A 42620-nucleotide genomic window follows, 5' to 3' on the forward strand; every position below is an offset into this window, starting at 1 on the left:
TTATTTAGAGAAATCAATTAAACAATTAATTTATGGTATTAATATTACTATTTATCAAACATTCTGTCAAGTTAAAATTTGGTCCAAACTTACTTATTGTGAATTTCAAGGAACAAGAACCTCATTTCCATTCAATCCTGGAACTGCGGATCCCTTTTAATTCAAAAAAATGGCGTGTTCCTATAGAAACACGCCCTATCGTATCATGAGAAAAATCTACATCGTGATTTACTTATATATAAACTATTCGATGGCTAACACCTTATTCAAGAATATGGCCCGTTTGTGGTTCAGGTGCAAAAACTTCAGGGCAATTGCAAGAAATCTCTAAATCTTGGACATACTAATACTATTACTCTAAAAAAGGTGTGTGATCGCTATGGAAAAGGAAATGTTGTTCAAATGGAAGCAATATCAGCCTGATATTATCTTATTAACGGTAAGATGGTACCTACGGTACAACCTAAGTTTTCGTGATTTGGTGGAAATGATGGAAGAACGAGGTTTGTCCATAGCTCACACCACCATTATGCGTTGGGTGCATCAATATGGACCTGAATTAGATGAAAGAGTACGACGTCATCTTAAAACAACAAATGATTCCTGGAGAGTCGATGAAACGTATGTGAAAGTAAAAGGTCAATGGATGTATTTATATCGCGCAGTCGATTCAGAGGGGAATACCATTGATTTTTATCTAAGTGAATCAAGAGATAAACAAGCAGTCAAGCGCTTTTTCAAGAAAGCCTTGGCTGCTTCTCATATTTGTAAACCTCGTGTTATAACAATAGATAAGAACCCAGCCTATCCCGTAGAGATTCAAGAGTTAAAAGAAGAGAAACGTATACCTGAAAGCATACAAATACGGCAAGTGAAATATCTCAATAATATAGTGGAACAGGATCACCGTTTCATTAAGAAACGTGTGCGTTCTATGTTAGGATTCAAGTCGTATGAAACAGCCACTTCTATATTGAGTGGCGTTGAAGCCATGCATATGATGAAAAAAAGACAACTTCACTCACAGGTGAAGTCTGTCCAAATTGAAGTTGGATTCATACATAATTTATTTGGAATTGTATCATAATCTATCTTTAAACAGTCAAATAGGTTCTATGTTTCTATCAAATGGTTTTTGCACCAGAACCTAAAAAAATCACCCATGTATATTTGCCACCATCATACCTTTTCCGGAATCGGGCGAATACCACATGCATCTTAGGACCATGGACTATAATAAGTAGAATACAGAAAGCCAGATCCTTTCATAAAATAATATAATATATAATATGTTTTATCATATATGTTTACATATTGTTTAATGTTATTTTTAACATATAATACTAATAGCAAATAAGGAAATATTATATTTCTAAGTAAGATCACCCTTTTCTACTTTTTCTAAAGTGCGTTTTTAGCAAGTTCAATCAGAGAAGGGTGCTGTAAATAAATTTTAAGTAACCTTTCGAAATACCAATTCAAAAATAAAAAAATGGCCTCGAATAATCCAAAGCCATTTCAATAATATCTTTTTATTTCTGTGTAAATCCTACGCATATTATTGTGGACAGATACTAGAATAGTAGTTTGTAACGGTGTAGGACGTGCTAAATTCCATTTTGAAATCTGCGTATGTAAGAACAATCGAAGAACAAAAAAAACGGTTTCCATATGCAAATGAGACCAGATTGGAATATTTTTCCAACAGGAGGAACGATTGATATCGTACAAAAATGGATCAATTTATGATATAAAAATTCCATCTGAAGAAGTTGTCCGCATTTTAGAAACTATGTATATGATCTAATCTCAAAAACATTATTTTTATTAAAGAATGATCATACACAATTTATTGAATCCCCCGGTATTATAAAAAATATTTTGAATTTTAGCCGTAAAAAGAAGATTTTATTGATTAGAATTTAACATTATTAAAATCTATAATTAGTTTAAATTATTGGTTAGTTGTAATTTTTATATAAAAATGAAAGCGCATTAATTCAGCCGCACGGAATGTTTTTATTGATATCATAATATAAAAGGAGCTCATTTTTTTAAATAAGGAAGTGATGTTATGGATGATGAACAACTTTTAACCTTTATTACTGTTTTTGAGTTAAATAATTATTCACGTACAGCAGAGCACTTGAATTTAACACAGCCCGCGGTAACGGCAAGAATTCAAAAATTAGAAAATGAACTTGACTGTAAATTATTTTACCGCGAGGGGAAAAAAATCCTATTGACTAAGGAAGGAACTGCCCTTCTTCCATATGCACGTAAAATATTAAACTATGTAAAAGAAACAAGACAGGTGATTGAAGGTATTAAAACTCCAACGATTACCATTGGATTATCACCTGCCATCTCTGTTTCGATTGTCTTAGAGGTTTTATCACTGCTGCGCAAAACAAGTGAGTTTTCGTTTGAACTAGTGGAAGCAGCGGACTCTGTAGAAGTTTCTAAAATGATTGAAGATGGGTCAATCGATATAGGGCTGGTAAGAGATGTAATCCCATTTACAAATCTGGAATCTGAATATATTTTTCATGAAAAGCTTGTTTTTATTGTTGGAAAAGACCATCCATTAGTTGGAAAAGCTGAAATTTTCAAAGACGATCTTATTGACCATACGATGATTTGCTATCGTAGGGAAACAGCCTTATGGCGAAAAATTGATGAAAGATTAATCGGAATAAGAAATCTAAAACGAATTGAAGTTGGCGGATTCGAAATGGTAATATCGATGATTAAAAATAACTGGGGTTTTAGTGTCGTACCAGAACTAATTCTAGCTAATCACACAAATACACACAATAAAGATTTATGTACCGTCCCTTTTGCTGAATTTAAAGATCTCACTTATAATATTGCTGGAATATATAAAAAGGATTCTCCAAAATTAGAAAGGCTTCTTCTGTTCCTTCATACTTTTGAAACTATTTTAAAAAATTTAAAATCTATTTAAATAGGTATAAGCTATGGATCAGCAATAACAAAGGACATTCCATTTAAACAGAAATGTCCTTTGTTATAAATCTATACCGTTTCTTTAATAACACTGTGGCTTTATTTAACCCCAGAAACTCGATAGCATTTTCTCCAAGCATTTTTTTCTTTTCCTCATCCAACACGTTTTCTAACATTTCGGCTACATTACCTGGTGGTGCTTCTCGCAGCAAAAATGGCTAGTCAGTACCCATGATGATGTGATCAGCCCCCTATTTTTCAATCATAAATTGAAGGTTGTGCTGGTCATAGACTAGTGTATCGTAATAAATTTTCTACGCATAATTGCTTGGCGGCTGGTCCGTTGTACGGATATGCGGCCATACTTCCTCAAGCTTGATCGATCCTTGGTAATAAATAGGGCAGGGTTCCTCCGCCATATGGCAAAACAGAATTATATATTTGGATACTTATCAAAAATGCCGCTGAAGATTAAACTTCCTACAGCAAGCGCTGTCTCGGAAGGCATCCTGATTGAATACATATTATATTCAGGCATTCTCTCTTCGCAAACTGTCGCCCAAGGATGGACTAAAATCGGAACATCCATTTTTGCCGATGCTTCAAAAATCTTTGGAATCTCCGGATCATCAAGATTTTTGCCGTTTGCATTGCTACTGATTTCAATACCAATCAGCCCAAGCTCTTTTATAACTCTTTCCATTTCTGTAATTGCCAAATCGGCATCCTGCTGTGGTACCGTTTCAGTGGATTTCTAATCGAAATAATCTTTGTTTTTGCGCCTTAATTCAAGATTTTAGTTATATTCATAAGGTTATTAAATGTTACACAAACTTATAAAAAATCAAAAAACCGTCAAGATATATCTCGACGGTTTTAACATTTTCATTATTTTTTTGAGTTAGTTCGTTTTCAATCTTCTTTGTTTTGCTTTTTCTATAATGACTTTGGACTCTGTACTTTGCTTTAAATTTTATTATTAATCGTTTTGTTCTCTCACTATAATATTATTCTCAATTATTAATGGTTTTTCTACAAAATTAATCTTTTTCATTATTTTTTGTATTACTTTCGGAAAAAAGTAAGCCCCAAAAAAAGCGCAAATAAAAGCCTGTGACCAAGTTTTTAACCATGCATGTAAAAATGTTCCATCATAACCCCTATTTATTAAGATTAATATTAATGAAATAAAAAAGGACATACTAAAAGCCATTAAAAATGCAAAAATGATATTTTTATATTTAATATTAATATTTATTATTACTCATCTCCTCATCATTTAATTAAACTACATTTTTATCTTACGAATACCTACATATCAAAGTTAGAAAAGCTTCTTCTATTTCTACAGTCGTTTAAAACCTCTTTAAAAAAATTAAAATTTTCCTGATCTATAGAACTATAGGTCAAGATAAAAGAACATTCCTATCAAAATGGAATGTTCTTTTATTTGGCCTATTCCGATTCTTTAATAAAACTCTCTTTATTTAATCCCAGAAACTTAATCGCATTTTCTCCAAGCATTTGTTTCTTTTCCACATCCGAAACATTTTCCAACATTTCAACTATTTTCCCCGGCGGTGCTTCCCGCAACATGAATGGATAATCTGTACCCATGATAATATGATCAGCACCAAATTTTCCAAGCATAAATTGGAGATTGCACGGATCGTAAACGAGCGTATCGTAATAGAGTTTCTTCGCATAATAGCTTGGCGGCTGTTCCGTTGTGCGGATATGCGGCCAAACTTCCCAGGCTTGGTCGATTCGCGGTAATAAATACGGCAAGGACCCTCCGCCATGGGCAAAGCAGATTTTTAATTTTGGAAATTTATCAAGAATACCGCTGAAGATTAGGCTTCCTGCCGCAAGAGCTGTTTCGGACGGCATTCCGATTGAATACATAAAGTTATGGTTTGGCATTCTCTCTACTCCGACCGTGGCCCATGGATGAACTAAAATGGGTACATCCATTTTTGCCGCTGCTTCCAGAAATCTTTGAATCTCTGGATCATCGAGGGTTTTTCCATTTGCGTTGCTGCCGATTTCAATCCCGATCAGGCCCAGCTCTTTAACTGCTCTTTCCATTTCTGCAATCGCCAAATCCGAATTCTGCAATGGTACCGTTCCAAGGCCGACAAAACGATCAGGATATTGGGCTACTACCGAAGCTATGAAATCATTTTGTGCTTTCGACAGCTCTAAACACTTTTCTACATCTGCCCAATATGTAAACGTAACCGGAATCGGAGATAAAACTTGGACATTGACACCTTCTGCATCCATTTCAGCGATGCGCTTTTCAGGATTCCAGGCATTCTCGTCGATTTTTCGGAATGACTTTCCATCCTTGTAAATTTCAGCTCCACAGCTGCACGTATGCTTTAAAATCGGAAAACGATCATCCGCATATTTTTCCGCAAAATCAGGAAAATTCTCAGGAATAATATGGGTGTGAAAGTCAACACGGAAATTCTCACCTTTTGACACGATGTTGCCTCCTTAAAGGATAATTGTTGATTGATTATTGATTAACTTTTTCCAGGTCTTCTTTTATCAATTTACCAACTTTCCCCCATCCTGGTTTAGGTCTTCCTCCCCATTCATCAAGGGTATGCATGGTTGGTTCTAGACGACGAGGCTCTCTTGGATTTTCTTCAGGAAATTCTTCCATTCCTTGACTATACTCAATTGTTAAGCCATCAGGATCCGCAAAATATAGGAAAATGCTGCCCGATGGGTGATGTTTTCCTGGCCCAAATAGAATCGGAACATTGTTATCCTTTAATCTATTAACTTGAATCCCCACATCATCTACACGTTGAGCTTGATAAGCAAGGTGATTCAATTTATTTTCTTTTCCTTTTGTCAGGGCAAAATTATGGTGAAATGGAGTTCCAGCTGCCCTTAACCAGGCCCACCCCGTTTCCCTTCCTTGGATATCTGAAATGTTGAAGTTCAAAACAGTCGTAAAGAAATCAAATAATTCGTCAAATTTATTAGTTTCATAAACGACATGAAGAAGTCTCGTAATTCTGGCCTTCTTAGGAACAAATGGTGTACCCATTTGCATAATTTGCACATAGAATTCATACGTTACCCCTAAATATGGATCTTTAAAACGCAATGTTCTACCTTGGGCCAAATTTTGGCACTCCTCTGCGCTTAATTCGACAGGATTTACACCTTGTTTCGTTAAATGGTCAAACACTGCTTGAAATTGATCTGCCTTTTCAAGCTCAAATGCTACTCTTTTTAACCCAGGTTCTTCTCCTTGTTCAAGGATTAAATTGTGATGGTCCCCGCTGCATCGAAGGTATGCCGCATCAAGAACCCGTTCAACAAATTCCATACCAACAATATTTTCATAAAAATCTACCGATTTATTAAGATCAGTCACGCTTAACACAACATATCCCAACTTTTTATAACGAATCATTCAAAAACCTCCTATATTATAGTAGAGTGTCTGACCCTCATAGCTTAACCGCGTTAATGTGTTAATTCGTATGAACCATAATCAAAATCTGACTTCATATTATAAAATGATACTTACTTTTCCGTGCGGGCGGAGACTGTCCAATTTGAGAATGACTTTCTTGGATTGAATCTTTAATTCTCCATTTTCTTTTACCAAGATGTATTCGTTGACCCCGACATAATTGTCCAGTACTTCACGTTTCGTACGGTAGGTAGAGAAATTGCATCTGACTTTTACGGCATCCTCTTCATTATTAACGATTCTTACATTCATCACATTGTGAAGAGTAGTGGAGTGCGGGTATTCTACATGGGCTTCTCTTTTCAGTAATCGTAACGCCCGCTGTTCTAAACGGGGACGATCATCATGAACAAAGAAAAGCGATTTTTTAAAATCCGCATCAGGATTTCCGATGGGCGGAATCACATACGTTCCATTGCTTGCGAATAATGCAGCCCACTCCTTTAACTTAAACTCATCAAGGAGCTCCGCCTCATTGAATAAAAAATCTTCAATTTCCTGACGTGTTATGTTCATACTTCCACCTTCCCATCTTCTTCTTTTTTGCTTTCCGCTGCTGTCATCCGTTTATCCCATTCACGCCAAAAGGCACGCATTTGTTCTTCATCCGTTGCCTGGGGAATTTCCCTGTTCATTCCTTTGGAAATATCATTCCAACCGACTTCTTTAGTATTTAAAAAGCCTTCCTGGCATAGTTCAAGTGCTTCATTATCATCCGGAGTCGCAAAACCGCCTGGCCCTAAAAACTCTAAGTAGCTGTCATTCCGGACCTCCCTGAAACCGTCTGTTTCATCTATAGGAGATAAAGCATAGGCGGATACTTGCATATAACCCGTTTCAATCGGATAAAAGGTTCTGATTGCAATCGCCATGATATCATTGATGACTAGGTTAGGGAAAATTAAAATATTACGGTTCTTTTTCGAAATGCGGTGGGCTCTTTCTTCGCCAAATTTTTCTACTAAGCGGGCATTGATTTTGTCGATAATTTCTTTCGCTTCTTCACCGTAGCCTTCAATCCATTTTCCGATTGGTCTTGGCCACGGGGCATAATATTCCATTACGGCATGTCCATTCCCCAGAGCGCGTGCTTCCCCTGCAAGACTGTCTTTTTCCATTATTCCGCCGCGGGTCGCAACAATATCAAAATAGGTTTTATGGGTTGGTACCCCGTGGTATAAATCAAAACTATTTTCACAAAGTAATTTCCAGTTCGCTCGTACGCTATATTCTTGGGGATCCTGCAAAACTTCCATTCCAACTTCTGTTTGATCTGCCACCAAGTCGAGATACTCTTTGGCCCCTGCCAGGTATTCCTCTAATGATATGGCGTTGTCATCAAAGTTAACGAATACGAAACCGCGGTAACTCTCAAGTCGTTTGACAGCCAGCATATTTTTGGAGCCATCGCAGTTATGGTCTTCCAAGAAACCAAATTTATCAGGTAATCCGACTAATTCCCCTTGCGTATTAAAGCTCCACGCATGATAGAAGCAGCGGAATACTTTTGAGTTTCCTTTTCCTTCACGGCATACGAGCGCACCCCGGTGTGGACAGGAGTTATATAATGCCCTTATCACCCCATCATTGCCGCGGGTAAATAAAAGGTTTCGTCCACCAACTTTTCTTCTATTAAAATCGCCTTTATTCGGTACTTCTGATTCATGCCCGATATATAACCAGCATTTATCAAAAATCTCATTGCGTTCGACTTCTAAAATTTCCGGATCAATAAAAACTTCACGATTTACTTTGAATAAACACTTCTGTTGATCTTCCTTAAGATAATTGCTCATTGGCTCTCCCCCAAAATAAGTTTTTTTAGTAAACCTCACGACTCCGCCGGCATTATTGACAAGAATGTCGATTTTGTCCCATTTATGTATGGCTTTTTCAACCATCTGGATAACGTTTTCATCTTTTGATAGATCACCAATAAAGTAGTCTGTTTCCCGCCCTGTTAATTGGGCCACTTCCTCGGCGACTTTCTTCGTACGTTCCGGATTGGTTCCTGTAACCAATACAGTCGCACCTGCTTGTGATAAACCAATTGCAACCGCTTTCGCAATTCGTTGTGAAGAACCTGTTACATTGCTATTCTCCCTTCCTAAAGATAGGCTTGTGATTGACTCGACGACTCGACATGCTAATATCACCTCTTCTCCTTATAATCTTTTTTTTGGTTTGTAAGAAAATGGTCTGTTTCCTTTTTGTCGTGACAATCAAATACACAAAAACTAACATCGATCCGGATACCTCAGCTAAATGTAATCGCATCCAAAACTTAACTCAGTGTGCTTAGGTAAACGGCGTTTAATGCATTTTTGTAGATAATATCTGAATATATTGGCTTTTAAAAATATCAGAATATTATCTTAATTAATTTAATTTTAAATCTTTTTTTTGTGAAAATCTAATCGAAATATTCTTACTTTTAGTGACTGAATTCAAGATTTTATTTATATATAAACATTATGAATACGCTGTTAATTCGCGTGCAAAGAGATGAAATAAGCGGAATAATTAATAGATTTCGTTTGTCCTAAGTACATTTTAAAGACATTTAAATAGGCATGACATAATAAAAAAAGGTAAGGGGAGCTCGAAATTATAAAAGGAATAAACTAAAAGAATCTTTATATTTGTTTTTGATAATCTAGATTTGAGGTACTTTTATACGATTTGATCACATAAAAAATGAGCCACATGATTTCCAATTCTATTAACCTTTCTTATGATAGGAAGTGACTATACTTTCTTCATATGAGAGGAAGAACAGGATGATCGAAATGACTCAATTTCATAAAATCAAAATTATTAAAAGAGGTTGAAGGTTTATTGCAAAGGCAAATTGCGCCAAAAATTTGGAATTTCACGTAACACTGTTAGCAAATATCTTAAAAATAATACGTAATGATAACTACGAATCTAGAATTTACGGAATGGGCGTCTATATTTGGAGATAAAAAAATGACCGCAGCCCTTCTAGATCGACTAACCAACTATGATACAATCTATTTTCTAAAATCACTTGAAAACTTTACCATATCCCCCCCCCCTTAAGTTGGATTATTAGTCCAACTTAAGGGGGTAACTTCATTAAGTTACCTTTTTCTAATGCTAAAATATTGTTTATTACAGTGTTATTTACTGCTAAAAAAGTTACCTTCCCTCCGAAAAGAGAACCCGTTACTTTTCCTCCTGGCTCCTATTCGTTGAAACTGGATGAATTACATAATAGAATCCTAAAATACTTTCAATTTCTCCTATGTCTAAATATTCATCTGATGAATCTTTAAGCACTATCTGTGCATCTTGAATATCTAATTTCTCTAGTTTTTCAATGAGTTCAGATACTGTCATTTTTTATTTTCCTCCATATTTATTTTATAAAATAAGAATTCCACAGACTCTATTTATCGTATAAATCACCTTTAGAAATCAAACAGGAGTCTGCACTTTTTTTATGTTTGGACAATTTATTGCAAAACAAGGTAATCAAGTTCATCGTCAATTTAGAAAAGCTACACATGCAAAACATATTTATCCAAATTATGATAGTTTAAGAAAAAATATCTTTCAAATTAGTATAAATATCCCCTACAGTCAATATGTTATTCCCTTTTAATTTTAGGAAATATATAATTTTAGACCTGATAAAATAGTCCATCGTAAATTATACGCAAATTTTACTCTTTTCTTCTATGAAATACTCCTAATTGGTATATTTGAATATCTTTCTAATCAACGCGAAGCACTCCAACTACGTCAACAAATGCCACTCGCTCGATTTCACCTGGTTTCACTTAATTGTGGAGCTGATGCGTAAGAGGATCCACGTATTGAACACGACCAGTTATATCCATAATAAAGCCTCAGTCCCTACGCTAATATTTATCTCAATATTAGATTCCATTGCGTAAGCTATGCGCAAATCAAACTCCTCCGCCTCATATTCGTGGATGATGAGGATGGGTTTAGCAATCCGTTCAGTACCCCGCCACAAATTGGCTGCGTCTTCATCAGTTCAGGCAATTGAAATGCGGGTTGCCATTTAGCCATACCGCGGTCATGTATCGCCATACAAATCTCCTCCTTTATTTCTATTACATACGAACAAACTTTCTAAATATAAAATAAAAATAAAATAACATTCACCGCTGTTTTACGCTCCTAAGAAAATTCTGCAAAAAAAACATCAAACGGAAAGACGAACATTCCAGCAAAATCAACAAAGAACGTTCGCCACACTTTTAATACTTATTAAAGTCACACTTATGGTGGTTCTAGTGCAAAAATAAAGTAAAAATGAAAGAAGCGTATTTATTCCTAAAGGAATCATGTGTTATGTTGCTAGCTCAAACAATTGATGAATGAATTCTTTCTGATTTTGAACAGACTGATCCCGTAGAGATCAATTTGTTCTTTTTTAATCATGTGCATAGCTTACACTCCTGATAGAATAGATGTAGCTGTTTCAATAGATTTGAAACCTAACATATAGCGAAATCGCTTATTAATGAACCGATGATCCTGTTCACGATGTTGTTTAGATATTTTATTTGCCTTATTTGGATGTCTTTCGGTACTTGTTTTTCTTCTATTAGCTCCTTAATGGCTGCTGGATAAGCTGGGTTCTTATCTACTGTAATGACACGTGGCCTGGAAACATGCGAGGCCCATATTGATGGACCCAACGCATTATCTTGGTGTGGGCAATATCCCACCCCGACAAGATAGGATTCATCGGCCTTATAACGGTGAAAAGAACTCGAGTCCTCTTTCGAGTAAATCGCTACTGTACGAATATTTAATTCAGTACATGCCCGAAAAACTCGAATCGCAATCTCCCCTCTATTGGCCACTAGCACCTTATTAATCTTAACTATCACCTTTAACACCCCAATCATATTTTAAAAAGCGCAAAAAAAAATTTTTCCTGTACAAGGAAAGAATATGATAAATATTGTTACCAGATCCTGTTTGTATTTCTTTCATAATTAACAAACATAGAAACGTTAACCAGTATACCTGTAACAATCGCTAATTGAATGAGGGATGAACAGCCGTAGCTGACAAATGGAAGCGGGATCCCCGCAAGCTGAATGAATCCGGAAATCCCGGCAGGGTTGATAATAACTTGAGTTCCAATCATGCTAGTAACCTCAATTGTCAGCAAATTTCCAAAGGAATCTTTTCATTTAAATGTAAATTTTCTCTTAGTGCGAAACCAATTAAGCAATTTACCCTTGGTTCATTTCATATTTGTAAAATCTTTTAAAGAAAACTTCACCGATGTCTGCAATGTTTTTATAATGAGTTTGCACCTGGAAGATAGACCTGAAAACAATGGATTATCATGATTAAAAAATTCGTTAATGAAATGATTAAATCAGACAGATATAAAAAATACCAATTCAACAAGATGAATGGGTATACCTTTAAATCTATTTCTACTATGGCTAACCATAACGATATGAGTGAAAAACAAGAAAAGGTGTAGCGAACCTCCCTTGAGGGGATGTCAGTACCTCAGATATATCGACAAACCCGAATATTTTCGAATTTGTCGACAGTCTGAACTCCCTTTCAAAAAATATTGGGAGTTTTAATTTTTTATTTCTAAGGTTGTGAAAAATTACCTTTATAAAAACAACTAATAGTTTGTCAATTTTCTAGAATACAGTTACTAGACTCATGCTTATTCGTTTATTTTCTTTCAGAAACCGGTACACCGGCAACTCCCCAATGAGTTTTTGGAATTTCATTTACCAATACTCGAACGCTAGTTTTTGGTGCAACTAATGTTTCAACAACAGTATCAGTAATATTTTCAATTAATGCTTTTATTTTTTCAGGTGGTCTGCCTTCCATAATATTTACTTGAATAAGTGGCATGATAATTCCCCTTTCATAAATTTTATTTTTCTATTGTAATATGTTTTAAAATTGCTCATTTATTCACCAACAGAGAAAGTTACTTCGCCCAGCCCATCAAATTTACCTGAAACAACGTCGCCAACTTTTAACAATATTGCACTTGTTAAGGCTCCCGATAAAATGATTTCGCCTTTTTTAATTTTATCTCCTTTTCTAGCGAGCATGTTTGCCAATACTGCAATGGCATTGGCAGGATGTCCTAAAACGGCAGCGCCAGCGCCCAATTCTTTAATTTGGCCATTAATCGATAAAGTTGCCCCTACTAATTCAAGTTCAAAGTCATTTGGTTTTCGAAGTGTATTACCGAATACGACCCTTGAAGTAGATGCATTATCAGCAATTACATCTGTGTGAGTAAAATTAAAATTTTCATAACGGCTGTCAATAATTTCAAGTGCAGGTAAAACATACTCTGTTTTAGCTAACACTTGTGAGCCGGTAATTCCAGGTCCTTCAATATCTTCGCCAATCAAAAACGCAATTTCTGCTTCCACTTTTGGATGGATCAGATCAGAAAATGGAAGAACACCACCGTTATCGATCAACATATAATCAAACACATATCCGTAAATTGGCTCAGTAACGCCCATTTGTTCCCACTTCGCCTTGCTTGTTAATCCCATCTTAGGGCCAATGATTCTTCGGCCCTCGTCTAATTTTTTTTGAACAAGCAGTTCCTGTGCCTGATAAGCTTCCTCAACTGTTAAATCAGGTTTAAACGTCTTAGTTACCTTTACAACTTCACGTTTTTCTACTTCCGCAGCAACTAAGTAATCAGCAATTTGTTTAATAATATCACTTGTCATTCCTTTTCCTCCTTTGATCCAGATTCAGTATCTATTTAAGCCAATTATTTAAAGTTAACGCTTACTTGCCCAAGATAAGCAAATCTTGCTGTAAAATTGTCGCCCGGATTAACGACAACCATGCCGGAAAGTGCACCCGAAAGGATTACTTCACCTGCTTTAAGAGTAATATCATAATCTGCTAAACGATTCGCCAACCATGCAACACAAGTTGCCGGATTTCCAAGTGCAGCGGCTCCAACACCTGTATTGGCAACTTCACCATTTTGCAAAAGTACCATGCCCATTAATTCTAGATTAATATCTTTAATTTTTGTAGGCTTGCCACCCAATACAAATAATCCAGATGAAGCATTATCAGCGACTGTGTCTGGTAGCTTAATTTTCCAATCTTGTATCCGACTATCAACAATTTCTAAAGCAGGAACAACATAATCTGTTGCTTGCAGCACATCAAGAACAGTCACATTCGGACCTTTTAAATCTTTCTTTAAAATAAATGCAATTTCACCTTCTACTTTCGGCTGAAGCATGGTCTCACAAAAAATAGTACCGCCATTTTCAACGACCATGCTGTCTAATAGATGTCCATAGTCAGGCTCATCAACACCCAACATTTTTTGTACAGCAACAGAGGTTAATCCAATTTTTTTGCCAACAATTTTCTGTCCTTCAGCTAGCTTCTTTTTAATATTTTCCAATTGAATATAATATGCCTCATCGACAGTAATTTCTGGATCTACCACAGTTAGCGGATTAATTCCAACGCGTTTTTTTTCAGCTTCTAATAATTTAGCAGCAAACTTTTCAATTTTACTAGTCAATTGATTATATCCTTTCTATTATAAATGTATTTTGACACTGTTTAGTAAAAGCTGAGAAACATTCAAAAAAGTTGCACGGTATATCTTATTTAAACCGTGCAAAATATCCATGTTAAAATCTAAAATTAAAGTTTAACACAAATATTAGTTATTTCAGTGTAGAATTCCCAACTGTGACTACCGCCAACACGACCTAGTCCACTGTCTTTCGTACCTCCGAATGGAGTTCTAAGATCACGTACAAACCAGCAGTTGATGTAAGATAAACCTGATACAATTTTTTGGGCTACACGGTGTGCACGACGGATATCGTTAGTCCAGATTGTGTTACTTAAGCCCATCCGAGTATCGTTTGCTGCCGCAATCACTTCTTCTTCTGTGTCAAATGGAATAACTGTAACAACCGGTCCAAAGATTTCTTCACGAACACAACGAGATCTGTCATCTAGACCAGTAATGATGGTTGGTTCTATGAAATATCCTTTATCCAAACCATCAGGGCGCTTACCGCCTGTAACGAAAGTACCGCCTTCTTCTTCAGCAATTTTCAGATAGCTCATTACTTTATCATAGTGTACTTTGGCGACTAATGCGCCTTGATCATTGCTCATATCAAATGGATCGCCAACTTTTAATTCTCTTGTTTTAGATGCAAATCTTTCTACGAATTCATCAAAAATTTGGCGTTCAACATAGATTCTTGAACCACAGACACAAACTTCACCTTGATTTGTAAAACTTGATCTAATGGTTGTTGCCACTACTTCATCAATATCCACATCTGCAAAGATAATGTTAGGGTTTTTACCGCCTAATTCGAAAGAAAGCTTTTTTAGTGTAGGCGCAGCTTCTGCCATGATTTTAGCACCTGTAGATACTTGCCCGATAAAACCGATACCTGAAATGTCAGGGTGTTTGTTGATTGCACTTCCAGCACCAGGTCCAAAACCGTGAACCAAGTTTACAACTCCATCCGGAACACCAGCTTCTTTAAGAATTTCCATTAATCTTGTTGCAGTCATTGGGGTTAATTCAGATGGCTTAATCACTACTGTACACCCTGCAGCCAAAGCTGGAGCTAATTTCCATGTTAATAAGAATAATGGAAGATTCCATGGCTGGATTAATCCAACTACTCCAATCGGGCGGCGATATCCGTAGTTAAGCGCATTGTGAGTTTCATCTTGGTATGCCTCTGTTCCTATAGAAATCATGTAATCAGCAAAAAAATGGAAGTTTGCTGCTGCACGAGGAGCATCAACGTGACGTGAGAATTTAAGGTGCTTACCAGTATCTAATGATTCTAATTGTGCGATTTCTTCTTGTCTTGCTTCAAGAATGTCACCAACTTTGCGGATAATTCTTGAACGTTCATTTACAGTCATTTTTCCCCATGGTCCTTCTTCAAAAGCACGTTTAGCAGCTTTAACAGCTAAATCAATATCTGCCGCGCTTCCTTCTGCAACTGTACCATAAACTTCCTCAGTTACAGGGTTCACGTTATTAAACGTTTTTCCATCTACAGATTCAACAAATTTACCGTCGATATAATGTAAACAATCAAATGGTTTTACGATAGGTTCAACTTCTGTTTTAGTTTCGACTTGCACCATTCATAATTCCTCCTTGGTTTTGATTTTAATATTTTCTAAATATAGCGTTAATGCTTACATGTTTTATGTTAATGCTTATTTGTTTATGGAACTTTCCACTTCATTTAAAAGAGTTAATAAAGTGTGCGTCTGACCCAACCTAAATTATAAGATAATGCTTACTTTTCCGTGCTGACGGAGACTGTCTAGTTTTAGGATGACTTTCTTGGATTGAATCTTTTATTCTTCTTTTTCTTTTACCAAGATGTATTCGTTGACTCCGACGTAATTATCGAGCACTTCACGTTTTGTGAGATAGGTTGAGTAAATGCAGCTTACCATACGGCATCCCCTTCATTACTAACGATTCTTACATTCGTGATATTGTGAAGAGTGGTTGAGTGCGGATATTCTACATGGGCTTCTTTTTCAATAATCGTAACGCCCCTGTTCTAGACGGGCTCGATCATCATGAACGAAGAAATTTTTTAAAGTCCGCATCAGGATTTCCGATGATACGTTCCATTGCTTGCGAATGATGTAGCCCACTCCTTTAGCTTAAACTCATCAAGAGGTTCCTCCTCATGGACTAAAAGATCCTCAATTTCCTGACGTGTTATGTTCATACTTTCACCTTCCCAGCTTCTTCATTTTTGCTTTCAGCTGCTGTCCTCCGTTTATCCCATTCACGCCAAAAGGAACGCATTTGTTCTTCATCCGTCGCTTGGAGAATTTCCCTGTTCATTCCTTTGGAAATATCATTCCATCCGACTTCTTTAGTATTTAAAAAGCCTTCCTGGCATAGTTCAAGTGCTTCATTATCATCCGGAGTCGCAAAACCGCCTGGCCCTAAAAACTCTAAATAGCTGGTATGATTCCTTCTTGTCGTGACTATCAAATGCACGAAAACTAGCATCGAACCCGGGCACCTCAGCCAAATGTAATCGCATCCAAAAGTTAACCCAACGTGCTAAGGTAATCAGCGTCTAATGTATTTTTCAGATAATATCAATATTTAAAAATGTTAATATTTAAATATTGATATTATCTTGATTAATTTAATTTTAAATCTTTTGACCATGTAATTCTAATCGAAATTATCTTTCTTCTCGCGCCCGAATTCAAGATTTTATTTATATATAAACACAATGAATACGCTGTTAATAATATAGTAAACCTTTGTTTCTTCCAGTTACATTTCGATTAAATGGGATTAAACATACCATTCAATATAATTTTTGTATCAATCCGTTTTGCAAGTGGTTCGGAAAGCCACAAACACAATTTACTGCGGTCAAGAATAAACCTTATCGGTACAAGCTCATCGGGAAAGCGGGACACAAATCAATTCAATCTAACTTGTGACGCTATATATCCTAATCAAGGTATGACATTCGATTGCACCACCACACCCTATTCTAATTAGAGCATCGCACAGGAAGTAGAACACTGAATTCGTATTAATTCTGTGAAGGATGTTGTGTCTGAATACCAATTTCATAAGGAAACGTGTGTAAATTCAGATAAAAATCCAGTTGAACATCCTTCCTATTTCTACAAAAGAAAAAAAAGCAAAACTGGCACGCAGCGAGGGCTGTGTAAAGAGTGTGGGAAATATGATGCCGACCAGAAGAAAACATCTACCTTTAACCAAAAATGAAATGGCATCCTGCCGTTATTCATCAAGCTATTGGTAAATAAAATGCAAGATTCAAAAACTATTGATGTTCTAGGTATTGGGGTAAAAACTTATTATAGTAAATTGGAATGGGTTTATCGCAGATACTTAGAATTTTTGGACGACACGAAGAGAAGCCATTACAAAACAAATCTTTTGGAACGGTCTGGATTAATACCAATAAAATGATTTACTGCTTGAACAACATTCGTAAAAAAAGGAATGGGCGGAGCGAGATATGATGATGTGGACATAAGGCTTGAAGATAAAATGCTGGAAACCGTTTTATATAAAGAAGACCACCTACACCATTTTGCCCGAAAACATGCAAGATTAAGGCTAGTTATTATCCGCAAGAGCCAACTGAAAACGATACTCAAATAATGAGTCAATATAAAGATAAGCTCGATAAATTCAACCCCAGAGATAACTATATTGAAGGCTTGCATACAAATTCAACCTATATAACTATCGCTCATTATGGGCTTAGTAAAGATTTGTTAAAAACACAAAACCGGCGTTTTGTAACCGACAATGATAGTTCGTTACTTTCCGTACTATATCATATTTTTTCTGAGAATTTCAGGTCATTTTCAGCTCACCAATTTTTATGTCTGACTGACCGTGAAAAATCAAGAATACAGGCTTATCAGGAGTATCAAGAGGCAAATAAGGACTTGTTTAGTTGGGGGCTAGGGAAATAGATACTCGTTCTACTTACACGACTGCTTAGCATTATCTTTTGGATTTATTTAAATATCGTGGTCACACATTGCTGAGGAGAAATTGTCTTACCGACACATAGTATCCTGGTAAAAGATAATAATCCAATTATTCATCCCCTCGCTTTCCTAAAGTCTTCGAAAATCCGATTTTTCATCGAATTCTCTAAAGAGAAATTCACCTGTATCAGGAGGAAAGAGATCCTCCATCACTTGACAATTTAATTTTCCGGTTGAAATCAAGAGTTACTTGCGTTAAAGAATCCTTTCTGTGTGGTTTTTTTTGTGTTTACTTAAAACTAATAGAAGTGGATTCTTTTTTCATTTTTTTAGCGCAAACCAAATTTGGGTGAGAAAGTTTATATACAAGGCTATAAGCTTAAATCTTAAATTACTATGAATGAATCAGGTTAAATGATATTTGTTCTCTAACGCTAAGAAGAAGAAATAATTTTAGTTCCGCCTGTTTGCCACAAAAGGAACATGTTTTTTTTGTTTGGACAGGCATTTTTTTTACATGTGGAACAGGAAGTAATTCCAATCCTTTTGTGAGATGTTCTTTACAAACCATTACCATAATGAATGCTCCCTTCTTATTAGACTCTACTCGAGCAAAATAAGTAAATAGGTTGGTACTCCCCCCACCTGATGAAACAGTTGTTTTTATCCTCCTAGGAAAATTCTGTAATTTGACTTGGAATAGGATAGGCAAAACCCGTATTTCTTCTGACGAGGCGACAGGATTCACTTTAGGTTACAACCTGTCTGTTAATTTGCTAGCACTCTCAAAGAGTTACTTTCTCACAGGGATTCGTGCAACTATCAAATGCACAAAAACTAGCATTGATCCGGATACCTCAGCCAAATGTAATCGCATCCAAAACTTAACACAGTGTGCTATGGTCAAAAATGTTAATATTTAAATATATCGGAATATTATCTTGATTAATTTAATTTTAAATCTTTTCCCTATGTAATTCTAATCGAAATAATCTTTCTTCTAGAGCAAAAATTCAAGATTTTATTAATATATAAACACAATGAATACATTGTTAATTCTAGTGCAAGGAAATGTTTTAATAGGAATAATGACTAGACTTCGTTGTCCTGAGTGAGTTCTAAAAAACATTTAATTAAAAAAGGGTAAGAGGAGTTGGAAATCAAAAATAAAACCACGAATAAACAAAAAGACATCTTTCTATTTAAATCCTTCCAAATTTATTTTTTTCCAAAAAAAAAAGCTGTTCTCCCTATAAAATGTACCCTAATAGAGTACTTAAAAAAGGTCTACCTATAGGGTACATTTTTGTATAATTAAGAAATACAACTCAGAGAACTAAACATGGAGACGGAGAAATTATGAGTAAAAAGATCTTCACAGAGAAAGAGATCAAGTTGCAATCAGCTAATAATTACGTTAAATCTGTAAGCTCAAAAGGAATCACCTATACTGATCAATTTAAGCATATATTTATTGTGGAAAAAGAGAAGGGCAAATTCGCAAGAGAAATTTTGTTGCTGTTTGTACCATCTTGTTTTCTCCTCCTAATATGACTCTGATTTTCAGTCCTCTTTTATCAATTAGAGAAAAAACTAAAAGTGTGACAGGTCAGAGCTATTTGATTATTGGAGGATGTACTGTGTTTTTATGACAAGAAAAGACCATTGCAGACCAACTTGAAGTTCTTTTGAAGATCTTTGATCAAAAATACAATTGAACATGCCTGGGGTGTCAAGAAAAACAGTGATGGTAATAATGAATTCTGGTATGACTATAAAGCGCATTTTGCTGTTGGCAATTTCCGCGAACCATCATCTCGTTTAACTCCTTTAGAACCTTTCATGACCATTAAAATTTAATACAGTCTTTATTAAAAATGAATTGCCCCTCCTAAAAGCAAAAATATCCCCGATTCCTATTGTTGGTTGAAACCCCTTATTATCAACAAAAGCTTTTTCTATCCCAGAATCGGAGACGCTGTACGGAGCAAAAAAAAAGAAGCCGGCTAAACCAACTTCTTTCTCACTATTTTTAAACTGTCACATTGCTTATTTAACTGCTGTTGCTGTTTTTTCCTTCTTTGCTTCTTTGTCTTGAATTAATTTTAGAAGATCTAGGAAATTATCATCACGTGTATAAATTGCTTTTGCCCCATTATCATCGTATTCATAGAAACCTTTATTTGAACGAATACCATGTTCACTTTTTTCGACCATTTCTTTTAAGAATTTAGGAACTTCTCTTGTATTCGATAAATCCTGCTCGATGTTGTATACCATAGCTTGTGTTGTTTGCAGACCTGCTAAATCCTGACTTTCCATTGGTCCGCAAAAAGCCCATTTAAAGCCCATGCTTCCTCTTACAGCGATATCAATATCTTCTGCCGTACATACTCCCAATTCAATTAAGTTGAAGCATTCCCGTAGAAAAGCTACTTGTATGCGGTTAACGATAAAGCCGGTAATCTCTTTTTTCAGTACTACTGGAGTTTTACCGATTTCCTTCATTAGGTCATAAGTTACTTTTACGACATTTTCATCTGTCTTCTCAAATTTAGCAATTTCTACAATTGGTACAAGTTGTGGAGGGTTAAAGTAGTGTGTAATGATAAATCTTCCTGGATGTTTTGCTCTTTGTGTTAATTCTTTTAATGGGAAAGTAGATGTATTAGATGCAATAATCGTTTTTTCAGAGACAATACTTTCAATAATCTCGTAAGTATCTAATTTTGTCTCAAGCACTTCTGGAATAGATTCTAGAATAAAATCAGTATCCTGGATCGCTTCAAGTAAATCTGTTGTATATTTAATATTATCCAAAGTCTGCTCCATTTTTTCTTGTGACAGCATTCCTTTATCAACCATAATTTCCAAGCTGTTCGTAATCATTTTTTTTGCTGTTTCCAATGATGTCTCGCGTCTAGCTTGAATACGTACAATATATCCTGCTTGTGCAAGTAATTGAGCAACGCCATGACCCATAATACCTGCTCCAAGTACTGTGATGATCTTCATTTAAAAACCCCATTTCGTATTATATTTTCTCCATTTTTCATAATTAGAATAGAAATTCTATTAAAAATAGGAAGCATCTTGCTATTTATTTTTATAATAGTAACTTCATTGTGAAAGGAATTTATCGGATAGCTTTCTCTTGGTGTTATGTTAATATATAAAGATTAAACAGAAATATTTTTAATTTGCTTCTTCTTGTTTCCAGCCCCTTCAATCGTGTGAATAACAACTGCAGCAACTAGGATAGCTGCAATGGTTACACCAGCTAATATGACAGAAGTATCCATTAAGAGGACAAGAATAATTCCAACAATTGATGCTACTGATGAAAGAATCGTATATGTCGCAAATGTTTCTTTCATTGATAAGCCAAAAAATTCTTTTACCATCCAGAAGCCAGGATCATTTACGTGTGAAGCAAAAGCTGTTCCCGCTCCAGTAGCAAGAGCAACAAGTGCTAAGTTTGCCTCAGGATATGATTCTAGCATTGGAAGCACCAATCCGGCAGTTGATAATGCTGCAACAGTTCCTGAACCTAAACAAATACGGAAAATTACGGCAAGAATCCACGAAAGAAGAACTGGAGAAATGGAAACATCAGTAAACAGACTAGCAATATATTCCCCAACTCCGCCATCTATAATAACTTGTTTGAATGCACCACCACCACCAGTAATTAAGATTAGCAAACCAATCGCGTTGATGGATGCCCCTGCAGAGGACGTTAAATCTTTCATTGGAGTTTTCCTGGCAATTCCCATTGTATACAAAGCTAATAATAGTGAGATTAACAAAGCTACTGGAGCGGTTCCGACAAAACGAATAATTACAACTAAAAGATTATCGGCAAATTCCAATTGTTTTTGAAAATATCTAAAAAAGCTGCTACAAACATCAATAGAATCGGGAATACCGCTGTTAAGACACTGATTCCAAATCCAGGTGTTTCTTCTAATTTCCATAGTTTTTGATCTCCTATTGCTTCCGCATTGCCTGTTTTTTCAAAAGCACTTGGGATCCACTTTTTGTTGATTTTAGGGTACCAAACTCCCGCAACTACAATTGTTGGTATCCCAATAATGATATGTATATTAATACCATGGCGAGGTCTGCTCCGTACTCCTGTGTAACTGCAGTGATTCCTGGATGAGGTGGCAAGAAGCTGTGTGCGACAACTAAAGCACCTGCTAACGTAAGGCCAAAGTGTGTAATGGAAATCTTTAGTTCCTTAGAAATCATATAGATTATTGGAACTAATAGAATAAAGGCAACGTCCCAGAATAAAGCAATTCCTACGATAAAGGAAGAAGCAGCAATTGCCCATTGCACATTCCTTCTTCCAAACTTATCGATTAATGTCATTGAATTCGATAGGCTCCACCTGCATCAGCATCAAACGACCAATCATCGCTCCGAAACCTAAGATTAGCGCTATATGTCCTAAAGTACCGCCTAATCCATCTTCTACTGAAGCGACTATGTCACCTAGCGGCATCCCTAATGCCAGCGCCACAACAAACGAGGAAATAATCAATGAGATGAAAGCGTTTAATTTGAAGACCGTGATTAAAAACTTTTTATATAGCCCTAAATCTTCCATTAACTTAAAGAATCCCCTTTGTCTTAAACATTCAGAAAATAAATATTTTATATATATGGGAATTTTCTGAATGTTTATAGTATAATAAAAAGCTATTGAAATATCTAATAGAATATAATTTATAAAAAGGCGGTTTTTTAAAAATATTTTTTATAGTTGTAAGTCAATAACGGGATCTATAAGGAGAAAATATTACTGTATTGATTAATAATTGTTATTTTTGCTATTTCATTTAATAATGTCGGAAATACTCTAGAGAACATCCAGATAAGTTATTTCAAATTTTCAAATTGTTCCACCGTTATTACCTTCAGATGTTACTCTTGTTCTATGTTTTATGATGTTAATTTATCAATGGCTACTGATATAATAAAACCATATAAAATAAATAGGGGTTTTGATGAAACATTTTTACATACATGGTTAAAAACTTGGTCACAGGCTTTTATTTGCGCTTTTATTGGGGCTTACTATTTTCTGAGAGTAATACAAAAATAATGAAAAAAATTAATTTTCTAGAAAAACCACTAATAATTGAGAATAATATTTTAGTGAGAGAACAAAACGATTAATAAAAAATTTTACAGCAAAGTACTTACGGCGGGGATTCTATAGGTTCTGGTAAAGTAGAAAAAGTTGGTTCTAGTAACAAAAAGAAGTGGAGACAATTCCACTTCTTTTTTAATACTGAATGTTATGAGGATTTAAAATCTACTCCCGAAGTGATGTGTAATGGAGGAAGTGCAATTGTTGGACCTTTGGGTGAATACATTACTGAATCTGTTTGGGGAAAAGAAGATAACATCATTGCTGACCTTGATATGAAATAAATCGCATCAGCCAATTTGATTTTAATCCTGTTGGTCATTATGCAAGACCGGATGTTTTGCATATCATTGATGCAGTGGAAACCATCAAAATTTTATTCTTGAACAAGGAAATCAAATTAGTTTAAAAACTTTGAACTGGAAAAGGTAGAGCAATTTTAAGACCAGGGGGCAAACGTATGTAAATAGGTGGAAAGTCAATAAAAAAGTTCCTAAAGGACGAGTATCGGAACAAAAACTTTGCTTATAATGCTGGTTTGCGCATAAATGAATGGATTTTTAACCATTCAAAATGGGAAAGTTCAGTTTTCTAAACTTGTTAAGTAGTCTTTCGTCTGAACAGGCAAAAATGATTATCGGTCATAAATTCTTTCCACATTTAATTGACATGGTATTCCTCCATGGCTTAAATCTAACCTTTGGCATATTGATTATGATATCATTTATAGCAGCTGTCATTTCATTTTTCCACGGAAAACGTTATGTGCATCAAGAAGAAGGGGGGGTTAAAGGGAATATCTTCAACAGTAAGGATTTCTAAAATCAGGGAGGTGTGTTCCAAAGCTGGGCAGTCGGCTTTGGAGGAAATTATGAAAATTGCAGATGGAATTGAAATGTTGGAACTTGAGATGAATATGATGGGCAATCGCAGGACAATCCATCCCACTCTACTCCATGATGGGAATCATGCTGTTTTAGTTGATACCGGGATGCCAGGGCAGTTAGAAGACATTAAAGCTGCGATGAAAAAAGCCGGTGTTCCTTTTGAACAGCTTGACGCGGTCATTCTAACCCATCAGGATATTGATCATATAGGCAGCATTCAAGAGGTGTTAAAAGCAGCGCGGAAACCAATTGATGTTTATGCGCATGCCGAAGATAAACCTTTTATTGAAGGTGATAAGGAGCCGATCAAGATGACCAGGGACAAGGTCACACAAATGCTCTCACGTATTCCTGAGGACATGCGCAAACAGGTGGAAACCATTTTTCTTAATCCGCCAACAGCCAAAATTACAAAGGTCGTCTCCGATGGCGATGTCCTTCCGTTTTTCGGAGGTGTAGAGGTCATATTCACACCAGGCCATTCACCTGGTCATTTCAGCCTCTATCATCATCCGACAAAGACGCTCATTACTGGGGATGCAACCGTTAGTGAGGACGGCAAAATTCTCGGCCCAAATCCACAGGCAACTCCAGATATGCCGATGGCGCTTGAATCGCAGAAAAAATTCACCCTATTTGATATTGCCAAAGTGATCTGCTATCACGGGGGTCTTGTGGATAACCAAGTCAACGAGCAATTTCGAAAACTTTCCGAAGTAAATTAATAGATCAGAGCAGTGATGCATAAAGGTAAATGCAGCGTTACATACCAACCGCTTATCGAAAAACTTCCCCGTTACATGGACTATAACCCGAATAATGGAGACTTTAAAAAAAGTCCCTTATTCGGGTTTTTTGTGTTCGCTGGACAAAAACCCGTTTATAATCATTTAGGGGATATAACCGGAGGAAATTTAAAATGAGTAAAATTATATTTAATGAGATTCAGATTAAATTATTAGAGAGTAAGTTCCTTTCGGAAATGCATCACGAAAAGGCAAAAAGCGAGCCGGAATAGTGGTCGCACATGCCATGTTACGTACCTCTTATTATCTCTTAACACGGAAAGAAATGTATGTAGACTTAGGCGAAGACTACTTTGATAAACAGAGGCAGCAATCCATTGTTCGGCATTCACTACGAAGACTTGAAGTTTAGGATACACAGTTACTTTACAAGAACCAGAAGCATCTTAATCTATTCAACTCGATTCCAAAGATCAATGAATTAGGCGCTCTCCCCTTTTTTAAAAATGAATGAGCTGCGTCTTCTTTAGCATTGCCTTTATTCCTGAATTACAGAAGTTTATTTTCATGGTAGTTTAAGTATAACCCTTCACATACAATATTTTTATTGAAGAGGGGAGGACACATTATCCTCCTCATTCTTTTAATAAATCAGAGAGATTTTTTTATGCGATAAATCTATATAATCCTCTCTAATAAATCCCCCACTTTTTTTGCCATTTCCTTCGGTGGATAAGGCATGCCATTTTTTAGCCACCATTCCACTACACCTAAGTAAGCATTTGCAACAAATTCGACAACTACATCTTTTTATTTCTGCTGCATAACTCACTCTCGTCCCCATAAAGAAAAACACCTCCAAGTTGTCTTTTTAGGTAATTACATACCCGCTTTTTCAACTTAAAGGTGTTTTTATTTGTCCCACTCTAAGGGTTCAATTCTGTCCCATATGGACAAGGGTTTTTTGTTCAAATGTTCAAAGATAAGAGTATAGCTTTTCAAGTTAGATAGTTTTCTAACTCCACAAGGAAAGCTACTTTGAATGATCATCACAGGTACAATCTAGGGCTTTTATTGTTCCAAAGGTGCCTCGTGCTTTTCTATTTTTTTCGCTAAGCTTTCTCCCAATTGGTTTTCTTTCCACATAACTGTAATACCTAAGCCAATGACCATAATGACAGCAGCGAAAAGATAAGGATAGTGGATGTTTACGTCAAATAATATTCCACCCATCGCTGGCCCACCGATATTACCTAAGCTCGTATAGGTTGAGTTCATTCCAGCAACAAATCCTTGCTCTTTCCCGGCAGCTTTTGATAAAAAAGTCGTCAATGCCGGGCGAAGCAAGTCAAATGCGAGGAAGATGAAGCAAGTTACCACCAGCACTGCCAAAAAGCTAGAGATTACAGTGGACGCCACCGCCAATATTGCACCTATAATTAAACATAATTGGATCAGTTTCTTTTCACCAAGTATATCTACCATTTTTCCAAACATAAATACTTGCATAACAACTCCGAAGATTGAGCTGATTGTAATAATAGCTGCAATCTCCTTCGGCGTGAAGCCAAATTTATGATCAGAAAATAAGCTGAAAACTGTTTCATATGCTGATAAACCGAAAGCAAGTACAAATACAATGATAAAGGCAGTAAAGTAACGCGGATTAAGTGATCTTTTGAAATCGCCTATAAAGTTTGTTTGCTTTGTATTAGCAGAAATTTCTGCAAGCTGTTCCTTTGTTAGCGGCTCTTTTAAGATATATATTGATGAAATGCATGCTAAAAAGGCAATGCCTGCCGCAAAGAAGAAGGGCATACGTATACCGTATTCTGCAATAAAGCCACCGATGCCAGGTCCGATAATAAAGCCAGTACTAATGGCGGCAGAAATATAGCCTATCGCTTTTGACCGTTCCTGAACAGATGTAATATCTGCAACATATGCAGTAACACCTGGCATAATAAAGGCGGCACTAATTCCCCCTAGAATCCTTGATATATAAAGCACTGAAACATTCGTGCCTAGACCAAAGATAAGTTCTGAAACACCAAAAAGAAACAAGCCGATTATGATGATTTTCTTTCTGCCATAATGGTCAACCCATCGTCCTGCGAGCGGTGATATAAGTAGTTGTGCCACAGCAAGTACAGCGACAAGATAGCCCATCGTTTTTCCCGATAAATGCATGATATTCATAAAAGACGGCATAACGGGGACGATGAGACCTATACCTAGAAATGCAATGAATATATTGCTTAATAGAATAATTAATACCAACTTTTGTTCTTTAATTGTTTTCTTCATATATAAACACCTCTTTCTGTATAATCATTGATGTGAAATACCTCTCCACAATACTGTCCAAGAGGTCTAACTAATCAAAAGCTATTGCAAGTAGAAAAAATTTATATCAAATCTTTGCTTGGAGTCTTACGAGACCAAACAACTACAGGAATAAGCAACAGTGACAGAATTGCTCCAGAAAGCGATAGTATCGCATAACTATAATGAGCGACTACCAATCCTGATAACGCACCGCCGGTGGCACCTGATAATGCAAGCAAGACATCAGCAGATCCCTGTGTTTTTGCACGAATAGATGGATGTGTTGCATCTACAATGAGAGCCGTTCCGCTTATTAAGCCAAAGTTCCAGCCAACACCAAGTAGTACTAACGCACAGATAAGTAGTACCATTGAATCTGCAGGGGCAAAAGCTGCCAGCATACCAGAGGCCAGAAGCGTGGCACCAGAAGCAACAGCCATTGAAGTACGACCAACTTTATCTACAAGCATCCCTGTAAGAGGCGAAGGCAAGTACATGGCGCCTATATGAAAACCTATGACCAACCCCACTTCTCCCAAACGATGACCATAATGTCCCATATGGACCGGTGTCATGGTCATAATGGCCGCCATGACAAATTGAGTCAAAACCATTACTGTAACGCCCACGACAATTCCTCTCTTGTTTATTGTAGAGCTTTCGGAATTTGGTTCTGCCTGCACAGTGCGGTTTTCCTCCTGGGCATTCGCTATGGCTGTAGATACAATCAAAGGGTCTGGACGAAGAAAAATTAAGAGAACCAATCCGGCAAGGATAAAAGCCGCAGCCGCTAAGATAAAGGGGCCAGCCAAAGTTGGAACACCAATAGATTGCGCAAATTTTCCCATCACATCGACCAAGTTAGGACCCGCTACAGCACCAAAGGTAGTAGAAACCATGGCCATGCTCACAGCAGTTGCCCGCTGTTTAGCTGTCGCCAGATCTGTACCGGCATATCGCGCTTGCATATTTGCGGCGGTACCAGCTCCATAAATAAGCAGGGAAGTGAATAAAAGCACGACGCTGTTGATTAAGGCAGCGATTATAACGCCGACCGCACCAGTCCACCAGCAAGAAAACCGGCTGCAAGTCCTGGTCCACGGCCAAAACGCTGTGAAAGTCGGCCTACAAGCAGTGCGGCCCCAGCAGATCCTAAAGTGAGTAAGGCAACTGGAATCCCTGCTGCACTTTCCGTCCCTAGCATATCTTGTGCGAGAAGTGCGCCTACCGTTATACCAGCTGCAAGTCCTGCCCCTCCAAAGATTTGTGATAGGATCAAAATTCTTAATGTTTTTTTATAGAGCTGTTTTTGTTTGTCTGTTGAATCAATATAACCTTGCAACCAAACAGGATGCTGTTTTGACCTACTTGTATCCCATGTTTTAGTTACCATAAAACTACACTTCCTAACAAAATAATTTTTTTGCACTTTCTTGCCCATCCTCTTTTAGAAGGTTTCGTTCAATAAATAATTAAGGAGCTCATGATTATCAACTACATAATCATGAGCTCCATGTATCACTACAGAACAAATAAATGCTTAGAAACTGCACAAAATAAAATTAACATTCACAATTAATCTGAGTTTCTATTCAAGATCAGAACTTTATCCAACAAAAGGATGCTTTACCACAAATCGGATGCCAACAAATCTTCACTGACAATGCTAGTGGAGACAAATCATAAAGAACCGGACTAGACGATGCTTTTGATTTTTTAAGAGAGGAAGACACATTGGTTGTTTGGAAAAGTGCTTCATAAAAACGACGAACTAATTCTTAATTGGTTTCAACTGACATGATTGTCTTTCCACTCATATAAAATTAAAACTACAATTTCTGTCTGCTCTGATTCTTTAAAATGAATATGATTCTCCGTCATCAGGTACTAAAACATTCGAGGAGATTCCTTTTTCATTAATAAAGCTTTTTAATTCTTCTTTTGATAATGTCCAATGATTAACAGCTTCCATATGGACAGAAATGATTTTTGCATCTGGAGCAGCTTTATAAACTTCATAAATGTCATCTTTCCCCATAATTAGAGAACCACCTTCAGAGAGTTGAACATCCCCACCGTTGACAACAATGATTTCTGGTTTGTGTGTTTCAATTACTTCCTGAACAGCTTCATACCAAACAGTATCTCCAGCTACATATAAAGTTTTCTCATTTGAGTGTTTGAAGACAACGCCGCACACTAGACCAGTAACCTTTAGGATTTCGCCTCTTCCATGCTCGCCTTTTGTTTTAATTAATTGGATTCCTTCAAAGACTGTATGCTCTTGTAAAACCTCTACATTTTGGAAGCCTGCATTTCGAATTTCAGTCGCATCTTCTTCATTTTGGGAAAATATTTTAATCTCTTTGGGCAGGGCTTCTTTAGCAGCATCATCCCAGTGGTCATAATGTAGATGAGTGACAATAACAGCATCAACATTATGAATGATATCGTCAATGGATATTGGTAAACTAACTAAAGGATTATTTGAGTTGTTTTGTCTTAATGAAGGGAAAGGCGGGTAAGTCCCTTTTTCTGATAACATTGGATCGATTAAAAACTTCTTTCCCGCATATTCAACGACAATTGTTGCATTACGAATTTGATGTATATTCATATTTATTAACTCCTTTATCTTTTGAAATTTCCTCTGAACAATGTATAGTCTAAACTATGGACACATGACGGGTACATAGATTAAGTAAAGTCTTTTGGCGGTTTGACTTTATTTATGAAAGGAGTTAAATAAATGTTAGATAACACAGATATGCATATCTTGAAGGAACTAACTAAGAACAGTCGGATTTCATTTTTCATCCTGCTTCAACGCAATTTTGAATTAAGTTCAGAGAACTCACGATTGGCCATTTTATTAATAAATCCAACTGCCGTTATTTATTAAATTTCCATGACTCATATCCTGTTTTTAAAATTGCCTTTTGTTTCTTATTTAATGATTCTAGGCTTATTTTCAGTTTTCCTAGATTTTTGCCTTTTGCTTTGGCCGATTCAATTCCTTCTCGCTGCCTTCTATTAAGATCCTCTCTTTCCTTTTCAGCAACAACAGAAAGAAACTGTATTACTAATTCACAAACACTTGTGTCCGATTAGGTGTTTTCCAATTCATGATCATTAACTGGCTCTTGTATTGTTAAGATGACTAAAGGACTCAATATTGAACAAATTACTAGGAATTAAAATACAATACTCCAATTATAGGAATCTAAGTAATACCAACCATTAAAGGAGCAACGGCCTCCCCAATTTGTCCTCCATTGTTAACGATTCCGTAGGCAATTGGGTATGTTTCCTTGTTTGTCACTCCCATAGAAATACTGAGAACGCTGAATATCAAAGATTAAGTAAAAGTCCAAATCAACTCTGTGTGCCAGGTCTTGAGGGTGCATCTTGCTGAGGAGAGCCGGAATTTCTAAGAACGTCCCTTGCATGCATAGGTTTTAGTGGTAAATGTCCACGAGATTTTAAAATTCCTTGAAGACGAGCAAGAGTTCCAACAATAATTGGTGAAGCACTAGATGTTCCGCTAAAATTATCTTTATACCAATCTTCTTAATTAACTCCACCTTGTAAATCAGCGTCACCAGTGGTAGTTCCTTCCCTTTCCCACCCTTGAACATCAACAATAGCTCCATAATTAGAAAACTCAAGTCTAGAACGATCAGGGCCATAATTTCTACCATATGTACCGGGAGGCGGTGCTCCAGCTCCTACTAAAATAGCTCCAGAATCCCTATGACTACGGTTGAATTTGTTTTGATATATCTCATCCTCTAAATTTTCTGCTCCATTCCTCGCAGCTTCTTCCACCATAACTCCCTTAGTCTATGCCCCTCCTTTTTTTTGATCAATGCAGAAAAAGGAGAGAAAGGTTCTCCCCTTTATATTTTATTTGTTGTAATGCCATGTTTAGTTCTAAAACATTTACACGAGGCTCATCAAAAATCCCCAACTGGCGTCCTTTGGTATGTTCCTTTATAAGTTTTTCTATTCGATCTTCCAAACATTCATGGCTTTGGCAATTCTAGGTACCTATGCATTAGCTGCTTCCGGAGTTAAATCCGGATCAAAACCGGAAAGGGAAGTTGTCACTAGAGCTGTTGAAATCGTGTCACCTAAATTTCCATTTTCCTTTTTTAATTGATTCACATTGTCTTTCACTGTTTGAATGTATTCTTTTGATGCAACGGCAGCATTCGTTGCATCAGATGCTTTTGGGTCATATTTTATCGCGGATCCTCTTGGATAGAAGCATTGTGGACCCTTAAACTCTTGAGCCAAAAGCTCTGAACCTTTAGTCGATTGACTAGCCAAATTGTGTAAACAAAATGCAAAGATAACGATTTAAGACTCCCAATTTGATCAAGCTCGCTTTTGTGCCAAAAAACCTTGGTTGACTATCTTTTTATTATTTAAGAAACGTGATAATCCAAATGTTGTAATACTTGCAAACACAACACATAACGCACTGAACCATGTAATTGATGATATTGATATTTGCCCCACAATTACTCCACCTAAACCTGCACCAACTGCAAAACCTAATTGCATCATCGATTGGTTCAGACCTAGCAACACATCTGAGGATTCAGGTGATATCGTTGCTAAATTATATTGCTGAGTTGCACCTGATGACCATCCTGCAAATGACCAGACTGTCAATATAATAAATACTGCAATAATTGAATGTGATATGAATGAAAGCACGACTAAAGATGTTCCGTTTACAAGTAACCCTCTTTTTAATGTAAAAATTACGCCTCTTTTATCTGCACTTAAGCCACCTAGTTTAGAACCAAATAAGCTTGCAACTCCAAGAACAAGTAAAGTAATGCTTAAAAGATGATCACTCATGCCTACAGTATTTACAAGGTATGGAGATAAATAAGTAAAAATAATCCCGTACCCTGTCATTAAAAAGAAGGTGATTGATAATGCTAAAGCAATTTTTGGATTTTTGAACATGGCAATTTGTCTCGTTAAAGGGATTGAAGCATCACCATTCATTTTTGGTATTGTATTTAAAACAATAAAAATGACAAATAAAACTAATAATGCGATACCGATAAATACAAATTTCCAGCCATACATAGATGTAATAAAACGTCCAATAGGAACACCAATGATTAATGATGCGGTAAATCCCATTACAACTGTTGCAATTGAACTTGCCTTTTTATTAGCAGGTGTAATCTTTGCTGCGATACTTAAAACTGTAACGACCGCTACACCTGTACTTAAAGCCATAATAATGCGAGCAATCATAAATAATCCATACCCTGGAACAATTACTGATAGTAAATTTCCTATTATAAAAACAAATAACGTATAGATCAGTAATTTACGTCTTTCCATTTTAGCCGTTAATACCATTAATATAGGAGTACCGATTGCATAGGCTAATGAAAAGACTGTAATTAATTGACCAGCCGCTCCAATTGACACTTCTAGGGCATCTGCCATTTTATCCAAAATACCTGAGATGATGTACTGTGAAGTACCAACTAAAAAACTTATCAATGCTAAAATATTAATCTTTGCTGTATTTGACATGTGAAATTTTCTCCTCAATATCACTATTAATTTCTATATTTCTATAAACACTGAAATAATATACAAAATGAAAGAAGCTATTTAAGCTTCATACTATTCTAGTGCTTTTAAATTAATGTATGAAGATGCTTCTTAACATCGTATTCTTCCAACTCTTTACCATTTTTTAAACGATGAATAAAATCAGGATTAGAAATTAATGGGCGTCCGAAAGCAGCGACATCAATTATTCCTTCTTCAATCGCCTGATTCGCCATTTCTGGATTTAATGTACCTACCCCAATAATGACACCATCCCAGTATTTTCGGACTAATTGATGCATCGTTTTTCCATTTGCAAGCACTCGATCAAATTGCATAATCGATGGGTGAATCATTGTTGCACCCGCTTCCTTAAATGCCTCAACAAATGTACGAATAGCCATTTCTGGATCTTCCCACATGTAATTTGGTATATCTGCTTTATGAGCAGAGAATCGGATCATTGTTCGTTCTGTACCGATTGCGTCGATAACTGCTTTAATTACTTCCTTCATAAACGTTAATCTTTGAGCAAGGTCACCACCATATTCGTCTGTACGATGATTTGTTATATCTGAATTAAATTGGTCAATTAAGTATCCGTGGGCACCGTGAATTTCTACACCATCAAAACCTGCTGCTATTGAATTTTTCGCAGCTTGCGCATATTGATTGATTACTTCATTAATATCTTTAATTGTCATTTCTTCAGGAACATCATATGGCTTACGGAAACGAGAGACAAGGCCTTCAGCTGGAATAGCTGATGGTGCTTGAGGAGGCAGATTTCCAGCAAGCTCGTGATGAGATAAACGACCAACATGCCATATTTGAGCGATCATTGTTCCTCCCTCTTTATGCACAGCATCAGTTACTTTTTTCCATCCCTTAATTTGTTTGTCTGAATAAATTCCTGGAATTCCAGGATAGCCTTTTCCACGAGGACTAATGACGGTTCCTTCTGAAATGATTAAACCAACTCCATCGGCAGCACGTTTTCGGTAATATTCAACAATATCCTCCCCTACTACGCCCGTTTGATCATCTGCAAAGGATCTTGTTAACGGCGCCATTGCGATACGAGAGCGTAAATTCCAAGCTCCGATTTTTATCGGTTCAAACAATTTACGTTCTAAACCATTTTTTAAATTTCCCCAAGAATTTGTTTCTTTGCTAATTTGACCCATACATTTTCCCCCGTTCATTTCAATTATTCGGTATTTCTATAAATACTAAAATTAAAATTAAAATTAAAATTAAAATTATTCCGCTTTAACATTAAAGCAAAGCGGGTGCGTATTGTTCAAGGACCTCACGTTGTAAACTGTAATATCTGAAGGTTCCCTCTCTGCGAACTGCTAATAATCCGCAATCGAGTAATGGTTTTAAATGATGTGTCAATGTTGAATTGGCGGGGACTTTTAATTGATTTGCCATTTCCAGGCAGGCTAACTCTGATTGTCGAGCAAGTAATTTTACGATTTGTAAACGAGTCGATTCACCTAGTGCCTTATAGACTTTTACAGCAATATCATCACTCACCGCTAAAAACCTCCTTTCAGCAATGCTTATTTCAGTATTTCTAGAAATATTGTATTTCATCAGAGATGCTCTGTCAAGAGAGTGCTTTTTATTTTTTAATTCAAAGGCTGTTTTCTTAATTTAAGAATGTGATTGTATACCACTACATGATGCTCGCTCCTAAATAAAATGATTTTATTAATATAACTTTTAGTCTTCCACACATTCTAATTATCTTTTTTAATAATAATTTCCAATCTCTTTTTTCGAATACAATTTCTTCTTCCACTAACCTGCTTCTTATCTACAGTATGATTTTCTACAGTATTCAATGTAAGTAAAGATAGGAAAAATACCAGTTTTCTATCCTTGTAGAAGCATTATCAACAGTAAGTATTTATAGTTTTCAACGTTAACAAACATAGGGATACTCTAGATAACTGCCCGTTAGTTGAATAGGGACAACTACAAATAATGCGTTATTTGGATTATTAGTTAATTACCGGTTGATAACTAGTGAGTCTTTAGATACGCTCTATTGCATTTTTTATCTTCATAAAATCATTACTGCTAACAATATCGGGATGATTCACTATGAGTTCTTCAACAAAATTTTGCAGCCCATTTTTTAATCCTTGTTTAAAACTCTCAATCTCTATAATATTTCTATTGGATTGAGGAATTTTTTTCGACCGAGTTACTGTTACCCCATCGTAGAATGCTCCATTCTTCCAGCCTGGAAAAGTTGGTTCGAATCTACAAAGTGCGAACGAAACTAAATTTTCCCGCAGGGAAAACACCAGAGTTCTACTTGTTGAATCATCTTCAACAACAACTTTCTCTTCCTCGTATAATTTCTGGGGCACGTCAGGTAACTCTCCAAGAAAAGTGGCAAGTTGACATACAAATCCTTCTTTTGTAACCCCTATTGGATCCTCATTTTCAGGATAATTATAATTGCTAAAAAATGAAACACCGTCAATTAATATGTCCAGTTTCCCCCATATGTCGAAGTGATGGTAATCTTCAGGAGTCATTTCATCATAATAAGGCATAAATTTAAAATTGATTTTACTAGTCATACAAAATAAGCTCCATTCCCAATATTATTTATCATATATGCTCTCTTATTTAATCGCCTGACCCGTTAAAAAAGCGACCTTCGTTATTGAATTATCGCACCCGTTAGTTGAAGAAGATGGGTAGTACCGAACTGGTTAGATTATTACATTCTTAAACAAAGAAGTAAGGTCTTCTGCTAATTGATTTTTTGAATAATCATCGTGGTATATTCGAAATACGCTTGGCTGCTTTGAACTTAGTTTGATATATATAGGGTCACCGCTTCCGTGGGAACAACTTGCTAAAAAAACATATCCATCCTCTAATACCGATATTCCAGGTTCATATTTAGTGCTTTCATCAATTATGTCATCCACACCTCCCCATATAATATATGAAACCCCATCATAATCCTCATCAGGTTCATCTTCTTGGATTCCGAACTCTGCATCTATTAAAGGGACGGTTGTATATAATTCGATATACCATTCGGGCAATTTTATTTTAAGTTCTATTTCTAATTTTGCTAAATCACTTTCGGTTGCCGTTTTGCCAACAAAATCGGGATATTTTAACTTAATTCTTTCTACAAGCCTTTTGGCTTCGATAATTATTTCATTATTTGTCATTTTCCATACTCCCATTTCAATTTATCTATTTAGAGTTCGATTGAGTCCAATAAAATCCTGCTTATCGCAATAATTCTTGTTGAACTAAACTGCTTCGTTAGTGGAACAAGAAAAAGAGCCGCAGCTGCGACTCTTTTGTTCAACCCAAGCACCCTTTAGTTTAAGTGTATTCTTTCACAATCTTTCCTTTAAAAGTAGATAACTAACTCAATTTATTTTTTTGCTTTGTTAAGTTATAGCTTCGTCTAACTAGGTCGTATATAACTTCCCCTGGAATAGTACCGTCAAGAATAATGGAATTCCAATGTTCTTTATTAAGATGGAAGGCAGGAACTATTGAAGGGTAATTCTGACGATAGAAATCCAACCAGCCGTTTTCACATTTCAGGTTAATCCAAATATGGTCACCTCTTTTGAAAATCCAGGCAAATACCTTTTTGTTTTCTTTATGTCGCATTAACGTCCAATTCTTATCGCTAAACGGATAATCTTCATAAGTGTTTTCCAATTTCAAACAATAATTAATTGCTTCCTCTCTGGTTTTCATTTTTTCACTCCTACAACATTGGATGTATGCAATCCTCTTCAATTAATAACCCGTTGCAAATTTAGTTGGTACAAAATAATTTAATCTAACCATAAAATAAATTTCGTCACCCTCTACCTGCTGTATCGCATCGAATCGAAGCTGGAGATGGTGATTCAATTGATTCAGAATCTTCCTTACCGAATGAAGGCGTAATGTAAATCATGAAGAAAAGAGACTCTTCTCCACCGAGAAGGTCTCTTTCCTGCAACCAATCAAATGACATAAGTCGAGTTGATCCATCATAGGACTATCCAAGTAGACTTTGGTGCCTATTTAAGATAAAACAGGAAACCTGCCAACATTTTCTTTTCAGTAACAAGCAACAAGATTGTCTACAAAACTTGGATAGTCTTCTGCGGTGAGTATTTGCGAAATGTTCCCATCTTCTGTCAATATGGTGGCGAGTGCATCGAACACTTCGTGAAATAGTTTTCGATCCTCTTTATTCACACATAATAGTAAAACTATGTTTACGGTTAAATCGCCCCATTGAATTCCTCTTTCGCTTATCAAAGCAAACATGCCGGTCTTCTTTGCATTCATTTTGATCGCATGCGGTATTGCGACGCAGCCAAATGCCGTTGAGGACATCGCCTCCCGTTCCATGACATTCAAAACAAAACTAGCATCAACATAGTCATGTTGTTCCATGATGTGGCACATTCTCGTCAAGGCGTCCTCTTGCGTCAAAATTGATTCAGTATTTTCAAAAAGCTGTTGGTCCGTCATTCTATTAATATTTTTCTTGAACGAATCTTTCCGTTTCATTTCTTTCAGTTCACTTATTTTATTCGCAACCTTATTGATGTCTATGTTAGAGAAAAATGGATTAATTAACACAAACGGCACTTTTGGGACAGAATTCAGTTGCACGGCTGAGATGATGAGGTCGCTATTTAAAGCGCTTAACTCGCTTTCATTCGTCACCACATGTTGGATCAGAAGATCCTCCCCAAAATGTTTTTTCAATTTCTCCATCAACTGGACGTTGAAATTATAATAGAACGGGAACAGAATGGAGCAGGTAATTTTTGAATGGGCTTGCTTTTGCATTTCGAGAGCGTAACCTAAATGAAAAGCAACAAAGGCAATTTCATCGTCATTCATCGTAAAGCCCGTTTCCTCTTTGATCGTGTGCGACACATGAACAGCACAGTCATAAATGGAAGGGGCATTTAATTTTAAAGCTGAAGTCAACGGATTTTTACTAGAAAAACGATTCTCCAATCGTATCAGCAGGTTTTTAATATGAAGGGTAAAGCGAATTAAAAAATCGGCGTCATCGATGACAATGTAATAATTAGTCTCCAAATCCTCTAATATCTTCCCCACTAAATTGATACACCGTATTCCGGCCACGTCCTGCAGTTCCGAAAGCTGCAGTTGCATGAAATTGATACTGGTGCCACTGCTTGAAATCAGCAGTCCAAGGTCGCGGATTTCACTCTCCGAATACTTGACCCCAAAGTTGCCTTCAAGACGACTGGCAATGACATGAGCAAGCTCATTTTCCTTCTCAAGATTGACTGCCTCATCTACCTGCTCCGTATAGCTAAACCCATTTTTCATCCGGTCAATCGCAATAGCAATATGTAAAACAATATTCGTCAGCGCATAATCATTTGTAAAGTAATGATAGGAAGAAAAAACTTCTGCTATGACATCACGGATATAGTCAATATCAAACCCTTCAAAAGAGGCTTTTAGCTTATCAATATCCAAGAAACTATCATTCGTCTCCCGAAAAAGAATGGAGCTCATTAATTTCCGTTTATTTTTTTCATTTCCACTAATCTGAATGGAAGCCACAGACATCTTTAATTCCAACTCATGTTCAACTAAACGCTTCCTTACCTTACGTAAATCGTTCTTTAATGTGATTTCGCTGATATATAATTCATCGCTCAAATCATAATGATCGAGCGGCCCATCCGCATTTACCAGGCACTTTAGCAAGTAATCGGCCCGTTCTTTCGGAGATTGCGGGATGATTTCATTCGTTGATGCTAAAAATGGATTTAATTTTTCCAAGTCCACTTTGTAACCCTTTTTCGATGAAGTAATCAAACCTTCTTCCATGGAATTTATATCGGAAATATAGGTTTTCACACTCCTTTTTGAAATGCCAATCGTTTTGGCAAGTTGGGTTGAAGAAGTCCAGTCATTTTGCATACTTAAATGTCGAAGGATATTCCTGTATTTAACATTCATCACAACAACCGCCTTAATCTAGGGTTTAATAGATTTGAACCACAATATATATGCATTTGCACTATACCAGATAACTATTTGCACCACTATAGTGTAAATGGATATTTGAGAGTTGTCGAGAATCATTTTATAGTAAGGATAAGGAAATGATGGCGCTATCAAAATATGAAACAACGGAGGGAAATAATTAATGGAAAAATTAAACGTATTATTGGTGTGTGGATCTGGGGCAAGTTCAGGTTTTATGGCGGCAAACATTCGCAAGGCAGCTGCAAAGCGGAATCTTGACATTACCATCAAAGCCCGCGGTGAAGCGGAAATTGAAAACTATATTGATGAAATTGATGCGTTAATGGTGGGTCCTCACTTAGCTTATATTTTAGATGAAATTGAGGATTATATTGGTGATACGGATGTGAAAGTTTTACTGATGAAACCTACCTATTATTCTACTCTTGATGGGGACGCTGCGTTAGAAGATTTATTAAAAGAATTCTAAAAAATTAAAAGTCGGGGGTCAAAAAAATGGATAAAATGATTAAATGGCTTGAAAATGATTTCTCCCCTAAAATGAATAAAATTAATCATAATGTCTGGGTCGTAACCCTAAAAGATTCGATCATGCAATTACTGCCGTTTATCCTATTAGGCTCAGTATTTTGTTTACTGACCATCCCAGGTGACGTCTTCAAAATTAATAACTACCCTAATTTTTGGACGCTATTCGGCTGGACCATGGGGGTATTATCCTTATTAATTTCATTCTTGATCCCATTTAACTTAATGGAAAAGAAACGATTGCGAAAACAACGCTTTATCGCAGGTTGTACAGGTCTTATTACTTTCTTAATCATTATTACGCCCCAAGTCGTTGCCGATAAAACAGTTGGTTTTGGCCATGCATCATTAGGTGCCGGCGGTATGTTCGTAGCGATTGTTGCAGGTGTATTTACGGGTTGGATCATGGGACTATTCGGAAGTTTCTCTTTCTTTAAAGAAGAATCGGTCATTCCCGATTTTGTAAGAGCCTGGTTTGATGCCATGCTTCCAATTGGAGTTGTCATCGTTGCAACATGGTTAGTCGTCGATATCGTCGGATTTGATTTATACAACACGATCTTAGGCATCTTTATGCCGCTGTCAAATGTGATTGAAACACCATGGGGCTTCGTCCTTATAAGCTTTGTAACCTGTTTCCTTTACACAATGGGGATTTCATCTTGGGTGCTGACCCCAGTAACGAAGCCCGTTTTTCTGGCTGCGATTACAGCCAATGCTACTGCAGGTGCTGCTAACCTCGTCACATCTGAAACCATCTTTTCAGCTTATCTGTGGATTGGTGGTATCGGTGCCACATTGCCTTTAGTGGTCATGATGGCCTTCTCAAAAAATGGAAAACTGAAAGCACTTGGACGGGCTAGTATTACCCCTAGCATCTTTAACATTAATGAACCCATTGTCTTTGGAGCGATTGCTTGGAACCCGATTATGATGTTGCCAATGTGGATCATCTCCCTTGTATTGCCAACCATCATTTGGATTGGAACGAAAGTGATCAACTTTGCGCCTATCCCCAAGATTGTATTCGACTTATGGTATGTTCCATTTCCTATTTCAACTTGGATTACAACGGGAACGATTACAGGAATTCTATTAATGCTCATCTGTTTAGCTGCAGCAACGTTCATTTGGTATCCCTTCTTTAAAGTGTATGAAAAACAAGAAATGAAGAACGAATTTAAAGAGGAAAAGGCCCCATTACGTGCAGCGAAATAATCTTTTCGAGGAGATATAAACCATGATTGAAGAAAAAACAGCGCAAAATGCAATGCAAATCATTCTCCATGCAGGGGATGCACGCGTTCATTGCATGAACGCTTTAAAATCAATTGAAAACAGTAATTTTGTGGAAGCAAAAGAAGAAATCAAACGTGCCAATGATGAAATCGTGAAAGCACATAGGATTCAAACCAATTGCATTTCAGTCGAAACTCAAGGTGAAGCCGGCGAATATTCTGTCCTCTTTGCCCATGCACAGGATACATTAATGACGATTTATAGCGAAATTAATATCGCAAAGCGCATGATCAAAATTTTTGAAACATATGATGCGCGGTTAACAAAATTAGAAAGGTTAGATAAGGTGATGGAACATGAGTAGAATACCAACTGGATTTCCAAAAGATTTTTTATGGGGTGGAGCGATTGCGGCCAACCAAGCCGAGGGCGCGTATGACGTAGACGGCAAGGGATTAAGCGTGGCGGACATCAACGAATTTCGCGCAGATATTCCGATTGACCAAAAAACGAATAGAGAACTTGATACGAACTACATTGTTTCAGCATTAAACAGTACCGATCGCGTGTTTCCTAAACGTTGGGGAATCGACTTTTATCATACGTACAAAGAAGATTTGAAATTATTAGCAGGAATGGGCCTTAAAACCTTCAGGACCTCTGTTGCCTGGACTCGCATTTTTCCTAATGGCGACGAATTGGAACCCAATGAAGCAGGTTTGAAATTCTACGATGACCTGATTGATGAAATCATCAAAAATGGGATGGTTCCCATGCTCACCATATCTCACTATGAAATGCCTTTACACTTAACAACGGCTTACAAAGGCTGGTATTCTCGCGAGCTCATTGAATTCTTTAATCGTTTCTGTCAAGTATTGTTTGATCGCTACCATGACAAGGTAAAACTTTGGATTATCATTAACCAAATTAACTTAATCGGACACGAATCCTTTAACCATTTGGGAATTGCGGAAGATAAAGTCGAAAACCTGATGGAAGCAAAATATCAAGGTGTTCATAATGAAATGGTAGCCTGCGGTCACGCGACCAAATACGCACACGATAACTATCCGGATTTACAAATCGGAATGATGCTATGCGGTGGTCCAACATACTCTGCCTCCGCTAAACCAGAAGATGTACTCGCTACCCTTCGCCATAATCAAATGGAATACTTCTTTGCAGACGTATTGCTGCGCGGGTACTACCCTGGTTATGCCTTCCGATATTTTGATGATATTGGAATCAATGTAGAATTCGGCGAAGGTGATGAAGAGGCGTTGAAAAACACGGCTGACTTTATGTCCTTTTCCTACTATTACACCCGTATTTGCGATGCGGAAAGTTATGCAAACGGTAATGAAGACCATCGTAACCCGGAATTGGACGCAAACCCTTGGGGCTGGTCCATTGACCCTGTTGGATTACGAATTTTCCTAAATCTTTTCTATGATCGCTATCAATGTCCAATCTACATCACAGAAAATGGCGTGGGATACTATGACCAATTAGAAGATGGCAAAATTCATGACCCTTACCGAATTGACTACCTTCGCGCCCACATCGAACAAATGAAAGAAGCCATCAAAGATGGCGTTGACCTGCGCGGCTATTACGCTTGGGGCCCGATTGACATTATCAGCTGCTCCTCATCAGAAATGTCAAAACGCTACGGCTTTATCTATGTAGATCAGGACGATTATGGCAAAGGCACAAAAAAACGGCTGCTGAAAGATAGCTATTATTGGTATAAAAAAGTGATCGAGACAAATGGCGAAGAATTAAGCACACAAGAGGAAGATTCCATTATAACCAACTAGTAAATGGGAATTTGCTTCTGAAAATAAAGACAGCATTTAGAAAACGACCTCACTTCGTGGGGTCTATTTTTTACATTTAGTGAGTAAAATTCCTTCAATCTTGTTAAAATGGTCTATTACATCATTAAAAGGTTTATTTTGATCTTTCATTCAACCACCCCTTTACTAAATTTTAACATATTCAGTCCTCAATATTGGCATTTTTTGTGCTTTTTTCCTGAACTCCCTCAGCTTGATACG

General features: G+C 36.7%; 37 protein-coding genes and 10 pseudogenes. 13 read left to right on the forward strand and 34 right to left on the reverse strand.

Annotated features, from left to right (window positions below; translation table 11 throughout):
* Positions 1-379 precede the first annotated feature (379 nt).
* Complete coding sequence (locus tag J7E66_RS24325) at positions 380-1087, forward strand: IS6 family transposase (RefSeq protein WP_215004601.1); 708 nt, start codon at positions 380-382, stop codon at positions 1085-1087.
* A 987-nt stretch (positions 1088-2074) separates the two neighbouring features.
* On the forward strand, positions 2075-2968 hold the full coding sequence (locus J7E66_RS24330) for a LysR family transcriptional regulator (RefSeq protein ID WP_215004603.1): 894 nt from the start codon (positions 2075-2077) through the stop codon (positions 2966-2968).
* A 435-nt stretch (positions 2969-3403) separates the two neighbouring features.
* Here the strand turns inward: J7E66_RS24330 and J7E66_RS24335 are convergent.
* The 6 genes and pseudogenes from J7E66_RS24335 to J7E66_RS24360 form a co-directional block, all read right to left on the reverse strand.
* Positions 3404-3697 (reverse strand): annotated as a pseudogene (locus J7E66_RS24335) (amidohydrolase family protein); the annotation flags it as partial.
* Positions 3698-3949: 252 nt separating this feature from the next.
* Positions 3950-4231, reverse strand: coding sequence for a DUF2798 domain-containing protein (locus tag J7E66_RS24340; RefSeq protein WP_480254365.1), 282 nt, complete (start codon positions 4229-4231; stop codon positions 3950-3952).
* A 194-nt stretch (positions 4232-4425) separates the two neighbouring features.
* Positions 4426-5460 carry an amidohydrolase family protein gene (locus tag J7E66_RS24345; RefSeq protein ID WP_098528982.1) on the reverse strand — a complete coding sequence of 345 codons (1035 nt, stop codon included), beginning with the start codon at positions 5458-5460 and terminating at the stop codon, positions 4426-4428.
* A gap of 34 nt (positions 5461-5494) precedes the next feature.
* On the reverse strand, positions 5495-6409 hold the full coding sequence (locus tag J7E66_RS24350; protein ID WP_215004607.1) for a VOC family protein: 915 nt from the start codon (positions 6407-6409) through the stop codon (positions 5495-5497).
* Positions 6410-6508: 99 nt separating this feature from the next.
* A complete protein-coding gene (locus J7E66_RS24355; protein WP_215004609.1) occupies positions 6509-6988 on the reverse strand; it encodes an aromatic-ring-hydroxylating dioxygenase subunit beta in 480 nt (159 codons plus the stop codon).
* On the reverse strand, positions 6985-8628 hold the full coding sequence (locus tag J7E66_RS24360) for an SDR family NAD(P)-dependent oxidoreductase (RefSeq protein ID WP_308162575.1): 1644 nt from the start codon (positions 8626-8628) through the stop codon (positions 6985-6987). The genes J7E66_RS24355 and J7E66_RS24360 overlap by 4 nt, the downstream gene beginning before the upstream one ends.
* A gap of 754 nt (positions 8629-9382) precedes the next feature.
* Between J7E66_RS24360 and J7E66_RS24370 the strand changes: the two are divergent.
* Positions 9383-9535: pseudogene (locus J7E66_RS24370) on the forward strand (ATP-binding protein); the annotation flags it as partial.
* A gap of 126 nt (positions 9536-9661) precedes the next feature.
* On the opposite strand, the gene J7E66_RS24375 reads toward J7E66_RS24370, so the two are convergent.
* From J7E66_RS24375 to J7E66_RS24420, 11 genes and pseudogenes are all read right to left on the reverse strand, one after another.
* Positions 9662-9835 (reverse strand): hypothetical protein, encoded by a 174-nt coding sequence (locus J7E66_RS24375; RefSeq protein WP_176541128.1) that lies wholly within the window; start codon positions 9833-9835, stop codon positions 9662-9664.
* Positions 9836-10396: 561 nt separating this feature from the next.
* Positions 10397-10555: a hypothetical protein gene (locus tag J7E66_RS24380; protein ID WP_215004611.1), complete on the reverse strand. Its 159-nt coding sequence runs from the start codon at positions 10553-10555 to the stop codon at positions 10397-10399.
* A 262-nt stretch (positions 10556-10817) separates the two neighbouring features.
* A pseudogene (locus J7E66_RS24385) lies at positions 10818-11145 on the reverse strand (DDE-type integrase/transposase/recombinase); the annotation flags it as partial.
* Positions 11146-11184: 39 nt separating this feature from the next.
* A pseudogene (locus tag J7E66_RS24390) lies at positions 11185-11382 on the reverse strand (biotin carboxylase N-terminal domain-containing protein); the annotation flags it as partial.
* Positions 11383-11441: 59 nt separating this feature from the next.
* Positions 11442-11657: pseudogene (locus tag J7E66_RS24395) on the reverse strand (FtsW/RodA/SpoVE family cell cycle protein); the annotation flags it as partial.
* A gap of 524 nt (positions 11658-12181) precedes the next feature.
* Positions 12182-12370 carry a 4-oxalocrotonate tautomerase gene (locus J7E66_RS24400; protein WP_215004616.1) on the reverse strand — a complete coding sequence of 63 codons (189 nt, stop codon included), beginning with the start codon at positions 12368-12370 and terminating at the stop codon, positions 12182-12184.
* 59 nt (positions 12371-12429) lie between these two features.
* A complete protein-coding gene (locus J7E66_RS24405; protein WP_215004619.1) occupies positions 12430-13218 on the reverse strand; it encodes a 2-keto-4-pentenoate hydratase in 789 nt (262 codons plus the stop codon).
* A gap of 44 nt (positions 13219-13262) precedes the next feature.
* Complete coding sequence (locus J7E66_RS24410; RefSeq protein WP_215004622.1) at positions 13263-14042, reverse strand: 2-keto-4-pentenoate hydratase; 780 nt, start codon at positions 14040-14042, stop codon at positions 13263-13265.
* Between the two features lie 125 nt (positions 14043-14167).
* Positions 14168-15655 carry an aldehyde dehydrogenase gene (locus J7E66_RS24415; RefSeq protein ID WP_215004625.1) on the reverse strand — a complete coding sequence of 496 codons (1488 nt, stop codon included), beginning with the start codon at positions 15653-15655 and terminating at the stop codon, positions 14168-14170.
* A 479-nt stretch (positions 15656-16134) separates the two neighbouring features.
* The gene (locus J7E66_RS32420) at positions 16135-16260 is read right to left on the reverse strand and encodes a nuclear transport factor 2 family protein (RefSeq protein ID WP_285289254.1); all 126 of its coding nucleotides are present in this window, start codon (positions 16258-16260) and stop codon (positions 16135-16137) included.
* Complete coding sequence (locus tag J7E66_RS24420; RefSeq protein ID WP_215004628.1) at positions 16257-16550, reverse strand: SRPBCC family protein; 294 nt, start codon at positions 16548-16550, stop codon at positions 16257-16259. The genes J7E66_RS32420 and J7E66_RS24420 overlap by 4 nt, the downstream gene beginning before the upstream one ends.
* Positions 16551-17695: 1145 nt before the next feature.
* On the opposite strand from J7E66_RS24420, the gene J7E66_RS24425 reads away from it, so the two are divergent.
* The gene (locus tag J7E66_RS24425) at positions 17696-18016 is read left to right on the forward strand and encodes a hypothetical protein (RefSeq protein WP_215004631.1); all 321 of its coding nucleotides are present in this window, start codon (positions 17696-17698) and stop codon (positions 18014-18016) included.
* Between the two features lie 1377 nt (positions 18017-19393).
* Positions 19394-19546, forward strand: a pseudogene (locus tag J7E66_RS24430) (IS3 family transposase); the annotation flags it as partial.
* 537 nt (positions 19547-20083) lie between these two features.
* Here the strand turns inward: J7E66_RS24430 and J7E66_RS24435 are convergent.
* Positions 20084-21049, reverse strand: coding sequence for a 3-hydroxyacyl-CoA dehydrogenase family protein (locus tag J7E66_RS24435; protein WP_215004633.1), 966 nt, complete (start codon positions 21047-21049; stop codon positions 20084-20086).
* A 164-nt stretch (positions 21050-21213) separates the two neighbouring features.
* Positions 21214-22649, reverse strand: a pseudogene (locus tag J7E66_RS24440) (gluconate:H+ symporter).
* 354 nt (positions 22650-23003) lie between these two features.
* Between J7E66_RS24440 and J7E66_RS33110 the strand changes: the two are divergent.
* Both J7E66_RS33110 and J7E66_RS24450 read left to right on the forward strand, forming a co-directional pair.
* Positions 23004-23147 carry a DUF2798 domain-containing protein gene (locus tag J7E66_RS33110; RefSeq protein ID WP_215004637.1) on the forward strand — a complete coding sequence of 48 codons (144 nt, stop codon included), beginning with the start codon at positions 23004-23006 and terminating at the stop codon, positions 23145-23147.
* 907 nt (positions 23148-24054) lie between these two features.
* Positions 24055-24807 (forward strand): MBL fold metallo-hydrolase, encoded by a 753-nt coding sequence (locus tag J7E66_RS24450; RefSeq protein WP_308162576.1) that lies wholly within the window; start codon positions 24055-24057, stop codon positions 24805-24807.
* A gap of 699 nt (positions 24808-25506) precedes the next feature.
* Here J7E66_RS24450 and J7E66_RS24455 read toward each other — a convergent pair.
* The 4 genes and pseudogenes from J7E66_RS24455 to J7E66_RS24470 form a co-directional block, all read right to left on the reverse strand.
* Positions 25507-25638 (reverse strand): annotated as a pseudogene (locus tag J7E66_RS24455) (TetR-like C-terminal domain-containing protein); the annotation flags it as partial.
* 261 nt (positions 25639-25899) lie between these two features.
* Positions 25900-27135, reverse strand: a complete 1236-nt coding sequence (locus tag J7E66_RS24460; protein ID WP_215004640.1) for an MFS transporter — start codon at positions 27133-27135, stop codon at positions 25900-25902.
* Positions 27136-27236: 101 nt separating this feature from the next.
* Positions 27237-28549: pseudogene (locus J7E66_RS24465) on the reverse strand (MFS transporter).
* Between the two features lie 462 nt (positions 28550-29011).
* Positions 29012-29773 carry an MBL fold metallo-hydrolase gene (locus J7E66_RS24470; RefSeq protein ID WP_215004643.1) on the reverse strand — a complete coding sequence of 254 codons (762 nt, stop codon included), beginning with the start codon at positions 29771-29773 and terminating at the stop codon, positions 29012-29014.
* Positions 29774-29905: 132 nt separating this feature from the next.
* Here J7E66_RS24470 and J7E66_RS24475 point away from each other — a divergent pair, with 132 nt between their 5' ends.
* Positions 29906-30058, forward strand: a complete 153-nt coding sequence (locus tag J7E66_RS24475; RefSeq protein ID WP_215004646.1) for a hypothetical protein — start codon at positions 29906-29908, stop codon at positions 30056-30058.
* Here J7E66_RS24475 and J7E66_RS32970 read toward each other — a convergent pair.
* From J7E66_RS32970 to J7E66_RS24525, 10 genes are all read right to left on the reverse strand, one after another.
* Complete coding sequence (locus J7E66_RS32970; protein WP_215004696.1) at positions 30048-30236, reverse strand: recombinase family protein; 189 nt, start codon at positions 30234-30236, stop codon at positions 30048-30050. The two genes, J7E66_RS24475 and J7E66_RS32970, sit on opposite strands and share 11 nt — an antisense overlap.
* A 490-nt stretch (positions 30237-30726) precedes the next feature.
* Positions 30727-30987, reverse strand: coding sequence for a S8/S53 family peptidase (locus J7E66_RS32050; RefSeq protein WP_251033121.1), 261 nt, complete (start codon positions 30985-30987; stop codon positions 30727-30729).
* A gap of 34 nt (positions 30988-31021) precedes the next feature.
* Positions 31022-31177, reverse strand: a complete 156-nt coding sequence (locus tag J7E66_RS32975; RefSeq protein WP_215004649.1) for a potassium-transporting ATPase subunit C — start codon at positions 31175-31177, stop codon at positions 31022-31024.
* A 29-nt stretch (positions 31178-31206) separates the two neighbouring features.
* Positions 31207-31455 carry a potassium-transporting ATPase subunit C gene (locus J7E66_RS24495; protein ID WP_215004652.1) on the reverse strand — a complete coding sequence of 83 codons (249 nt, stop codon included), beginning with the start codon at positions 31453-31455 and terminating at the stop codon, positions 31207-31209.
* Positions 31456-31536: 81 nt separating this feature from the next.
* Positions 31537-32727 carry an MFS transporter gene (locus J7E66_RS24500; protein WP_215004655.1) on the reverse strand — a complete coding sequence of 397 codons (1191 nt, stop codon included), beginning with the start codon at positions 32725-32727 and terminating at the stop codon, positions 31537-31539.
* Between the two features lie 107 nt (positions 32728-32834).
* Positions 32835-33935, reverse strand: a complete 1101-nt coding sequence (locus tag J7E66_RS24505) for an alkene reductase (RefSeq protein ID WP_251033122.1) — start codon at positions 33933-33935, stop codon at positions 32835-32837.
* A gap of 91 nt (positions 33936-34026) precedes the next feature.
* Positions 34027-34290 (reverse strand): ArsR/SmtB family transcription factor, encoded by a 264-nt coding sequence (locus tag J7E66_RS24510; protein WP_308162577.1) that lies wholly within the window; start codon positions 34288-34290, stop codon positions 34027-34029.
* A 503-nt stretch (positions 34291-34793) separates the two neighbouring features.
* Entirely contained in the window at positions 34794-35351 is a 558-nt protein-coding gene (locus J7E66_RS24515) for a hypothetical protein (protein WP_215004663.1), read from the reverse strand.
* Between the two features lie 135 nt (positions 35352-35486).
* Positions 35487-35960, reverse strand: a complete 474-nt coding sequence (locus J7E66_RS24520; protein WP_215004666.1) for an SMI1/KNR4 family protein — start codon at positions 35958-35960, stop codon at positions 35487-35489.
* A 202-nt stretch (positions 35961-36162) separates the two neighbouring features.
* Positions 36163-36507, reverse strand: a complete 345-nt coding sequence (locus J7E66_RS24525) for an MmcQ/YjbR family DNA-binding protein (RefSeq protein ID WP_215004669.1) — start codon at positions 36505-36507, stop codon at positions 36163-36165.
* A gap of 105 nt (positions 36508-36612) precedes the next feature.
* On the opposite strand from J7E66_RS24525, the pseudogene J7E66_RS24530 reads away from it, so the two are divergent.
* Positions 36613-36702 (forward strand): annotated as a pseudogene (locus J7E66_RS24530) (YvrJ family protein); the annotation flags it as partial.
* Between the two features lie 156 nt (positions 36703-36858).
* On the opposite strand, the gene J7E66_RS24535 reads toward J7E66_RS24530, so the two are convergent.
* Entirely contained in the window at positions 36859-38760 is a 1902-nt protein-coding gene (locus tag J7E66_RS24535) for a BglG family transcription antiterminator (RefSeq protein WP_215004672.1), read from the reverse strand.
* Between the two features lie 190 nt (positions 38761-38950).
* Between J7E66_RS24535 and J7E66_RS24540 the strand changes: the two genes are divergently transcribed.
* The 4 genes from J7E66_RS24540 to J7E66_RS24555 are packed head-to-tail and all read left to right on the forward strand — an operon-like array spanning position 38951 to position 42380.
* Positions 38951-39259 (forward strand): PTS sugar transporter subunit IIB, encoded by a 309-nt coding sequence (locus J7E66_RS24540; protein ID WP_215004677.1) that lies wholly within the window; start codon positions 38951-38953, stop codon positions 39257-39259.
* Positions 39260-39285: 26 nt separating this feature from the next.
* The gene (locus tag J7E66_RS24545) at positions 39286-40536 is read left to right on the forward strand and encodes a PTS sugar transporter subunit IIC (RefSeq protein WP_215004680.1); all 1251 of its coding nucleotides are present in this window, start codon (positions 39286-39288) and stop codon (positions 40534-40536) included.
* Positions 40537-40558: 22 nt separating this feature from the next.
* The gene (locus tag J7E66_RS24550; protein WP_215004684.1) at positions 40559-40921 is read left to right on the forward strand and encodes a PTS sugar transporter subunit IIA; all 363 of its coding nucleotides are present in this window, start codon (positions 40559-40561) and stop codon (positions 40919-40921) included.
* Entirely contained in the window at positions 40914-42380 is a 1467-nt protein-coding gene (locus J7E66_RS24555) for a glycoside hydrolase family 1 protein (RefSeq protein WP_215004687.1), read from the forward strand. Before J7E66_RS24550 ends, J7E66_RS24555 begins: the two co-directional genes overlap by 8 nt.
* The last annotated feature ends 240 nt before the right edge of the window (positions 42381-42620 follow it).

The sequence above is a fragment of the Bacillus sp. ISL-7 genome (assembly GCF_018613065.1).

Coding starts and splice junctions, on each gene's coding strand:
- J7E66_RS24515 (WP_215004663.1), bottom strand. CDS start 35,351: ATGACTAGTAAAATCAATTTTAAATTTATGCCTTATTATGATGAAATG.
- J7E66_RS32050 (WP_251033121.1), bottom strand. CDS start 30,987: ATGGTGGAAGAAGCTGCGAGGAATGGAGCAGAAAATTTAGAGGATGAG.
- J7E66_RS24325 (WP_215004601.1), top strand. CDS start 380: ATGGAAAAGGAAATGTTGTTCAAATGGAAGCAATATCAGCCTGATATT.
- J7E66_RS24470 (WP_215004643.1), bottom strand. CDS start 29,773: ATGAATATACATCAAATTCGTAATGCAACAATTGTCGTTGAATATGCG.
- J7E66_RS24535 (WP_215004672.1), bottom strand. CDS start 38,760: ATGAATGTTAAATACAGGAATATCCTTCGACATTTAAGTATGCAAAAT.
- J7E66_RS24555 (WP_215004687.1), top strand. CDS start 40,914: ATGAGTAGAATACCAACTGGATTTCCAAAAGATTTTTTATGGGGTGGA.
- J7E66_RS24525 (WP_215004669.1), bottom strand. CDS start 36,507: ATGAAAACCAGAGAGGAAGCAATTAATTATTGTTTGAAATTGGAAAAC.
- J7E66_RS24520 (WP_215004666.1), bottom strand. CDS start 35,960: ATGACAAATAATGAAATAATTATCGAAGCCAAAAGGCTTGTAGAAAGA.
- J7E66_RS33110 (WP_215004637.1), top strand. CDS start 23,004: ATGGCTACTGATATAATAAAACCATATAAAATAAATAGGGGTTTTGAT.
- J7E66_RS24540 (WP_215004677.1), top strand. CDS start 38,951: ATGGAAAAATTAAACGTATTATTGGTGTGTGGATCTGGGGCAAGTTCA.
- J7E66_RS24435 (WP_215004633.1), bottom strand. CDS start 21,049: ATGAAGATCATCACAGTACTTGGAGCAGGTATTATGGGTCATGGCGTT.
- J7E66_RS24425 (WP_215004631.1), top strand. CDS start 17,696: ATGAGTCAATATAAAGATAAGCTCGATAAATTCAACCCCAGAGATAAC.
- J7E66_RS24415 (WP_215004625.1), bottom strand. CDS start 15,655: ATGGTGCAAGTCGAAACTAAAACAGAAGTTGAACCTATCGTAAAACCA.
- J7E66_RS24505 (WP_251033122.1), bottom strand. CDS start 33,935: ATGGGTCAAATTAGCAAAGAAACAAATTCTTGGGGAAATTTAAAAAAT.
- J7E66_RS24550 (WP_215004684.1), top strand. CDS start 40,559: ATGATTGAAGAAAAAACAGCGCAAAATGCAATGCAAATCATTCTCCAT.
- J7E66_RS32420 (WP_285289254.1), bottom strand. CDS start 16,260: ATGAACATAACACGTCAGGAAATTGAGGATCTTTTAGTCCATGAGGAG.
- J7E66_RS24330 (WP_215004603.1), top strand. CDS start 2,075: ATGGATGATGAACAACTTTTAACCTTTATTACTGTTTTTGAGTTAAAT.
- J7E66_RS24405 (WP_215004619.1), bottom strand. CDS start 13,218: ATGACAAGTGATATTATTAAACAAATTGCTGATTACTTAGTTGCTGCG.
- J7E66_RS24355 (WP_215004609.1), bottom strand. CDS start 6,988: ATGAACATAACACGTCAGGAAATTGAAGATTTTTTATTCAATGAGGCG.
- J7E66_RS24500 (WP_215004655.1), bottom strand. CDS start 32,727: ATGTCAAATACAGCAAAGATTAATATTTTAGCATTGATAAGTTTTTTA.
- J7E66_RS24375 (WP_176541128.1), bottom strand. CDS start 9,835: ATGACAGTATCTGAACTCATTGAAAAACTAGAGAAATTAGATATTCAA.
- J7E66_RS24350 (WP_215004607.1), bottom strand. CDS start 6,409: ATGATTCGTTATAAAAAGTTGGGATATGTTGTGTTAAGCGTGACTGAT.
- J7E66_RS24545 (WP_215004680.1), top strand. CDS start 39,286: ATGGATAAAATGATTAAATGGCTTGAAAATGATTTCTCCCCTAAAATG.
- J7E66_RS24460 (WP_215004640.1), bottom strand. CDS start 27,135: ATGAAGAAAACAATTAAAGAACAAAAGTTGGTATTAATTATTCTATTA.
- J7E66_RS24420 (WP_215004628.1), bottom strand. CDS start 16,550: ATGCTAGTTTTCGTGCATTTGATAGTCACGACAAGAAGGAATCATACC.
- J7E66_RS24400 (WP_215004616.1), bottom strand. CDS start 12,370: ATGCCACTTATTCAAGTAAATATTATGGAAGGCAGACCACCTGAAAAA.
- J7E66_RS24380 (WP_215004611.1), bottom strand. CDS start 10,555: ATGGCGATACATGACCGCGGTATGGCTAAATGGCAACCCGCATTTCAA.
- J7E66_RS24475 (WP_215004646.1), top strand. CDS start 29,906: ATGTTAGATAACACAGATATGCATATCTTGAAGGAACTAACTAAGAAC.